Below are 55984 nucleotides of genomic sequence, written 5' to 3'. Positions count from 1 at the left end.
CACGGGGTGACGTGCGCGCGAGCACTCGCTGAGACCCTCACAGAGCTGTCGCAGCTGGGACGGAGACCAGCGGTCCAGGTCGTCGATGACGATGACGGCCGGACGAGCGGCACGCCGGGCCTGCTCGCCGGCGTCGACGACCAGCTTCGCGATCTGGGGTCCGCGGTCGGGGCGTTCGATGTCCACCGACGCGGACGGTCCACGCAGCCCAACTGAGAGACTCGCGCCCCTCACGGATTTGCGAAGGTTCCGCACAGGATCGCGGAATCGCGCGCCACCCCGCATCCGTGCGCTGTCGAGACTGTCCCGCAGAGCTTCGTTCGCCGACAGGCTCTCGCTGACTCTGACCTCGGCCACGCGCCACCCCATCGAGCGAAGATCTGTGGCCAGGCCTCTCAGCAGAGTCGACTTACCGATCCCTCGCGATCCCGCGAACATCAGTCCGTTCGTCTCAACTTGTGCATGTGCGACGTCCGTCACGAAGCGACGTGCCAAGGCCGTCTCGGTGCCACGACCACGCGGCGCCACTGTCGCGGCACCAGGGCGAGGCGAGAATGGACTCCCGTACGCCATGCCCACACTCCCGAGCGACTCGACACCAACAGGTCCACAACTCTATTGGCGTTCCGCCGTTGGTGCAGACGCTCCTGTGGATAAGTCGGGCCGTAGACCTGGTGCGCGGTCTTCGGCTTGGTCTCGCCGACTCGAATCAACACGGTTCGTCTAGGTTTCGCACCACGCGCAGCCCCACGGTGAGCCAGTTGGCTACGATCTACGGATGCTCGACCCGCGTCTGACCTGCGGGTTCGTGGAGCGCCCCCGGCAGGATTCGAACCTGCGACCCACAGATTAGAAGATCGGCGGTATACCCCGGACCGACTAGGATCGACCCCGCTAGTCCTCCGGATCGACTTCGTCGACGGGGTCGATCCTAGTCGGTCCGGCAAACCATTAGCGATGACCACTATCCTCGTCCGGAGCCCTTCGGGCCCGGAGGGTCGGCTTGCCGACTCCGGACGAGGATAGTGGTCATGTCAAGTCGTTGGCAATCCGCATATCTCCGTCGGACACGTACTACCTATCGAAGTTAGCTCATTGCGAGCTACGCTAGAACCTGAAGTCAGGTCAGGGGAGATCAACATGTCATGGACTCTTCAGCGTCACGCTGTGCGTGAGACGGCCGCTGAGCGTGTCGTTGAGAAGATCTATGAGACGCCGGCCGACGAACTTGCGGCCAAGCTCGATGAGCTTCGCAATCTCACTCCGGCGGAGAGCGTTGCAAAGCAGGATCGCGAACGCACGGAGCGTGCGCGGCGCCTAGCTGCAGAGCACTCTGCGAGTTGATGGGTGCCATCGCCAAAGCTGCGAGTCACTAGGCGATGTCTGACTGACGACCTAGGTTTGCCGGGTGAGCGCGTCAACGACGACGCCCGAGGGTTCGCTGCAGACCACGATGCGCTCAGGAAGTTGTGCTCGCTGCGTGGTTCTGACCCTGCAGGAGGCGAAGTTGTGCAGTCGCTCACTCCTGCAGGTGCATACCGCTCCTTGCATACCGGTCGGGCGCGGGGCGCAACCATGTGGGTTGAGAGCGAGGACACCTGCTGGTTGGTCGCATACGACGAGTATCACGCGACTGGTGACCGGAAGGATGTCTACAACTATTTCGAGAAGTTGCAGCAGCGTGGCGAACTTGCGCCCACGGAGGACGACTGGCTCGCGGTGACTGAGTCAACACCACAAGATCTGCTGGAGAAGTTGCGCGACCTGGCGCCGGGTCTTATCGCCGAGGCACGACAGTCCCCCGGAACTGAAGCGATGGTGACGTTTCAGGCGCAGGACTCAGATGATGGCGGGCGCGGCCAGGCCGTCATGGCGATCGATGTCGTGGTCTTAGAACGTGAGGGAGCGGAAGAGGGGTGGATTGGTGTGACCCTGCCTCGCGACACTGACTGGCCACAGGAAGGCGTGTTGGCGATCGTGGCTGCACTCGTCCCACCTGAGATTGATTCTGACGCTCTGTTACCTAGCTCGAAGCTGGCCGGCCGTGACCGCCACAAGGGAGAGATCGTTTTCACCTGGTCGAGATACTTCTGACGCAACGATGGCTTCGCGCCATCGCAGCCTCATTAGGCAAGCGAATTGCCGCCGCATCGCCGTCCAGTGGGCGTCGGCCCGTCCGGGCGTTCCACCGGACCTCCGGACATGAGCGCTCCGCAGGCGCTGTACGCTTAGCCGGCGCCCCCGTAGCTCAGGGGATAGAGCAGTGGTTTCCTAAACCATGTGCCGCAGGTTCGAATCCTGCCGGGGGCACCTTCTTGGTGAGCTGTTCGCGGCCGGTTGCCGCTCATGGTGTGGTGGCTGGTTCTGTTGGCTTGTGTAGAACCTTTGCCCTGCGGTATTGCGATGCCTCGACAAAACCGTGCTTCTTAAGTTCGCCGATCGCCCGGCTGACGGTGCCGACCGACACGTTGTGATCGGCGGCCAGGTCGCGCGAGAGTGGCAGTTCGCTGCCCGGCGGGTACTTGCCGCACGCGATCGCCTCCTGCAGGCTGGCGGCCAGCATTTCGTAGGCTGGCCGGGTCCGCTGGTGGTTCTCGTAGCTCGGCCGGGGGAGGGTCTGGGCCAGTGCCTCGGCGGCTGATTGATCAACGCGGTCCGTCCACGCGACGTAGAACTTCAGCGTTGTCGCGGCGCTTGTGTGCCCGATCCACCCCTGCACCACTTTGATGTCTACGCCAGCTCCGAGCAGTTCGGTAGCTGTGTAGTGCCGAATCGAGTGCAGCCTTGTGCTTCGCAGGCCGTGCCGCTTGGCCGCTCGCCGATAGCGCTGGGTCGCCGTGTTCGGCTTCAAGGCAGTCGAGAAGTCTGGGGAGCCGGAGAAGATGAAGGCGTCTGCCCTCAGCTCAACGCCCAGCTGCCTGCACTGCTCGGCGCACCGACTGCGGTGGCTTTCAAGAAGTTCCAAGGTGAACTCGTCGAGGGGCACGTGGTGGCGCTGCTTGTTCTTCGTCTGAGTTTCAATCACCTCGCCGGGCAGTTGGTCGCCGGCGCGCACGACATGAAGTCGTTTGCGGGTGGTGTTCAGGTCAGTCCAACGCAGTACGCACATCTCGCCACGTCGGCTACCGGTGATCATGGTGAGCCACAAGAACAGACCCCAGTCGAGATCCTTGAACGCCTCGTTCATTAGCGGTGCAAGCTCTTCGGCCGTAGGCGGGTCGGGATCAGGCTGGTCGAAAGCTGGCGGATCCGCTAGTGCTGGAACGTTCGTGCCGACGTACCCCCACTTGAGACCCTGATTGAACGCGGCGGTGAGGATGAAGTGGATTGCTCGCACTGAGCTGTTCTTGAGCGGCTCGCAGACGTGGCCCTTCGCCGTGTGGTTCGTGCCGCGGACGTTGTTGAACCGGCAGGATTGCAGTAGGGCGTAGTACCCCTCGAGGAACTCGACCGAGCCCTTCGGATCAGCGGCGAACTTCTTGGTCTTCACCCCCTCGAAGCGCGGGGCGATGTAGTCCCGGATCAGCTGGTCGCGGCGTTGACGAGTACGCCGCGCGTGCGATGTCTTAACCCCGCACCACTTCTCGATCAGCTCAAGTACGGTCAGGTTGGTGCGGGCATGCTTCTGTTCGTCGACCTGGCTGAGCAGCTTGGTCAGCTCGACCTCGGCCTCATCCCAATCGTCGACCGGATCAGACTTGAGTACCAGCCGCTTGCCGGTCAGCGGGTTGACGCCGGCCGAGACGATCGCGCGGAACGTTCCGTTCTCACGCTCCTCGATGTGGCCCCGCCGTTTGCGCGGTCGCTTGGTCGCCATACCAGGCAGAGTAGCAGCCTGCTGTTCCCAGAACTGTTCCCAGGTCGTAGTCAGGCGAGCTACGCTCGGCATGTTTCCGCAGGTCAAAGGTGGGTTCAAGCTGAATCTCAGTGCTGCGACGCACGGTTTAGGAAACCGACGCTCTATCCCCTGAGCTACGGGGGCGCACGCGGGGACAGCTTAGCGGAGTTGGGGGTGGGTCAGCCGGTCAGGGCGGTGACGCCGAGGTGGCCGGTGATGGACTTGTAGCGCTCGGCGTAGAGGGTGGTGCAGCGGGAGGCGGCGCAGCCGGCGCCGGCGAAGGCCATGCCGCGGATGGTGGCGGAGCTGGTGCCGCGGCGGGAGTAGACGGGGCCGCCGGAGTCGCCGCCGACGATCGCGACCAGGCCGCCGCGGGTGGCGCGGATGACGTACGTCGTGCAGCCGTCGGAGTCGCAGTACTTCGCCGACGTCGAGCGGACCGTCAGACTGCACAGCGACGTACTGAAGCTGCCGGACTGGCAGATCACCGTGCCGACGCCAGGGTCGCCGCCGCCGGTGACGGTACGCGTGTTGGCGGTGTCGCCGGGGCCGTCGGTCCAGATCTTGGCGCCGTACGCGCTGCCGGTGATCAGCGCCTGGTCGTAGTCCGGGTAGTTCGTGCGCACGGTTGTAGTGCCGTAGTAGTTGGTGCCCGACTTCCAAACCGTGTTCGGGACGCCGCAGTGGCCTGCGGTGACCGAGCCGCGCTGGCCGTTGGAGCGCCGTACGACGGAGAAGCCGGCGGAGCAGTTCTTGAGCGCGGACGTGATCCGGGCACCGCCCCAGTGGCCGCCCTTCGGGGTGTCGCTCAGCCGGGAGGTGCGCGCGAGCGAGCTGGGGACGAGCTGTACGCCGGACAGGTCGCGCAGCCCGGCCAACGAAGCGGGAGAGGTCGTCGCCTGGTCGTATTCGACGACGACGTTCTCACTCACCGGATCGAGGTCGGCCGCGTACGTCGTACGGGACGCGTCGGGGGACCACGAGCGGTCGCCGACGGCGTTCCAGGCGTCGGCGATCGACTGGGCCGAACGACAGCTGCGCTCCACCTTCACCAAGGGCTTGCCGGCCGACGGGAGGTTGCGACTCATCGCGGACTCGTACTTCTTCGCGTCCAGCTTCGCGGAATCCACAACCACCTTGTAGCCGGTCGTCGCCGAGCCGACCACGCCGACGACGCCCTGGCTCAGCCCGTACGGCAGACCGGACGTCGGGCGGCCGGTCGCGTCCAGTGGTTCGAGGGAGCGGACCGCGGCGGAGATGCCATCGCCGAGCGACTCGCCGAGCGGTCGCGCATCGGACGCGGACGTCGGCTGCGCCAGCCGCGTCGCCTCGGTCGAGCTCACACTCGGCTGCGCGTGGGAGCACGCCGCGGCACCCGTCACCACGCCCGCGGAAGGCGCGGTGAGGGCGACTGCGAAGAGTGAGATGGAGCCGAGTGTGACCAGCGGGACGGTGACAGAGAGTCGCACGAAGCTCCCCAGATCGGTGGACCAAACCACTAGATGGTCCGTTCAAGCACTCCGTTCCGTCAAGACCTGGTCACCGTCCGCGAGCAGATTCGGCTACCGTGCGCGAGCGTAACTCGCAAGTTGACGCCCGTCGGCGCCGAAGAACTGGAGCGTGTCGGCGCTGATCGCGATCCGCTTCGCGTCACGCAGTACGCCGGTGTGCGGCACGTTCTCGCAGCCGACCATGTGCTGCCCCCCGGAAGTCGCGCTGAAGGCGCCGCGCTGACCGATGGTGTACGTGCCGCCGATCCCGTTGCATCCGTCGGAGCCCTTCCAGGTGCCGTCCGGCTTGAACACCAGCACCGGGTCGTCCGGCCGGGCCTTCTTGAGCGACTGGACGCCGACCATCTGCACGGGACGCCAGGTGCCGGCCACGGTCTTGTTCGAGAACACCTGTGGTGTCGACGCGGCCGAGGCAGGAGCCTGCTCGGCGGCGACCGGCGGTTGCATCGGCTGGTTCCGCGTCCCCGCCAGCCCGAACCCGGCGACGGCGACCGCGGCCACCGCGACGGCGGCAGCGCCGGAGACGATCCAGGTACGCCGCTGGGCGCGACGGGCGCCCGTGGTGGCGCGCTCGGTCAGGTCCGCGGCCTGCGGCACCGAGGCCGCGGCGCGTTCGAAGGTACCTCGCAGGTCATCCTCGAGATCGGTGTTGCTCACGACAACCTCTCATCGACACGGTTGGATTCGCCGGCCCCTGAATAGGCCGGCCGCCGCCGGAGCGAGGCGAGTGCCCTGCTCGCGGTCGCGCGCACGGTGGACGGTTTGATGCCGAGCACCTCGGCGATCGTCTGGTCGTCCAGGTCCTGGTAGTAGCGCAGGACCAGAACGACCCGTTCCCGGGCGGACAGCGTCGCCAGCGCACGCCACAGATCGTCGGAGTTGGCGACATGCGTGGCGTGGTCGGGCACGGTGCGCTGCGGGTCGAGGTCGGCCGTCGGCGCCTCCGTGAACGAGCGCCGACGCGTCATCGACAGGTACTCGTTCACCAGGATCCGCCGGACGTAGTGATGCGGATCGTCCGCGTTGCGCACCTTCCGCCAGGAGCGGAAGGCCTGCATCAGCGCGATCTGCGCCAGGTCCTCCGCCCGCTGGTAGTCGCCGGAGACCGTGAACCCGAGCCGCACCAGTTCCTGTCCACGGGCGGACACGTACTCCTCGAAATCCACTCGCCACTCCCTGGCTGGGCGTACAACTCCTCACACCTATTAGACGCATCGAGCCGCCCACGTGCTGCAACCGTTCGCACACAGTTCGATCACTAGTTGTCCAGCAGGAACTCCCGTACCGCCGCCTTCCCGCGGGGGTCTCGTTGCACGCTGTGACCGCTTCCGGGGACGACGACCAGCTCGGCGTCCCGGGCGTGTGCTTTCTCCCATTTGGCCCAGTCGAGCGGGCAGAACAGGTCGTTGGTGCCGTGCAGGATCAGCGTGCGCGGCGTCAGTTCCTGTGCGGCCGGGTACGTCGACACGCGGTCGGCCGGCCAGCGCAGACAGCCTTGGATCATCAGCTGGTCGCGTGCGGTCGCCACGTCGTACGGGTACAGCTCCTTCGGGTCCAGGCGCCGTACCGCTTCGTCGAGCGCGGTCTTGCGGTCGGGTTTGCCGGACCAGGCGAAACGGAGGTCGGAGCAGAGGGTGGCCATGTGGAGCCCTGCAGACAGCGTGTCGTAGGAAAGCCCTTTGCTGGTGGTTCGCTCGAGCAGCTCCTTCAGACCGCTGTGGTCGCCGCTGCGTGCGGAGTTCAGGATGGCTGGGATGCCTCTGAGGGACGGGTTGACCGAGTTGAGGCTCGCGACTGCCAACGACTCCATCAGGTCGGTACCGCTGACGACGTGCTGCACGAGCCACGCCACATCCGCCACCGGATCCGTCGCACACGCGGGATCCTGGCGGCACGCCTCCTTGAGTACCCCGGCGCTCGCGGCCATCAGATCCACACCCATCGGGTCGAATCCCTTGTGCGGTACGACGGAGTCCAGCACGAGCGCCTGCACCTGGCCCGGGTACTTCAGCCCGTACTGCGCCGCGGTGAAGCTGCCGTACGACGTTCCGTCGATCGTCAGCCGATCGACCTTGAGGTACTGGCGCAGCTGCTCGATGTCGTCGACGGTGTCAGGAGTCCCGTAGTACCCAGCGCCGGACCCGATGTGCTGCGCGCAGTCGTCGACAGCCGTGGCGGGTGGGGTCAGGAAGTCCGAACCGCCCACAGTCTCTTGCAGAGCAGGGCAATTGATGCCGTCAGGACCTGTGCCGCGCTGGTCGAACATGACGAGGCGGTACTCACGCAGCACATCAGGGTGCAGGTTGCGCCGCAAGTTGGGGAGGAGCGGTACGCCGGGCTGGCCGGGACCCCCGGTGAGTAGCAGGAGGACGCCGCGGGGCGCGTCGACGTTGTCGGCGGCGATGACGGCGAGGTCGAGCGAGGGGCCGTCCGGGCGTTTCCGGTCGAGCGGGACGTGCAGCGTCGTGCAGGTGAAGCCCGGCGTACAGGGCTTGTTCTCGGCTGCCTTCTCGGCGGGTGAAGTCGAGCAGGCGGTGCAGGCAAGGACGAGCGCGCACAGCAGCCGGATCATTCGCATGAGCACCCTCCCTCACTGGAGGGTGCGGCACACGCGGCAGCCGCCGCAACCTGCCTCGCGGGTCGACCTCGAAAGGGACCCGCAAGGCAGGCGCGGGTAGACCCCACCTCGGACGGCTTCGGGGTGCACGTCCGGCGCAGGGTCAGCGCAGGCCGAGTGACTTCGTCAGCTCGGCGGTCACCTGGCGCGGCGCCGGCAGTGTGCCGGGCTTGCCCTGACCTTCCAGCGAGGTCGCCACCAGGCGGTGGCAGCCGAAGGACTCGGCGGTGAACGACAGGACACCGCGGTCGTTGTCGGTGAACCGCAGCACGTACGTGGGTCCGAGCTCCTTGGTGCACATACTCGGCTTCTTCGCGACGGGTTTCGCCGCGTTGACCAGGGCGAACAGGTCGGTCGCCTGCTTGCCCATGCGCTTGGTGGTGATCGTCGCGTAGTCCTGCCCGGTCGCCTGTGCGTCGTACTGGCAGATCGTCACGCTGACGGGGTTGAACTTCGAGGTGGCCGCGCCCTGGCCCCACACCGCCTTGTCGGTGGCGGCGCGGACGGCCGTGATGGTCTCGGGGCAGTCCGTGCTCGGCGTACCGCTGGGGCTGGCTGACGGGGTGGGCGACGGCATGGTCACCGTTTGGGTGGGCTGGGCGGCGGGCGGGGACGAGCCGTCCTCGGTGCCGCAGGCGGCGGCAACTCCGAGCACAGCCACGACAAACGTCGCACCGATCAGGCCCCGTGTCCGTTGTGCACTCACGACTCGGTCCTTCCGGGTTGGCAAGGTCCACCATCATGGTGGAAAGGGGTCACACCGCGCGTGCCGGAACATCACGGCGGCGCGTCTTTCCGGTCACGCCGCGGGATCGAGCCGTAACCGTGGCTCACCTGTAACGTGCGCGCACTGGTCGCCCTCGTGCCTCCGTGCGGCCGCCGCTGGACAGGCGATCCCGGAGAACCCCGCTGACTCGGTAATCTGGAGGCATGACGAGCCCGTACGAAGACGACGAGCCGCTGCTGCCGGAACAGACCCGGGACGACGACCCGCGGACCTGGGGTGACAACGACTTCGGCAGCGACGACGACGAGCGCATCCTGAACGAGGTCCCCCCGCACCACGGATGACCGCGTCGCCTCGCGCCGGACGGCATCGAGGTGCTGGCGCCGGATCGGCCGCAGCGAGCCAGTGCATGGGACGTCGAGGTCGCGGCACTGGGTGAACAGCTGGCGAAACGTTCCGGGCCGGTAAGAATCGTTGGAGCCTCCAATGGATGTACCGTCGCGGTCCTGCTGGCGTTGGTTCCGGAGCTGGTCGATCGCGGGTGCCCGCCGGCGGCCGCCGACGAACTGCTCGCGGGCGGCATCCTGCGTGGTGTGACGGACGAACAGGTGACGTCGCTGACACGAATTCGGGTGGCGGTGCTGCCGTCGGTACCGGAGAATCCATCGCATCAGTGGAAGACGGTCGATGCCTTGCTGCGGTCGATCCGGGGGAGTTGTGAGCTGGCCGGGTGTCCCGAACCGCCGACGCCCGCCTTCCGTACCAAGAGCGACCCGCCGTACCTGGATCAGCTGCTGCGAACGATCGTGGGGTTCGTCAACTGAGGGGATGAGCGTGGAACTTCGGGGGTTCGACGAGGGGTACGGCGTGCAGGTCGCGGGCTGGGCCGAGAACGCCAAGGAGGTGGCTTTGCTGTCCGGGCGGGTGGCCTACCCGTTCCCGGAGGAACTGCGGACGAGCTGGCGGAAGGTCGACTCGGGCATCCACTCCTATCTGCTGTTCGACGGCGATCGGCCGGTCGGGTACGGCGAGGTCTGGCTCGACGACGAGGAGGACGAGGTCGAACTCGCCCGGATCATCGTGGACCCGAAGGTCCGTGGTCGTGGGGTCGGCGGCGAACTCGTGCGGGCACTACTCGGCCCCGCTCTGGACGCCGGGTACTCGGAGGTGTTCGTCAGGGTCCGCCCGGAGAACGCTCCGGCGATCCGGGCCTATCACGGCAGTGGCTTCGTCGATGTCCCCGCCGCCTTGATGGAGGAGTGGAACGACGGCCAGCCGGTCCCGTACCGCTGGATGCGGTACGCCGGTGAGCAGGTGGACGCCGGCGAGCTCAGGGGCTGAGGTTGTACGCCCACCTGCCGGCGCGTTACGCCTGACGGCTGCGGAGCAGGTCGCGGATCTCGGTCAGCAGCTCCTGGTCGGTGGTCAGCGGGTCCGGCTCGGGCTCCTGGCCGCGCTTGCGGCGCTCGGCCAGCTTGTTCAGCGGCATCACGATGAAGAAGTAGATGGCAGCGGCCACGAACAGGAAGTTCAGAGCCGCGTCCAGGATCAGACCGATCGAGAACTTCGCCTCGTTGATGTCGAAGGTCCAGACGCCGGTGAGGTCCGTCTTGCCGAAGATCGCCGCGATCAGCGGGTTGATCAGCCCGTCGACGACCGCGCCGATGATCTTGGTGAACGCTGCGCCGATGACGACGGCGACCGCGAGGTCGACGACGTTGCCGCGCATGATGAATTCCTTGAAGCCCTTGAGCATGTGGTGCCTCCACGAAGCGGGTGGTTGTACCCGGACAACGTAGGGCTGCACCCTCCTCAGGGCGAGGGACCGCGCCGGAGCGCAACACATCGTGCCGACACAATCCCAAAGAGTGATCAGCCCGTGTCCGGCGTCAGTGCCACGGTGATCCGTGAGTTCGCACTGGCCTGGGCCAGTCGGGTGGCAACCTCCGGCGTGGTGGCGACCACGATCAGTGCGCCGGACGTGGCCGATCGAGGCGTGGGCAGGGCGACCACGGGCACGGCGCGGGCGAGCTGACTTGCGGCGCCGGCGGTCGTGCTGTCGGCGGCGTACAGATTGATGCGGTCGCCGACTCGGAGCAGCGCGGTGATGTCGGCGTCGTCGACGCGGAACGGGTAGGCGAGCGAGCCTGGCGGCACGGCGGGTGGCGCCAGGAATCTGGCATCGGTGAGTGGTTCGCCGGCTCTGACCGGTCCGCTGAGCAGCCTGCTCGTCAGTTCGCTGCCGGGTCTGAGCGCACCGGCGGGCACCGAGCCGGGTGGCAGATCGACGGTCCGCAGATCGTCGCGCGTCGGTGCGACGCCGCCGGTGAGGTCGCGCGCGGCGGCCAGCACCGCGACCGTCGGTGGCGGTGCGGGGGAGAGGGCGAGAAGTCCGAAGTACACGGCGGCCGCGGCGGCGACGCCGGCCAGGAGCCGACGGTGCCACCGGGCGGCCCGGAGCAGGTCACGAAGCAGGGAAGGGATTTTCATGCCGGAGAAGATACGAGTTTCGCCGGCGACCGCCCTTCAGTTATCCACAGGGTGCGCGGTCAGGCCGCGCTGGTGCCCGAGGACGAGCTGCTCGAGGACGAACCCGAAGCGGAGGAAGTCGACGAAGACGAGGTCGAGGACGACCCGGAGGAGCCGTTGGACGACGACCCGTTGGACGACGACCCGGAGGACGAGGACGACGCCTCGGACTTCGCCGGCACCGAGCTCTTGCCGGACGACCGGCTGTCGGTCCGGTAGAAGCCGGAACCCTTGAACACGACGCCCACGGCGTTGAAGACCTTGCGCAGGTTCCCCTGGCAGTTCGGGCACACGGTCAGAGCATCGTCCGTGAAGCTCTGGCGCACCTCGAGCGCTTCACCACAGTCGGTGCACTGGTACTGGTACGTCGGCACGGTCGGTTCCCTTCAAGCCGCTGGCACTCCTACTACCCGACTGCTAATAATGCGCCAGCGGACCGAAGTATTCCAAACCCGGTCTCACGTACCTCAACTCTGCGTCCCTGTCCAGCCGACGCAGAGCAACGCAAAGTTGTGAGGGACCCCATTTGGGGTGGGCGGGGGGATTCTCTACGGTTGGTCCGTGCCACGCCTGCTTCGAGTCGTCGTCATCAGCGGAATCGCGCTCGCCACGGTCCTCCTGGTGATCGCCGGTACCGTCGTCTTCGTCGTCCGCCACTCGTTCCCGACGTACGACGGAACGATCGAGCTGAACGGCCTGGACGCCGACGTCAGCGTGGTCCGGGACGCGAACGGAATCCCGCAGATCTACGCCGACACCCCGGCCGACCTGTTCGCGGCGCAGGGCTACGTGCACGCGCAGGACCGGTTCTTCGAGATGGACTTCCGCCGGCACGTCACGGCCGGCCGGCTGAGCGAGCTGTTCGGCAAGACCGCGCTCGAGACCGACAAGTTCGTCCGGACGCTCGGCTGGCGGCGGGTGGCGGAGAAGGAGTTGCCGCTGCTCAGCCCGACCACCCGGCAGTACCTAGACGACTACGCCCGCGGCGTCAACGCATACCTCTCCAAGCACAGCGGCTCCGGACTCAGCCTGGAGTACGGCGTCCTGTCGCTGCAGCCCGGCGGCCCGAAGAACTACACGCCGGAGCCGTGGACCGCGGCCGACTCGTTGTCCTGGCTGAAGGCGATGGCGTGGGACCTGGGCGGCAACCTGGACGAAGAGGTCACCCGGACGAAGCTGCTGGCCGCGATGCCGGCCCGCAACGTCGAGAGCCTCTACCCGCAGTACCCGTACGACCGGAACCAGCCGATCATGGCCGCCGGCTCGATCGGCAAGGACGGCAAGTTCACCACCGCTCCGGTCAGCAACGAGGTCCGGCGGAGCATGCTCACCCAGGACCTGCTCAAGTCGCTGGACTCGGTGCAGAATGTCGCCAAGGGCCTGCCCGAGCTGCTCGGGCAGGGCGACGGCGTCGGGTCGAACTCCTGGGTGGTTTCGGGTGACCACACCACCACCGGCAAGCCGTTGCTGGCCAACGACCCGCACCTGGGCGCGACCATGCCGGGGATCTGGACGCAGGTCGGCCTGCACTGCAACAACGTCGGCAAGGCGTGCCCGTTCGACGTGTCCGGCTTCAGCTTCTCGGGCCTGCCCGGTGTGGTGATCGGCCACAACAACGCGATCTCCTGGGGCTTCACCAACCTCGACCCGGACGTCCAGGACCTGTACCTGGAGCGGATCGAGGGCAACAACGTCCTCTACAACAACAAGTGGCGCGCGATGGCCACCCGCGAGGAGACGTTCAAGGTGGCCGGCCAGGACGAGCCGGTGAAGATCACCGTCCGCGAGACCCGGCACGGTCCGCTCCTCTCGGACGTCGACGAGGACGAACGCAAGGTGGGTGAGTCGGCGGCGGCGCAGGCGAAGTACCCGACGGCGTACGGCGTCGCGCTGCAGTGGACCGCGCTGAACCCGGGCCGGACCGCTGACGCGCTGTTCGCGATCAACACCGCGCAGAACTGGACCCAGTTCCGCGTCGCCGCCGAGCACTTCCAGGCGCCCTCGCAGAACCTGGTGTACGCCGACACCGACGGCCACATCGGCTACCAGGCGCCCGGGCTGATCCCGATCCGCACCACCGGCCGGGGCGACTGGCCGGTCCCGGGCTGGGATCCGAAGTACGCCTGGAAGGGGTACGTCCCGTTCGACGCGCTGCCGAGTGAGTTCGACCCGCCGAGCGGCATCATCGTGACCGCGAACCAGGCCGTCGTACCGAACACGTACACGTACTACCTGACCAACTCCTGGGACTACGGCTACCGCTCGCAGCAGATCCTCGACCGGATCAAGCAGGCGGGGAAGCTGGACGCGAACGCGATGGCGTCGATCCAGCTGGACACCAAGAGCAAGGCCGCCGAGATGCTGGTGCCGTACCTGCTGCGGATCAGCATCGACGACGCGTTCGACAAGCAGGGCCAGGACGCTCTGCGGAACTGGGACTTCACCCAGCCGCCGGACTCGGCGGCCGCGGCGTACTTCAACGTGGTCTGGCGCAACCTGCTCGCGCTGACCTTCCACGACCAGCTCCCCGAAGGCACCTGGCCGGACGGCGGTTCCCGCTGGTTCGAGGTGATCCACACGCTGATCGGGCAGCAGAACAGCGGCTGGTGGGACAACATCGGTACGCCGCAGCGGGAGAGCCGGGACGACATCCTCCGCGAGGCCCTGATCAACGCGCGGACCGAGATCACCCAGAAGATGGCCCGGGAGCCGTCCAACTGGCAGTGGGGCCGGCTGCACAAGCTGACGCTGACCAACCAGACGCTGGGCAAGTCCGGGATCGGAGCGGTCGAGAAGATCTTCAACCGCGGCCCGTACGAGCTGGGCGGCGGTACGTCGATCGTCGACGCCACCGGCTGGGACGCCGCGGAGGGGTACGAGGTGACCGCGACCCCGTCGATGCGGATGGTCGTGGACCTGTCGGACTTCGACAAGTCCCGCTGGGTCAACCTGACCGGTGTGTCCGGCCACGCGTTCTCGTCGAACTACACCGACCAGACCGAGCTGTGGGTCAAGGGCGAAACACTGCAGTGGGCCTACACCAAGGGCGCGGTGGAGGCCACCCGCAAACATTCCCTGACGTTCACCAAGCCGGACCGCTAACAGCCGCCTGCGAACGGCATGTCCCGCCACTGGGCGGCGAACATGCGGATGCCGTCGGCCAGGGCCGGGAACTGCGGGACCAGCGGTGTGCAGACCAGGACCTGTAGTGCGCGAGCCAGGTCCATCACCTGCTGGATCTGCGGGTCCAGCGTCGGAAGACCGCGAGAGCGCGCGCCCTCGTCGTACGCCTGGCACAGGTCAGGGCCGAAGCCTGCGAGGTCCCACTCGAGCGGGCCGATCGTCACGTCCTCGAAGTCGGCCCACAGCGGCCCGTCGACGGTAGTGATCAGGTTCCACGACGGTGCGTCGCCATGCAGCGGCTGCACGGTCGCGGACGGGAAGACCGCCTCGAACCCGGCCCTGCTGGTCAGAATCGGCTCCAGCACCTTCCACTCGGCTCTTGCCCGGTCCACGTCCTCCTGCTCGAGCAGACCCGGCACTGCCTCGGCTGCCGCCAGGCCCGGGCCGATCAGCCGCAGAGGAGTCATCCAGGGCAGCTCTCCCGGGTACTTCACGAGCTGGGCGTGTAGCTCGGGCACGCGGGCGGTTGCCCCGACGTAGTCCGGTTCAGCTGCCTGGTCCACCTCGACGTACGTCCAGAAGGTCATGGACAGTCCGTCCTGCTCCGCGGGCGCCAGCGGGACCAGTGGGCTCGGCGGCACCACGGGGAGTCCCTGCTCCGCCATCCAGACCACCACGTCCAGCTCGCGCTGCTGGCGTCGTACGGCGGGCTCTGGTTCCTGTAAGGCGCCTGGGAGGTTCATCGGTACCCGGGCGACCACTGGTGAGGGCAACAGGTGCACGACCGTCGAGAACGCCTCGTAGAGGACACTCGGGTCGGTGACCGTGAGGCCGAGGTTGCGTGCGGCTGTGGCTGCGGCTTGGACCGCGGTCTCAGTCATCCCCCGATCCTCGCAGTGTGATCAAGCGATTTGGCGTCAGCGCCGCATCCACCGGCTTGTCGTGGGGGTCGGACGGCAGAGCGTCGACGATCTCCGTGTCGTACACAGCGGCCCAGACCGGCGTACCAGGGCGGACCCGGGCGAGCGCACGGTCGTACGAGCCGCCCCCGCGGCCGAGGCGTACGCCGTCGTGGGTAACAGCGACGGCCGGGCAGATGACCAGATCGGCGGTGGCGATCGCGTCGGAGCCCAGGTCGGTCGGCGGCTCGGACAGACCGAGCCGACCGGGCACCAGGTCCGCCGCGCCGGGCGCGACACCCCAGCCCAGGTCGTTGTCGGCGTACAGGATCGGCAACAGCACCTCTCGGTGTGTCGCGAGCAGCCAGTCGATCAGCGCACCGGTCTGCGGCTCAGGTCCCATGGACACGTAGAGAGCGACTCGGTACACCTCGGGCAGCACCTGTTGGGCGCTCGCCAGCAGTCCCTCCGCGTGCGGCCGCAGCCCGCGCGCTCCCAGGAAGTGCTGCCGCGCCGCGGCCTTCGTCTGGAACACACCTCGATCGTATGAGCGTGACGCGCGCAACACTGGGATTACCTGCCGTCCCCTAGGGTTGGTGCATGGGTGAGGTGGGTCTCAGACAAGCGCAGGAGAAGATGCGCGCGGCCGGTGCTGCCGACGTCGCGATACGCGTCTTCACGCACTACTACCGGCTGCTCGAGTCCGGGCAACAGGGAAAGATCCGCGAGGACGACATCGAGCCGGTGGGCGACCTGCCGCACCTGGAGCACCTGGACACCGACCCGGAGGCTCTTCGCGCCGCGCTCGCCGAGACGGTCGTCATCAAGCTGAACGGCGGCCTCGGTACGTCGATGGGCGTCACCGGCCCGAAGTCCGCGCTGCCGGTCAAGGACGGACTGAGCTTCCTGGACATCATCGCCCGCCAGATCCTGAGCACCCGGCGCGCGTACGACGTACCGCTGCCGCTGGTGCTGATGAACTCGTTCCGCACCAGGACCGAGTCGCTGCAGATCCTCAGCGAGTACGACGGACTCGCGGTGGACGGCCTGCCGCTCGACTTCCTGCAGAACATGGAGCCGAAGCTGCTCGCCGACGACCTGACGCCGGCCGAGTGGGAGCCGGACCCGGAGCTCGCCTGGTGCCCGCCCGGCCACGGCGACCTGTTCACCGCGCTGGTTGCCTCGGGCACCCTCGACGCACTGCGGGAGCACGGTTTCCGGCACGCGTTCATCTCCAACGCGGACAACCTCGGCGCCACCGCGGACCCGCGGATCGCGGCCTGGATGGCGGAGCACGACGTACCGTTCGGGATGGAGGTCTGCCGGCGGACCCGGTCCGACCGCAAGGGCGGGCACGTCGCGGTGCGGAAGCCCGACGGGCGGCTGATCCTGCGGGACAGCGCGCAGGTGGCCGACGAGGACACGCAGTACTTCCAGGACGTCACCCGGCACCGGATGTTCAACACGAACAACCTGTGGATCGACCTGGACCGGCTCGCCGAGCTGATGGACGGGCACGACGGGATCCTCGGGCTGCCGATCCTGGTGAACCGCAAGACCGTCGACCCGGCCGACCCGACCTCGCCGAAGGTGATCCAGCTGGAGACCGGGATGGGTACCGCGATCGAGACCTTCGACGGGTCCCAGGCGGTGATCGTGGACCGCAGCCGGTTCAAGCCGGTGAAGACGACGAACGACCTGCTGGTGCTGCGCTCGGACGTGTACGAGCTCGACGAGACCGGCGATCTGACCACCACCCACGAGGGCGACGAGCCGTACGTCGACCTGGACCCGGAGTACTTCAAGATCCTCGCCGACTTCGACGCCCGGTTCCCGGCCGGGTCGCCGTCGCTGGTCCGGGCCGACCGGCTCGAGGTCCGCGGCGACGTTGCCTTCGGCAAGGATGTCGTGGTGATCGGGGACGTCGAGGTGACCGCGCCGGACGGTGAGCGGCGCGTGGTCCCGGACGGGACCGAGCTGCGTTGAGCGTGGGCGACCTGCTCGTCCGGCCGTTGGAGCCCTACGACACCGACGAGGCCGCCGCGGTGTGGTGGCGCTCACGGCATACCGAGGACTCCCAGCTGCCGCCCGCGATCCACACCGCGGAGCAGGTCGCCTCCTGGTTCGCCGACGTACTGCTCCCGGACGCGCAGACCTGGGTCGCCCTCGACGACGGCCGGATCGTCGCGGTCCTCACCCTCGACGGTGACGACCTCGACCAGTTGTACGTCGCTCCGGACGCGGCCGGCCAGGGCATCGGCTCCGCCCTCGTCGACCTCGCCAAGGATCTTCGCCCCGGCGGTCTGGCGTTGTGGACCTTCCAGACCAACACGCGCGCGCAGGCCTTCTACCTGCGGCACGACTTCCACGAGGTACGCCGTACCGACGGCTCGGCGAACGAGGAACGCGCCCCGGACGTCCGCATGGTCTGGGGCAATCACCCGGAATCGGACCCCACCTAGACCCCAACCGGACTTCTTCACGCACCCTCCCGGAACTTGGCGTTGAAACCCCCGACCGGTGGATTAGGGTCGAGCTCGTGAGACGGAGTGTGGATGAGCATCTAGAGGTCGTACTCGGACGGGTGGCGGCCCTGCCGGCGTTCGACCAGCCGTTGATGGACGCGGTCGGGCTGGTGCTCTGCGAGGACATCGTCTCGGGGGTGAGCCTGCCGGGGTTCGACAACTCCGCCATGGACGGGTACGCCGTTCAGGCGGGCGATCTGGCCGGCGCTTCGGACGAGAACCCGATCAGCCTGCCGGTGGTCGGGGAGTTCCGGGCCGGGCGCAGTGAGCCGATCGTGGTGACCCCTGGGACCTGTGTGCGGATCATGACCGGTGCGCCGATGCCGCGTGGGGCGGACAGTGTCGTGCCGGTCGAGTGGACCGACGGTGGGACGGTCAACGTACGGATCACCCAACAGCCGCCGCTCGGCGGCTCGGTGCGGCGGGCGGGCGAGGACGTGACGGCCGGAGCACAGGTGCTCGAGCGTGACACCGTCCTCGGTCCGCGGCAGATCGCCGTACTCGCCGCGGTCGGGAGGGCGCGGGTCAAGGCGCGTCCGCGACCACGGGTCGTGGTGATCTCGACCGGGGCCGAGCTGCGGGAGCCGGGGAGCCGGCTGGGCGAGGGGCAGATCTACGACTCGAACAGCTACACCCTGGCGGCGTGCGCGCGGGACGCCGGGGCGGTGGTGTATCGCGTCGGGATTGTCGACGACGACCCCAAACGGATCATGGACACCCTGTCCGACCAGTTGGTGCGTGCCGACCTGGTCATCACTACCGGCGGTGTCAGCATGGGTGCGTACGACATCGTGAAGGAGGAACTCTCCAAGCTCGGCACGGTGGACTTCCCGCAGGTCGCGATGCAGCCGGGCAAGCCACAGGGGTTCGGCGTGATCGGTGAGGACGAGGTCCCGATCTTCACGCTGCCCGGCAACCCGGTGTCGGCGTACATCTCCTTCGAGGTCTTCGTACGGCCGGCGCTGCGCAAGATGATGGGGCAGATGCCGTACCGGCGGGCCCTGGTGCCCGGCGTGACGCTCGACGGGTTCAGCTCGCCCGCGGGGAAGCGGCAGTTCGTCCGCGCTGCGGCCACGTCCGGCGACCAGGGCTGGATGGCCAGTACAGTCGGCGGGCACGGCTCGCACCTGCTCGGCGGGTTGAGCCGGGCGAACGCACTGATCGTGGTACCCGAGGACGTCACCTCGGTCCGCGCCGGCGATCAGGTCGAGCTGATGTTGCTGGATGAGGAGACCGGATGACGCAAGACCCGGGGGCGACGACCGCCGGTACGCCGGGAGCCGGCGGGCTGACGCACGTCGACGAGACCGGGGCCGCGCGGATGGTGGACGTGTCCGCGAAGGACACCACGGTCCGGCGAGCCGTTGCCAGCGGCAAGGTTCTGGTCTCGGCCGAGGTGGTGGCGGCGTTGCGCGGTGACGGCGTACCGAAGGGGGACGCGCTCGGCGTCGCCCGGATCGCCGGGATCATGGGCGCGAAGCGGACACCGGACCTGGTTCCGCTGTGCCATCCGATCGCGATCACCGGCGCCAAGGTGGACCTCGAGGTCGCGGACGACGCCGTACTGATCCAGGCGCAGGTGAAGACCACCGACCGGACCGGTGTCGAGATGGAGGCCCTGACCGCGGTCGCAGTCGCCGGTCTGGCCGTGATCGACATGGTGAAGGCGCTGGATCCGGCCGCGGTGCTGACCGACGTACGGGTGGAGCTGAAAGAGGGCGGTAAGACCGGGCACTGGGAGCGGCCGTGAGAGCTCTCGTCGTCAGCGTCTCGAACCGTGCGGCCGCCGGCGTCTACACCGACACCACAGGTCCGCTGATCGCGTCGCGCCTGGCCGAATGGGGATTCGAGGTGTCCGGTCCGCAGGTCGTGCCGGACGGTGACCCGGTCGGCGCCGCGTTGGAGGCGGCGATCGACGCGTCGTACGACGTGGTCCTGACGACCGGCGGGACCGGCCTGTCGCCGACCGACGAGACGCCCGAGCAGACCGACAGCCTGATCGAGAGACCCGCGCCGGGAATCGCCGAAGCCATCCGGGCGTACGGCCTGGCGAAAGGCGTGCCGACAGCCGCGCTGTCCCGCGGGGTGGCCGGTGTCGCGGGCCGGACGCTCATCGTCAACCTGCCCGGTTCGCGCGGCGGCGTGAAGGACGGACTCGACGTTCTCGAACCGATCCTGCGGCATGCGGTCGACCAGCTGCACGGGGGCGATCACGTGCGGACGGACGTCGACTGATGGCGGTCGTCCAATGGCCTGTGGAGCTGAAGCACGGGCAGGTCGGACTGCGGCCGCTGCGGGCCGGCGACGGAAGCGAGTGGGCCGCCGCGCGCCAGCGGAACGTCAGTTGGCTGCGACCTTGGGACGCGACCCAGCCACCCGGTGCGGACGACGGCGCGCGGACGTTCCGCGCGATGGCACGCGACTGGAACCGGCAGGCGCGCTACGGGCGGATGCTGCCGTTCGTCATCACGTACGGCGGTGCGGCCGGCGCCGGCGCACGCTCGAAGTGGCCGCTGGTCGGGCAGCTCACCGTGTCCGGAATCACCTACGGATCGGCGCGCTGGGCGAACCTCGGCTACTGGGTCGATGAGCAGTACGCCGGTCGCGGCATCGTGCCCACGGCCGTCGCGATGGCCGCCGACCACTGCTGGTTCACCCTTGGCCTGCACAGGATCGAAGTGGCGATCCGCCCGGAGAACAAGGCAAGTCTGCGCGTCGTCGAGAAGCTCGGCTTCCGGTTCGAAGGCGAACGGCCGCGGTTCCTGCACATCGACGGCGACTGGCGCGACCACCGGATCTTCGCGCTCAACGTCGAAGAGGTCGGACCCGGTCTCGTAGCGCGACTGAGCTGACTACGGTGCGTGCTATTCACATCAGTCACACGAGTCTTCTTGCGACACACCGTCCCACGTACCTCATCTGGCCCTATCCGCACCTTAGCGTCGTCGCATGGGGACGACAGGGCTGATCTATGTGGCGATCGTCGCCGCGTGGGCCGCCTACCTCGTCCCGATGTGGCTGAAGCGGGGCGAAGAAGCGCGGCGCCGTCCGGTCGTGCCGTCGTCCGACGAGGCGCGCGTGCTGTCCCGCGACCCGTCGCGGACGCGGTACGTCGTACGTCCGGCCGGGACCACCGTCGCCGACGACTCGTCGCCACCCAAGCGGTACGTTCCCAACCGAGCCCGCCGGGTGGCCGCCATGCGCCGTCGGCGGGTGCTGTCGATCCTGACCCTTTCGCTGCTGTCCGTCGTGGCGCTCGCCGGTCTGGCGATGCTGCCGTGGTGGACGGTCGCGATCCCCGGCACGTTGATCGCCGGCTTCGTCGTCCTCACCCGGGTGCAACTGCGCCGGCAGGCCCGCACGCGGATGCAGACCGCCGCCGAACGTCGTGCCCGCGCCCAGGCCCGCCACGACCGCGGCCCGGCCGGCAAGCCCGGGCCGTCGCCCGACGAGGAGATGACCATCGAGGTCAAGCTCCCCGCCGAGCCTGCCCCGAAGCCCGCCGCGGCGAAGGCCGACAAGCCGGCCGCCGACGGCCTGTGGGACCCGGTGCCGGTCACGCTGCCGACGTACGTCATGAAGGAGAAGGCGCCCGACCGCACGGTCCGGACGATCTCCCTCACCGACGACGAAGTCTTCTCCAGCGCCCGCACGACGGACCCGTCCGAGAAGCCCGCCCCCACCGAAGCACCGGCCCCCCAGCCGGCCGAAGAGGTCGAGGTGAAGCGCGCCGTCGGCGACTGATAACCGGTTTTAGTCTGCGGGCCCGTCCGTGTTAGAGTTTCGCGGTCGCCAGGGAAACCAGACGACCAGCTTTGGGGCTGTGGCGCAGTTGGTAGCGCGCTTCGTTCGCAACGAAGAGGCCAGGGGTTCGAATCCCCTCAGCTCCACGAAGCCGATGGGCGAGGTGTGTCGCGCAGAACCTGCGCTGACCGCCTCGCCTTCGTCATTTGTGCGGCTGCGCTTCGCTTGCCGCGCGGCGGGGGCTCCGCCACCCGCACCCCCTTGCGCCTTCGCTTCGCTCGGCTCCGGTGGCTGGGTTTGGTGGTCAGCTTGGCTGCGGTGGCTGGGTTTGATGGTCAGCTTGGCTGCGGTGGCTGGGTTTGATGGTCAGCTTGGCTGCGGGGGGTGGGTTTGGCGGTCAGTTCGGCTCCCGTGGCTGGGTTGGCGGTTGGCTCGGCTGTGGGGTTGGGGTTTGCTGTGGTTGCTGCTCTTAGGTTGTTAGGGCTGCTTCGGGGGTGGGGCGGTTGTGGCGTCCGCCGGTTCGCTTGGTGATGGCTGAGGGGATGGCGGTCTTCGACCGGTAGAACTTGAGGGGACTGGAGCTGACCGCCTCCTTGTAGGCGATCGCGGCCCGGCCCTTGAGATACCAGCGGCTGGGGGTGTCGTCGGGGTTGGTGAACTGGATGACGGCATCCTTGCGACCCAACGACACCGGCTGATGGATGTACCCGAAGCGGAACGGACGGGGGTCCTTGCCGCGCAGGATCCGGGCGATCGACTCGGCCGTGTGCGCGCCCGTGGGGATGCCGCTCTGGCAGGTCCCGTGGATGGTCCCGTAGGCCTGGCGGATCGCCGCCGCATCGCCGACCGCGAACACCTCGGGATGCGAGACCGAGCGCAGGGCGGTGTCGACCGTGACCCGGCCGGCGTCGTCGACGGCGATCCCGGCTTCTGCGGCGAGGCGGGCATGGACGACTCCCGTCGTCCACAACGTCACGTCGGTCAGGATGCGTCCGCCGCCGTCGAGTTCGACTGCGCCCGGGAGGACCCGGGTCACCGTCACCCCGGTGCGGACTTCGACGCCGAGACGATCGAGTGTGTTCATCAGGTAGCTGCGCGCCTTCGAACCCATCATCGATCCCGGCTCGCCGCGGCTGAGCAGCACCACTTGCATGCGGGGGTACGCCTCGGCGGCCTCGGCGGCCGCTTCGATGCCGGTGAGGCCCGCGCCGCAGACAGCGAGGACGCCCTCGGCGTTGCTTCGCAGGGCCTGCGCGAGCGCCGGGTCGTCGATGGTGAAGGCGTGCTCGACACGCGGGGTCGTACTGCCGATCGCGTACACCAGATGGTCGTACGTGAGTTTCTGGCCGTCGTCGAGGACCACGCTCCGGCTGACGACGTCGATCCGGGCCGCGCGGCCCTGAACGAAGGCGGCGCCGGCCGGCGCGACCAGGTCGGGGATGCGGTGGACGGCGAGTTCCTGGCCGACCGCGACCTGGTGCTGACGGAGGCGCTCGTTGAAGACGTCGGTCGGGTTGACAAGTGTGACGTCGGTGTTCCTGGTGCGGCGCGCGATGCCGTGGGTGGCCATCATGCCGGTGTAGCCGGCGCCGAGGACGACGATGCGGTGCTTCATTTCCATGTCCGTTCGTTGATGGAGCTCAGGGGAGGAGAGATCAGGCCCGGATCGCCGCGATGCCTTCGCGGAACGTCGGCATCGACGGCATCCAGCCGAGTTCGGCCGCTGCCTTGGCGTTGGACAGGCGGTAGGAGCCGGTCATGACGGCGTGCAGGAGCGGGATCGGCCGGAGCACCCAGCCGGGCAGCGACTTCGGCGGCGGCGCGCCGAGATGCGCGGCGGCCGTGCGGAAGAAGTCGCGCCAGGGGGCGGGCTCGTTGTCGACGATGTTGTACGCCTCGCCCCCACGGCCGTGCTCGAGGGCGGCAACCGTCGCGGCGGCGGCATCCTCGACGTGGATGAAGGAGATCGGGCCGCCCTGCGGGACCGGTAGCTTCCCCTGCTTGAGCATTTCGATGGTGTGGTCACCTCGGGCACCGTAGAAGGCGCCGTACCGCAGGGCGACGCCGGCGATGCCCTCGGCATGGAACGTCTGCTGTTCCGTGGACCGCAACGCGGCGATGTGCTGGTCGAAACGCCCGTACCCGCCCTGCCCGAAGGTGTCCGTCTCGGTGTGGACGTGTTCCCCGAGATTGCCGTAGCCGTAGCCGAAAAGGTTCGACTGGGTGACGAAGCGCCGGGCGCCCAGGGCGCGGGCGGCGGCGAGGAGATTCGCGGTCCCCTCGGTGCGGAGGCGGTTGGTCGCCGCCAGGTCCCGGTGCCGCATCGGGGCCTTCTTCAGCGCAGTCAGCTGGTGGATGACGGCCCCGGCTGTCATGCCGCGGACGGCTGCCAGTAGACGGTCGCGATCCAGCGCGTCGCCGACCAGTTCGGCGGTGCCGGGTGGTGCGCCACCGCGGCACCGGGTGAGAGCCACGACCTCGTGCCCGGACTCGAGAAGCGCTCGGGTGAGCGGGGTTCCGACGGCGCCGGTTGCGCCGGCCAGGAGGATTCTCATGCGGCCTTCCTCCGCAGCAAGAGAACGACAGCCACGATCCCCAGCAGCGTGGTGGCGCCGAGCAGCGGCACGTCTGTGCCGTGCCCGCCGATGTGGCGGTCCGTGAAGTGCGACCAGGTGTGCAGGCCGCTGGCGACGACGAAGCCGGCCAGCGCCGCCCCCAGCGTGTTGTTCCAGAGCAGCGCGGTGATCAGGCCGATGCCGATGCCGATCTGGAAGGCACCCGCGTCGTGCGTCAGATGCTCGTTGTACGGCGCGTAGTTGACGTAGTCGATGAAGCTGACGGGCGCGAAGTACGCCCAGACGCCGAAGACCAGCACGCTGGCGGCGCACAGCAAGGTGATGACAGTGACCGGAAGCGACCTCAAGGTGACTCCTTAAAACAGCGGATGGCTGGTCCACTGTGGAGGCCCTGAAGATGCAGCGACAACGGCGATGTGCTCAACACATGTTCAGCACCACTGAAGACCCGCGTGCGGGCCGGTTCGGCATTCAGCGGGGGTCAAGGATTGTTTCGCAGGTCCGCACTACCCGGTCGGTCTGCGGGACTCCTCGGAGGCGGCGGGCCAGTCGTGGATCACCGGGCCGTGGGCCTCGGCGAGCCGGGCGAACTCGCGGACGAGTTCGGTTTCGCGGTCGGCCCGCCAGATCAGCGCCGACGCGACGGGCGGCCCGTTCTCGATCGGTACATAGGCGATCCCGGCATGCTGGTTGTACTGCGCGAACTGCGCGAGCAGCGGGCCGATGCCCTGGCCGGCCATGACCAGCGCGACGCCTGCCTGGAGGCTCTCGACGTGGTGCGTGCGCTCGATCGGCCGCCCGGACGGCGTCCGTGCCGGCACGAAGTAGTCGATCCAGTACGAGTCAGGGTCGCCTGAGCTGACGACGACCGGGTTGTCGGCGAGATCCTCCAGCGTTGCGTAACCCCGGAGTGCGATCGGGTGTCCCTCGGGTAGCGCCATCAGGAGGCGCTCGCGCAGGACCACCGGTCCGACGACGAGGCCGTCCTCACGGACGGGCAGCGGTACGGCGATGACGTCGGCTCGATCTTCTCGCAGCGGCCGTAGATGGTCGCCGATCTCGGCCTCCAGCACCACACGCACGGTGGTGCCGGACCGGCGCGCTTCGAAGAGTCGCGCGAGCTCGACCAGGTGCCGCCCGTTCGCCGTACCGAGGAAGCCCAGTCGCAGTTCGCCGTCCATCCCCTTGGCAGCCTGGATGGTTCGTTGGACGACCTTCTCGACCGCCTGGTGTGCAGGGGCGAGATCGCGCTGGAACTGCCGCCCCAGGTCGGTGAGAGTCACACCCCGGGTGTTCCGCTCGAACAGGGCCGCGCCGATCCGGCGCTCGACCTTCTGGACGAGTTGGGTGACGCGGGCCGGCGAGATCCGGAGGCGTTTGGCGGTGCGTCCGAAGTGCAGCTCTTCGCACAGGACGAGGAACGTCTCGATCTCCTGACGCTCCACAGCACCCTCACTCCAGTGTTCAACCACGGCGAACAATCGCTCAGCCTGCCTGAACACCGAGTATGAGCGATCACCGGATCAGGCGTCGAGTCGAGGTCCGGCGCTCAGCTGAGTGAGGTGGTCGCGGTTTTCAGATCTTCCAGCGCGACCAGAGTGTGCGGGGCCAGGCCTCCGTCGTCGTGTTCCAGGGCTGTCCAGGTGGCGTAGCCCTGTTTGAAGGCCAGGACTCCTAGCTCGGCCGCTAGGTGGGCGACGGGGTCTGGGACGCCTCTTGCTTTCAGGGCGTCCGTCATGGCTTTGGCCAGGCCTACGGTCTTCAGGGCGTCGCGTTCCTGGAGTTCTGTGCTGGCGGCTATGGCTGCTTTCAGCCGGGGGCCGAGTTCTCGGTTCAGGGGGCCCATGGTGTTCGAGGCGCGTTCCAGGCCGGCGGCTACTGCTTCCAGGGGTGTTGCTGAAGCGGGGGCCGTGGTGATGCCTTCGACGAGGAGGCGGCAGAGGGTTTCCTGGCCCGCTACCAGGAGTTCTCGTTTGTCGGGGAAGTGGCGGAAGAAGGTGCTCTTGGTGACGCCGGCGCGTTCGGCGATCTGGGCGACGGTCGTCGCGTCGTAGCCCTGGTCGGCGAAGAGGTCGACGGCGGCCAGGACCAGTCGATCGCGTGCGCCGGGTTCCCATCTAGCCATGGGAGCATTCTAGGTGATGGGACCTTTGTCCCGTCGGATGCTACTGTGATGGGACAAAGGTCCCATCACATTGGAGCGTCTCATGCAGGTCTTCATCACCGGCGGTACCGGGCTGATCGGGTCGGCCGTCGTTCGGGAGTTGCTCGACAACGGGCACTCCGTGCTCGCGCTCGCTCGTTCCGCGTCGTCTGAGGCGGCTCTTCGGGAGGCGGGTTCTGCAACCGTTCGCGGCGGTCTGGCCGATCTGGATGTGCTGCGTACGGGGGCATCCAAGTCCGATGGCGTGATTCACCTTGCCTTCAGCAACGACTTCAGCAGTCCGGAGGCGCTCGCGGCGGGGATTGCCGAGGAAGGTGCCGCGCTGCGGACCTTGGGTGACGAGTTGGTGGGCAGTGATCGCCCGCTCATTACGGTGTCGGGTACGCCGTGGGTCCCTGGCCGGGCGTCGACGGAGGCCGACCCGGTGCCGACCGACGGGCCGGTCGGCGGGCGCGGCCGTTCAGTCATGGCGACGCTGGAGTTGGCGTCGCGTGGTGTCCGGAGTGCGGCTGTGCGCATGCCGCGCACTGTTCACAATCAGGGCGACGGTGGATTTGCCGGCTTGCTCACGCAGATCGCGCGCCAGACCGGGGTGTCCGGCTATCCCGGTGACGGCACGCAGCGTTGGCCCGCCGTACATGCGCTCGACGCGGCTGTCCTGTTCCGGCTCGTGCTGGAGAACGCGCCGGCCGGAACCGCCTGGCATGCGGTGGATGACGAGGGTGACGCCGTACGCGACATCGCAGCGGTCATCGGCCGGCGTCTCGGCCTGCCGGTCAAGTCCGTCCCCGAGGCGACATACGGTCCCCTCGGCCCGATCTTCGCAGCCGACCAGCCCTCGTCCAGCACCCACACCCGCGAGACCCTCAACTGGCACCCCCGACACCCAACCCTGCTCGAGGACCTGGAGAACATCGACTAGTTGATGCGGTCGCCCCGGCACGAACCGGAGGTGAGGGTCGTCCTGACACTCCGGTGCGTGCGCGGCCGCGCCTCGACCTTGCGATAGTGAGGACTGGCAGGGGGGAGCGGCTTTGTGGTGTTGAGAGTTGATGCTGGTACGGCGCTGGTCCTGCGGGAGGCGTATCACAAGATGCAGGCGCTGCCGCGGGGCAATCACTACGCGCTCTACGACTACGTGCGCGGGGTGGTGGCGAAGGTGGCGCCGATGGACACGTTCTTCGTGGGGTTCCTGCAGGGATCGGATCGGGTGCGGTACCCGTACGGGTACGAGGACGGCAAGTACGACGACCCGTCGAGCCACACGTTCGGGCCGAGCGGGCCGACGGCGTGGTTGCTGAGGATGCGGCAGACGTACCGGTTCGGGTACGACAACGGCGCGACGCTCAATGCGGGGATCCCGTGCGGAGACGTGAACCGGCAGTCCGAGGACGGCGTGATCGTGCCGATGTTCCGGCGTACCAAAGACGGTCCCGAACACCTGTTCGGGATGATGGCGACGTACAGTTACACGCCCGGGGTGTACGACGACAACGCGGTCCGTGCGCTCGAGTGGCTCGCCGGTGCGCTCGCCCAGGTGCTGACGAGGGAGGTCGAGGACCGGGAGGCGCTCCGGCTCCTGCCGGCCGGCGACGATACGCCGAACCTGCTCACCTCCGATCACGTGATGGAGTACCTCTCCAACCGGATCGCGGTTCTGCGCGGACTCGCGGGCCAGGCGCTCGACGAACCGGCCGCCGCGGCGGAACCGTTGCACGGCTATCTCGACGGCATCATCCGGACCGCCGAGCAGACGCAGTCGGAGCTGATCGAGATGATGCTCGAGGCCGACGAAGGGCCGGAGCGACGGTTCCTGTCGCTGACCGAGGCGCAGCAGCGAGTCGCGCTGCTCCTGGTCCAGGGTCTCGACAACGAAGCCCTCGCGGCCGAACTCGGCGTACGCCTGCCGACGGTGAAGACGCACCTCGGAGTGATCCTGCGCAAGTACGGGATGGAGAGCCGGGTTCAGGTCGCCCAGGACGTACGGCGCTACTTGGCCCGCTGATGTCTCAGGTTGAGAATCGCGTCAGCTATTCTTGACTCATTCCAGAAAACGCGGAAGACTCTGGGGCGTGCCGACGGTGGAGGAGCTTCAGGGGTTGTTGCGTGGGGCTTCGCTGCGGGTGACTCGGCCGCGGGTGGCGGTGCTGGCCGCGGTGTACGGGCATCCGCATGCGGATACCGACTCGATTATCGGTGCCGTGCGCAACGAATTGCCCCAGGCGTCGCACCAGGCGGTGTACGACTCGCTGCACACCTTGACGGCGGCGGGCCTGCTGCGGCGGATCCAGCCGTTGGGGTCGGTCGCGCGGTACGAGTCGCGCGTCGGTGACAACCACCACCACGCTGTCTGCCGGTCGTGCGGCGCCATCGCCGACGTCGACTGTGCGGTCGGGCATGCGCCCTGCCTGACCGCGTCCGAGGACCACGGTTTCGTCATCGACGAGGCCGAGGTCATCTATTGGGGCCTGTGCGCGGACTGCGCACGACGTACCTGACTTCCTGTGAAAACGTCCAGTCTGGAAGGAATCTGATGTCCGAGAACCATGAGCCCCTGCCCGGCGAAGCCTCCGCGGAGAGCCGCGGCGAGGCCGAGACCGGTGGCTGCCCGGTGAACCACGGTCAGGGCGTGCACCCGACCAGCGGGAACGCCAACCGCGAATGGTGGCCGAACCAGCTGAACCTGAAGATCCTGGCCAAGAACCCGGCCGTCGCGAACCCGCTCGGCGAGGAGTTCGACTACGCCGCGGAGTTCCAGACCCTGGACCTGGCCGCCGTGAAGGCGGACATCGCCGAGGTCCTGACCACCTCGCAGGACTGGTGGCCGGCCGACTTCGGGAACTACGGCCCGCTGATGATCCGGATGGCCTGGCACAGCGCCGGCACGTACCGGATCCACGACGGCCGCGGTGGCGCGGGTGCCGGGCAGCAGCGGTTCGCGCCGCTGAACAGCTGGCCGGACAACGGCAACCTGGACAAGGCCCGCCGGCTGCTGTGGCCGGTGAAGAAGAAGTACGGCCAGAAGATCTCCTGGGCCGACCTGATGATCCTCACCGGCAACGTCGCGCTGGAGACCATGGGCTTCAAGACCTTCGGGTTCGCCGGTGGCCGCGAGGACGTGTGGGAGCCCGAGACCGACGTGTACTGGGGCCCGGAGACCACCTGGCTGGACGACAAGCGCTACTCCGGTGAGCGCGACCTCGAGCGCCCGCTCGGTGCGGTCCAGATGGGCCTCATCTACGTGAACCCGGAAGGCCCGAACGGCAACCCGGACCCGATCGCGGCGGCCCGCGACATCCGCGAGACGTTCGGCCGGATGGCGATGAACGACGAGGAGACCGTCGCGCTGATCGCCGGCGGCCACACGTTCGGCAAGACCCACGGCGCGGGCCCGGCGGAGAACGTCGGCGCCGAGCCGGAGGCCGCGTCGATCGAGCAGCAGGGCCTGGGCTGGAAGAGCACGTACAACACCGGCAAGGGCAAGGACGCGATCACCAGCGGCCTCGAGGTCACCTGGACCACGAAGCCGACGCAGTGGTCGAGCGACTTCTTCGACATCCTGTTCGGCTACGAGTGGGAGCTGTCGCAGAGCCCGGCCGGCGCGAACCAGTGGGTCGCGAAGGACGCCGAGGCGATCATCCCGGACGCGTACGACGGCCCGAAGAAGCTGCCGACGATGCTGACCACCGACCTGTCGCTGCGCTTCGACCCGATCTACGAGCCGATCTCGCGCCGCTTCAAGGAGGACCCGGACGCGTTCGCGGACGCCTTCGCCCGCGCCTGGTACAAGCTGACCCACCGCGACATGGGCCCGCGCGTCCGGTACCTCGGCTCCGAGGTACCGAGCGAGGTGCTGATCTGGCAGGACCCGCTGCCGGAGGCTTCCGGCGAGCCGCTCACCGACGGCGACGTGACCGCGCTGAAGGCCGCGATTGCGGCGTCCGGTCTCTCGGTGGCGCAGCTGGTCTCGACCGCGTGGGCGTCGGCGTCGACGTTCCGTGGCAGTGACAAGCGCGGCGGCGCCAACGGTGCCCGGATCCGCCTGCAGCCGCAGAGCGGCTGGGAGGTCAACAACCCCGACGAGCTCGCGCAGGTACTGCGGACGCTCGAGGGCATCCAGCAGTCGTTCGCGAAGCCCGTCTCGCTGGCCGACGTGATCGTCCTCGCCGGCGGTGTCGGTGTGGAGATCGCCGCCAAGAACGCCGGGTACGACGTCGTCGTACCGTTCACGCCCGGCCGGGTGGACGCCTCGGCGGAGCAGACCGACTCCGACTCGTTCGCAGCGCTCGAGCCGGTCGCGGACGGGTTCCGCAACTACTACGGCAAGGGCAACCGGCTCCCGGCCGAGTACCTGCTGCTCGACCGCGCGAACCTGCTCAAGCTGAGCGCCCCGGAGCTGACGGTCCTGGTCGGCGGCCTCCGCGTCCTCGGCGCGAACTACGACGGTTCGAAGCACGGCGTGCTCACCGACAACCCCGGCACGCTCACGAACGACTTCTTCGTGAACCTGCTCGACCTCGGCACCGAGTGGCACGCCACGGACGAGAGCCAGGAGACGTTCGAGGCCACCGTCGACGGCAAGGTCAAGTGGACCGGCACTCGCGCCGACCTGGTCTTCGGCTCGAACTCCGAACTCCGCGCCCTCGCCGAGGTCTACGCCAGCGACGACGCCCAGCAGAAGTTCGTCAACGAGTTCGTCGCCGCCTGGCACAAGGTCATGGAACTCGACCGCTTCGACCTCCACCGCTGACCCACACCGCAAGGCGTGACAGAAGACCGGCTCCGTTCAGGGGCCGGTCTTCTCGCGTCAACTGCTGCAGGCGCGCGGTCGAACCGACGGCGACGCCGAGCCGCCGTCCGGGTCGACGAGGACTGGGCGGAGGTCGGTTATCTGAAGGGGGATGGAGCGGCTGAAGTCGAGCGGGATGTCGCCCTGCATGCCGCCGCCGGTCCAGTGGACGATCCAGTACGCCGTTGCTGTGACGTTGTACTTGCCGGACTTCTCGCACTGAGAGGTCTTGCTGTACTTGAAGCCGCAGGTCGGTGAGGAAGGCATGTCCTTGAGCGACCTGCCCGTTGCCATCGCCTTGGTGAACGGGGTGCCGGCGCCCTTGCAAGTCACGGTCTCGCCCTCGCCCATGGACCACTCGATGCGGTCGACGGTCCCGGTCGCTGTGATGGAGACACCACCGAGCACCGCGGTCTTCGTCTGCGGTCCAGTTGTTGTCGGCCCCGGATCGGTAACCCACATCCAGACCGGCACGTTGACGATACCGACGCGGTTGGCGCTCTGCACATACGGCGAGACCCGCAGCTGCGGCGCCACGAAGTTCATCGTCTTCACTACCTGCTGAGCGGCGACTCGCGGATCGATCGTCCGCGTCTCGCCGGGCTCCCGGATCACCGGCTCGAATCGCTCGATGCCTTCCGGCTTACCGTCGACAACATCGAGAATCACCCAGCACCAGTAGTACTTCGTACCGGGTGGCCGGTCGGCGCTCTGCGTAATCGTAGGCAGCGGCCCGGGCGCCAGCGTCAGGTAGCAGTGCGACGCCGCATCAAAGAACCCGTTCTCCGTTCGGCACGGCACAACCTGCCCTTCGAACACACACGCAGACCCACCGGGCTTCTTGCTCCCAGGCGTCTTCTCGACGGACGTCTTGGGTGGGTTCCCGTCGTCGCCGACGCGCAGCAGGCATTTGCCGGTCACGGGATCCCTGTCGCACTCAGGAACGGACGGTATCGACGTCGGCGGTACAGAAGGCGTATGGGGAGCGAGCGGAGCGCCGACGAGGAGGCTGAGCGCCAAGAGCGAGGAAGTCAGCATGATGCGCCCTGGTTCATGCCTTTGACGACCTTCCAGACTCCGCCGATCAGTTGTAGGTCGCGATTGTCGAGCCAGCGAGTCGGCGTCCCCGGCACCCGGACGGTCTTACCGCTCGAGTCGACGGCTCGAGACTTGGACGTGTCGTAGCAGGCCTGGACGGAGGCGGTCGTGATGGTGGCGCCTGGGGGGCCCGTCTTCACCGCCTTGGCCCAAATGATCTCGATGTCCCCGATCGTCTTGATCTTCTCGCCCCGGTACCTCTCGGCTTGGATCTGCGACTTGGCGAGCTCGACTCCGGACGCAACCTTCGGCAAGTCCTGTACCGCCGTACCACCGCTTGCCGTCATCGTGCTGATCACGGCGATGTACCGACGGTAGGCAGTGACCGCCGCGTCGCCGGCTGCCTTGGATTCGTCGACTGGGGTGCTGGCGGTGCTGGCTGGTGGAGAGGTCGGGCTTGTATTGGGCCGGCCGGCTTCCGGCGAGCCCTCGCAGGCGGTCAGCGCGAGGAGGGCGCAGAGGGCTGCGGTGGTGGGTCCGAGGGCCGGTCGGCGCGGCATGAAGGGCTCCGTTCTTTGGTGCTGACGAGTTAAGCCTCGCACACGGAGGGTGTTCGCCGATCCGGATATCCACAGCTCTGCAGCTTCCTGCAAGCGTCGGCGGGGGCTGTGGATAGGTGGGGTTTGGGTGTCGTGGGCGTCGTAGTGTCGGGGTATGGCTACTGAGGGTTCTGCGGTTCGGTCGGTTGAGGATGTACGGCGGGATGTTGCCGGGGTGCTGAACCGGTTTCGGCGTGGGCGGGGGATGGCGTTCAGCTTCGGTGACGGTGGGGTGCCGGAGGCTGTGGTGCTGACGTACGACCAGTTCGAGGATCTTGGCGGCGAGTCGAAGTTTCCGCGTCGGGGTGGGGTGGTTGCGGTGGAGACCGTGGCGGCGGAGCTTGCGGGGATGGTGGCTGCGATCCGGGACGGGTCGTTCGTGCCGGTGCTGTGGGGTGACGGCGGCGAGCCGGAGGCCGTGATCATGTCGACGTCGCAGTACCGCCAGCTGCGCGGCGACGACGAGCCCCCGGCCGGGACGATCGACGATCCGACGCGCCGCGTCTACGCGACCGAACCCCTCCCGGACAGCCGCCCCATGACCATCGACCAGATCGCCGAGATGATGGGGCCGTACAGCCAGCAGGTCCTCGAGGAGATCCGCCAGGAGGAGCGTGAGGAGGCGGAGCGCGCGCGGCGAGAAGACGACTCGCCATGAGCGGGGACGTACCGCTGTACGAGGTTGTTCTTGGCAAGGAGTTCGCGGTCGACCTGATGCGCCTTGCAGCGGCCGCGGAGAAGGACCCGCGGGGGTCGGCCGGTCATCTGCATCGCCAGGTGCTGAAGCAGATCGGCGCCCTGGCTGAAGGGGTGACCGATGGGCGGCATGCGTTGGGGTATGAGGCTGGGAAGGGGGATTTGCGTGACTGTGTGACTGCGTATCTGCAGTCCGATCCGCAGCAGAAGGCTGACTATCGGCTCGTGTTTCGGGAGATGCCGCCCGCTGGGCCCGGCGGGCAGCCCCGGCGGGAGTTGTTGGCTGTCAAGCCGCGGCAGGGGTCCGGCAACATCTACGAACACACCTGCGCTCGGCTCAATCGAAACCTGCACGACCGTCAGCCGGGCCTCAACGCGTTCGGCGATCGCATGCCCAGCCTGAGACAGAACCACGCTCAGCGCCAAGCCGAACTCGACGCCAATCGCGCCATCGCACATGCCTTCGCCGGTCAGGTGCCGTTGGCAACGTCACGGCCGTTGACGGCGGCCCAGTTCGGTCGTCACGCCGCGAAGGTCGCGCCGCGACCGGCTCAGGACCTCCGTCGCTGAGCCGCCGCGGCGATGAGCCTGCGTGCTACTTGGCCGGGCCCTTGTCGGCGGCCTTGGCTTCCTTGCCGCGGATGACGGCGGCGAGGGTTTTGTCGTCGACTCCGGCGTCTTTGAGTTGCTGGTAGTTCTCGTGGAGGCTGCCGGCGGGGGCCTGGAAGCCGGAGCCGGTGAACTTGTCGACCAGGCCTGCGGCCTCCCTGGGATCCCGGGCGTCACCCAGGCGAGCCCGGGTCTCTTCGTCGCTGATCTCGTCGGCCATCTGGCTCTCCTCAGGTCTGTGCAGCCCGCTGACCCGCGATCTTCCCGCACCGTGGGGTCACCAGTTGGTGTAGGAGCCGTCGGGACGATGGAGGGTGGGGAGGGGGCGGGGGTGGGCCTGGTGGGCTCGGGCTCGGGGGCGGTCGATGTCTACGCCTAGGCCGGGGGTGTTGGAGGGGAGGACCCGGCCGGGAACGACGGTGGGGCGCACGGTGAAGTACGACGCCAGGTCGGGGTCGGGGTCTGACTGGTGTTCCTGGATGGCGGGGATCGCAGTGGTGAGGTTCAGGTGCAGGGATGATGCGGCGGTGACCGGGCCCAGAGGGTTGTGGGTCGCGAGTTTGACGTGGTGGGTTTCGCAGGCGGCGGTGATCTTCCGGGCTTCGGTGAGGCCCGCGGCGATCGCGATGTCCACGCGGGCGTAGTCGATCAGGTCGTTCTCGATCAGCGGGGCGAACTCCCACTTGGAGGCGAACTGTTCGCCGGCCGCCAGTGGTACGCCGGTGCGGGCGCGGAGCATCCGGTAGCTGTCGGGGTGTTCGGCGCGGAGGGCGTCCTCGACGAAGTACGGGCGGGCGGACTCGATCTCGCGGCACAACGTGACGGCCTCCGGCGGGTCGAGCCGGGTGTGGACGTCGAGGATCAGTTCGACCGAGTCGCCGACGACGTCGCGGACCTCGTGGAACAGCTCGATCCCGTCCCGCAGCGTACGGCGTTCGTCCAGCACGTCCCCGTCGTGGGGTACCGAGAACCGTAGGTGTCCAACCATCGGCCGCCAGCGTCCGGGCCTGTTCCAGGAACCGCGGCCGGTCCGCCATCCCGTCGCCGAGGTGAACGTAGCAGGGCACGTAGTCACGCGTCGGCCCGCCGAGCAGTTGATGCACGGGTACGCCGTACGCCTTGCCGCGGATGTCCCACAGTGCGACGTCGATGGCTGCGATCGCGGACGCGACGACACGGTCGGCCGGGTAGAAACCGGAGCGGAACATCGACTGCCACAGATGCTCGGTCCGCAACGGGTCTTCGCCGAGGACGAGCGGACCCAGATGCTCCAGGGCGCCGGCCACGGCCCGCTGCCGGGAGCGCAGCCCGACCTCGCCGATGCCGTGGATGCCCTCGTCGGTGTCGACCGCGACGAGCATCATCGCGTCGCCCCGGTCGGGGAGCGTGAGTACTTCCCAGCCCGTGATCTTCATCTGCCCTCTGATCTGTTTCAGGAACGTTGTCATTCGAAGCTAGCGGGTAAACCAAGCGGTGTCGAGATCCATCTGAAACGACCTGTTGACACGTTCGGGATCGATTGCAAACATGTTTCAGCACCAGCCCCGGACGATCGGAGATCCGCGCATGGCCGCCACGGTCAGGGAAGTCGCACAGCTGGCGGGGGTCTCCCCGTCGACGGTGTCCCGGGTCTTCACCGCACCCGACCAGGTGCAGGAGGCGACCCGGCAGCGGGTTACCGATGCAGCCAAGCAGCTCGGGTACCGGCCCGATCCGGCGGCCCGGACGCTGCGCAGCGGCCGGACCGAGTCCCTCGGGCTGGTCGTTCCCGACATCGCGAACCCGTTCTTCCCGCCGATCGTGAAGGCGATGCAGGCCCGCGCCCGCAACCACGGCTACACGCTGCTGGTCGCCGACTGCGACGAGCGCGAAGCCGACGAGCTGGAGACGATCGAAGCGATCGTGAAGAAGGTCGACGGACTGGTGCTCTGGGCATCGACCTTGTCCGACGGCCGGCTCCAGGAGCTGGCCCAGGAGATCCCGCTCGTGCTGGTCAACCGGCAGGTCGAAGGCATCCCCGAGCTGCACATCTCGCTCACGCCGGGGATCAACCAGGCCGCGGAGCACCTCCGGGCGCTCGGGCACGCCGGCTGTGTCTTCGTGAACTGCTCCCGCCCGGAACACCTGCGGGGCAAGTCGATAAGAGAATCCTTCGACGCGCAGGGCCTCGCGGTTGTCGAGCTCGGTCCGTACGAGCCGCGGTTCGAGACCGGCCTGCACGCGGCGATGCTGGCCGTCGCGAACGGCGCGACCGCGATCCTCGCGCACAACGACCTGGTCGCGATCGGCGTCCTTCATCAACTCGCCCACTCCGGGGTCGACGTGCCGGGCCAGGTCAGCGTGATCGGTATCGACGACACGCTGCTGGCCGCGATGTCGATCCCGGCACTCACCACGATCCGGATCTCGCCGCAGACGGTGGCCACCCATGCCGCCGATCTGATCGTCGAGACCATCAACGGCGCGGCCCCGCAGATCGTCGAGGTCGGTTCGCGCCTGATTCCCCGCGCCTCCACGGGCCGGGCGCCGCACAGCGCCTGAGTCACAGCACCACCCACACCGCAGTACGGCGAGCCGCCCCGCCGTACCGATCCCTCCTGGAGACATTCAATGGCTACACCCATGCGTGTTCGTGCTGCCCTGGTGGCGGCCGCGACCGGGCTTGCGCTGACCGGATGCGCGGGCCTCACGCCCGCGAAGAACGACACCCAGAGCGGCAGCGACGTCGTACTGCGGGTACAGGGGATGCCGGCGCCGACGGACACCGCCGCGCTGGCGCAGTTCAAGCGACTCGTGCAGGACTTCCAGGCGAAGAACCCGGGCATCACGGTCGAAGGCACCGAGAACCGCTGGGACCCGCTGACGTTCTCGGCGAAGCTGGCCGGCAAGACGATCGAGGACGTCATCCAGGTTCCGCTGACGGAGCCGCAGGGTCTGATCGCCCGCAAGCATGTCCAGCCGATCACCGATCAGCTGAAGCAGTGGACGCACTACCAGGAGTTCAACCCGCAGGTTCTGCAGCCGTTGAGCGACAGTGCCGGTCAGGTGTACGGCATCCCGCAGGCGCCGTTCGCGCAAGGTCTCGTGTACAACCGGAAGCTGTTCACGCAGGCCGGTCTCGACCCGGACAGGCCGCCGGCGACCTGGGACGAGGTTCGCGCGGCCGCGAAGCAGATCAGCGCGAAGACAGGCAAGGCCGGGTTCGTCCACGAGTCCAAGGGCAACACCGGCGGCTGGCAGCTGACCATGCTGACCTACGCCCACGGCGGTTCGATGGAGACCGAGCAAGGCGGCAAGTTCGTTGCCGCGGTCAACGACGCGTCGACGAAGAAGTCGCTCGAGTTGCTGAAGGCGATGCGCTGGACGGACAACTCGATGGGCCAGAACCAGCTGACGGACCAGGACGACGTGGTCAAGCAGTTCGCGGCCGGCCAGATCGGGATGTTCATGGGTACGCCGGGAACGTACAAGCTGGCCAAGACGAAGTTCGCGATGAAGGACACCGCGGACTACGGCGTCACATCGCTGCCGCAGGCCGGGGGCAACGCGACCCTCGGCGGCGCGGAAGTCTTCATGGTGCCGGCGTCGGTCCCGAAGGAGAAGGTCGACGCCGCGGTGCAGTGGTTGCTGTTCGCCCAGGCCGAGGCGCAGTACGAGCCGGCGGTCGCGGCCGAGCGAGCGAAGGAGCTGGCGAAGGACCCGAAGGCGGCGGTCGGCGTGCCGACGCTGCCGATGTTCAGCACCGCCCAGCAGGACAAGATCAATGCGGCGATCAAGCCTTACGTAAACGTCGAGCTCGGGCACTTCAAGCCGTGGCTGGACGGTACGCCGAAGCTCACGCTGAAGCCTGAGCCGCCGGTCGGCGCCCAGAAGCTGTACACGATCCTCGACACCGTGGTGCAGTCCGTGCTCACCAAGCGCGACGCGAACGTGGACGCGCTGCTCGCCAAGGCGCAGGCGGACGCGGACAAGATGCTCGCCGCGGAGCAGAAGTGACCGCACTGCTGGAGCGCCCGGCCACCACCGAACCCGTGGTGGTGGCCTCCCGGCGACGGCAGGCCGGCTTGCGCCGCGAACTGCTCGGCCTGCTCTTCCTCGCGCCCGCCCTGGTCGTGTTCGGAATATTCTCGTGGTGGCCGATCCTGCGCGGACTGCTGATCTCGTTCCAGCAGACGAATCTGGTCGACCCCGTGGTCTGGGTCGGCCTGGAGAACTTCCAGGCGGTGCTGTCCGATCCGCTGGTCGGCAAGGCGATGGCGAACACCCTGCTGTTCGTCGGGCTCGGCCTCGTCATCGGCTTCCCCGCCCCGATCGTGCTTGCGGCCGTGATGTCGACGGTACGGCGCTTCGCCGGCGTGTACCGCGTCGTCGTGTACCTGCCCGTCGTCGTACCGCCCGTGGTCGCGATCCTGCTCTGGAAATGGTTCTACGACCCCGGCACCGGTCTGTTCAACCAGTTGCTCGGTCTCGTCGGGCTGGGACCGTACCCGTGGCTGCAGTCGCCGCAGACCGCGATGCTGAGTCTGGTGCTGGAGGCAACGTGGGCGGGCATGGGCGGTGCCGCACTCATCTACCTGGCCGCGATGACCGGCGTACCTGCGGAGCTCTACGAAGCAGCCGAGAGCGACGGCGCCGGGATCTGGCGGCGGATCTGGCACGTGATGCTGCCGCAGCTGCGACCGGTGATCGGGTTGCTTCTGCTCCTGCAGCTGATCGGCACCATCCAGGTCTTCACCGAGCCGTACATCTTCACCCAAGGCGGTCCTGACGGCGCCACGCTGACGGTGCTGCTGCTGATCTTCCGGTACGCGTTCCAGGACGGCCAGTACGGCCAGGCCGCCGCTCTCTCCGTCCTGCTCGCGATCGTCCTCGCTGTGCTGTCCGCGGTCTACCTCCGCCTGACCAGAAGCTGGAGCACGAAGTGAGCGAACCGATGACGACGTTCACGTCGAGTAACGACCTGCGCAGGCCCGGTACGGCGTTCGCGCTCCGAGCGGTCCAGGTGGTCACCCTGCTGGCTCTGGTGGCCATCGGGATCGGCCCGCTGTACTGGACCGTCAAGGGCGCGGTGTCGCCGCCGACCGAGATGGTGACGAACCCGCTACGGTTGTGGCCCGCCGAGCCTGAGTTGGGCAACTTCGCACGGGCCTTCACCGACCTCCATGTCGGGCGCTATCTCGCCAACACCGTGACGGTCGTGATCGGCTCCTGGGCCGTGCAGTTGCTGGTGGCAATGACCGCGGGGTTCGCGTTCGCGGTGATCCGCCCGCGGTTCGGTCGCTACGTGTACGGCGCCATTCTCGCGACCATGTTCGTGCCGTACACGGTTTCGCTGGTCAGTCTCTTCCTCACGGTGCTCGAGGTCAATCTGCTCGACACCTACTGGGCGATCTGGTTGCCCGCCGGAGCGAACGCGTTCAACGTCCTGCTGGCGACCCGCTTCTTCGAGGCGCTTCCACAGGAGTTGTACGACGCCGCGAAGGTCGACGGTGCGAGCACCTGGCAACTGCTCACGAAGATCGTGCTGCCGATGAGCCGGCCGGTGGTCGCGGTGATCAGTCTGCTGGCGATCATGCACTCCTGGAAGGAGTTCATCTGGCCGCTCGTGGTGATCTCCGACCCGAACCTGCAGCCGATCAGCGTCGCGCTGGCGAACCTCGTCGACTCGGCGCCGCAGGACGAGCTGATCGCCGCGATGGCGATGGCGCTCGCTCCGCCGGTGCTGGTGTTCCTCGTTCTGCAGCGCTACGTGGTCGCGGGCCTGGGCTTCACCGGGGTGAAGGGATGAACGAGATCAGCCGGCGGGCGGTGCTGGGCGGCACGGTCGCCGCGGCCGTCGTCGGCTCCACGACGAGTCCGGCGTACGCGGCCGACGTACAGATCAGCGATACGGCCGGCACGATCACGCTGATCGCGGCACCTGACACTGGTGAGGTCAAAGTGCTCGACGGTGGCGGGGTGCAGCGGTTCAGCCTGACGAATTTCGAGTACGCCTACGGGACCGGTGCGGACAAGGTCGTTCTGCGGACCACCGGGATCACCAACGTCACGTCGTCCTCACAACAGCTGGTGGTCACGTACGCCGCGCCGTTGGGCACGATCATCGGAACCTTCACGCTCGGCCTGCGGAAGGCGCGCATTCGCTGGGATGTCACGGGCGTGGCGAATCTGCGCACCGACAGTTTCCGGATCGCGCGGGTCGTGACCGGGACGGCGACCGAACACTACGATCCGGTGGCGCTGTGGAACCGGGACCGCGACCCCGGCACCGGCGCGCTGCGCGGCGGCGTTCCGTTCGAGACCACCAACGGCGTCTGCTATTCCTACACCTGGTCCGACAACCGTGCGGTCATACGTTTTCCGCAGAGCACAGTTGCCTTTAGCAACGGTGGTTACCTGCACGCGGTCGGTGACGCCGGCGGTTTCCTGGAGAGCACGATCGTGCTCGGCGTGATGCGGCCGCACGCGGCCGGCGTGATCGCTCGCGACGGTGACCTCGGCATCGAGCTGTGGACCGGCCAGCCGTTCAATCTGTGGAGTACCGGCGGCTCCAAGACCGTCAACCTACAGGTGGTCAACGCCGCCCTGACCAGTCGGAGTGTGCGCGTCGACTGGGTGGCCCGCGACTGGAACGGCGCCTCAACGAGCGGTACGACGAGTGGCTCGGTCGGCGCACGTGGTGTCTGGAACGCGTCCTTCACCGTCGCGCTCGGCGCCCGTGACATCCGCTTCGTGGAGGCCGTTCTGTACGACGGTTCCACCGAGGCGGCGTTCGCGCGCACCACGTTGACGGTGCTGTCGACGTACACCTATCAGGATGCCGAGCAGAGCATGTTCGGGATGGGGAACTTCGCTTACCTCGAGGAGCCGTCGAGTGCCGACGTACTCGGGCTGATGAAGCTTCTCGGGATGAAGTGGATCCGGACGGCGTACCGCGCGTACAACACGACGGCGGCGTCGCCCGGGCCGACTGTGGATGCGCTCGACCAAGCGGGGTTCCTGCACAACATGCAGCTGGCCGGCGCGCTCCCGTGGGGAGCGGACGGCACGGACTGGGCCAACGACATGGTCGGCCGGGCGATGTACTCCGGCGCGCGGTACTACGAGTGCGCGAACGAGCTCAACCTCACCGCGGCTGACAAGACGCCCGCGCAGTACGTCACCGACGTTCTCGCACCGTTGAAGACGGCGAGGACGACCAAGGGCGCCACGTTCAAGGTGATGACATGCGGCCTCGCCGGATACCCGGAGCAGTGGGTGCACGACTTCGGCGCCGCGGGCGGCTGGGAGTACGTCGACGTACTGGCGTATCACCCGGGTCGTGGCAACTACGTCGCCGACTACGAGCCCGCGGAGCCGTGGACGAACGAGACCCGATGGAACTTCCTCGGCACACTCAAGAAGGCAACCGCAACCGGCAAGGAGCTTTGGCTGACCGAGGCGTACGCCGGAACGCTCCCGAACCGCTGGTGGACCGACAGCTACCGGAACGCACCCGAAAACGTTCTCCTCCAGCTCGCGCTGGCCAAGGCGTACGGCGTCCGGTGCGTGACCTGGTACACGCTCAACGACTCGGTCCAGACACAGCCGATGGAAGCAGACGGGGACGACGTCGAGTACCACCACGGGCTGCTGCACCGTGACCTCGGCGCGAAGCCCTCGCTGCTGGCGTTCGCGACCGCGGCTCGTTGGCTCGACCAATCCACCTTCGCGGGCTGGGCCGAGCTCGGCGATCCGGAGCTGTTCGGTCTCGTCTTCAGCACCCCGACCGGCAAGGTCAATCTGCTGTGGTCGCGCAAGGACGGCTACCTCCTGAACAACGACGCCGCCCGCCGGATCGCGGCGAGCCCTGCCTACTACCGCGGTCCCGAACCCTGGGAAGACCTGTGGCCGACGAAGACGGACGTCACCGTGCCGACGCCGGCCGCGACCACCTCCGTCCGGGAGCTGAACTGTCTCGGCATGGACGTCGCCACTCATCAAGCGAGCAACGCGCAGGTCACCGTCGTCCTCGACGGCGCACCGCGGATCTTCATCGGTCTCGCCCTGCCGCTCAAGACCACTGGAGGAATGCCATGAAACCAACCAGGCGGACATTTGTCGCCGGATCGCTTGTCGCCGCCGGGGTGGCCGGCGGTGTGCTCCCGACGGGCAGTGCCCAGGCCGCGACGGCGTACACGATCACCGCGGACGGCATCACGGTCACCGCGCTGACCGACGGCACGATCGTCGTCGGCGACGGGACCGAACGGATCCGGATCGGGCACTTCCAGGTCAAGGACACCGTGCTCGGCGGCCAGCGCACCTTCGGCGGTACGCCGTCGTTGATCACGCTCCCGGACGGCCGCCAGGCGATCCGGGTGGACTACGTGATGAGCGCGGCCGCGAAGACGATCACCGTCACCGGCACCTTCGACGTCACCGCGCGCCGCCTGCACGCGCGCTGGGACGCGACCAGTTCGAACCAGATGTACCTGAACTCCCAGTTCAACCGCACGGTCGTGAGCCCGACCGTCCCGGAGTACCCGACCGCCGTCACCCGGTGGAACCGCGACGCCGGGGGCGGTGTGCCGTACGAGACCAACGACGGCATCCTCTACACCGAGACCTGGGCGGACACGAAGGCGTACTTCAGGCTCCGGTCGAGCCGGCCGGACTGGACGACCGCCTCCTGGATGCACATCGTCGGCACGTACGACGCGCTCGGCGTCCTGCGGCACGAGGCGGATCTCGTGTTCGGAAACCTCCGGGAGGTTTCCGCGAACGCGGCCGCCGTCGGCCGCCCGGTCGGCCTCGATGTCTGGACCGATCAGCCGTTCAATCTCTGGTACGAGACCGGCCACTCCATGCCCGTCAACGTCCAGGTCGTGGCCGGCGGTACGGTCACCGCACCGGTGACGCTGAGCTGGTTCGCCCGCGACTTCGACGGTACGACGCTGACGAGCGGGTCGACCGTGCTCACGCTGGCTCCCGGCCAGAGCACCGACCACAAGATCGTCGTACCGGCGTTGCAGCAACAGGGCGTCGCCTTCCTGGAGGTTCAGGCCGGCGAGGCGTTCGCGCGGACCACGCTTTCCGTGCTGCCGGAGTACGACTACCAGGGCGGCGGAATGTTCGGGATCGCGAACTATCCGTGGTTGCTGAAGCCCAGCAAGGCCGACATCGCCACGCTGCTGCAGAAGATCGGGGTCTCGTCGGTCCGGATCGCCTACAACGGCGCGCCCGGCATCCCGCCGGCCGAGCTGGAGGCGCTGGGCATCACGCCGAACATCCAGCACGGCGACGTGGTGTTCGACTCGACCCCGGAGCAGGCCAAGACGTGGGCGGCCGAGCTGGTCGACGTCGTCGTGGACTCTCGCGCCCGGTACTTCGAGGTCGACAACGAACGCAACCAGCCGTGGATGTCCGGCCTGTACGCCGACAAGTACATCCGCGACGGCCTGCGGCCCGTGGTCGACCGGCTCGCCGAGGTCGGGTCCGACGTGAAGGTGATGAACAACGGCCTCGGCGGCATGGATGTCAACTGGGTGGACAGCTTCCACGCGAACGGCGGCTGGGACCTCATCGACGTGTTCGCGTTCCACCCGGGCCGCGGCAACTTCACGCCGGACTACGCGCCGACGCCTGACGAATGGGTGACCGGTTCCAACGGCTCGTACTGGAACTTCCTCGGCGGCGTCCGCGAGGCGAAGCGGCGGATCCGCGAGTACGGCGGCGACAAGGAACTGTGGCTGACCGAGGCGTACGCGTGCACGCGGCCGAACCAGTGGTGGAACGACACGATGCGCCAGGCGGCCGAGAACGTACTGCTGACGATGGCGCTCGCGAAGGCCGAGGGCGTCGACGGCGTGAACTGGTACCAGCTGTACGACAGCACCATCCACCACCCACAGGAGGCCGACCCGGCGAACCCGGAGTACCACTTCGGCCTGATGAACCGTGATCTGTCGGCGAAGCCGTCGCTGCTCGCGTTCGCGACCGGGACGCGGGTGCTCGAGGAGGCCGAGTTCGTGCGCTGGCTGGATCTCTCGAAGATCGACCGGCACCTGCACGGGCTGCTGTTCATGACACCCGAGGGACCGCTGTCGATGCTGTGGAGCCGCAAGGACGGGTACCTGCTGAACGCCGATCATGAGGAAGGCAAGGCGTACTACCCGCACCCGGAGGTCTGGGAGGACGACTGGCCGACGAAGACCAAGGTTGTCGTGGGCGGCGACATCACCGAGATCGACTGCATCGGTCGCCGCCGCAGGTTGACCGGACCGAGGATCGAGCTCACGCTGGACGGCGCGCCAAGGCTGTACCGCGGGTTGTCGGCGCGTCCCGAGCAGCAGCTCCGGCGCGGATGAACCGCGTCCTCGTCACCGGAGCCGCCGGCCGCATCGGCTGCGCCGTGCTCGAAGCACTAGGCCGTGACCGGGTGACAGCTCTCGTCCTCCCGGGTACGCCGGTGCAGGCGGATCGGGTGGTCGAGGGGAGCGTGTGCGACGTGGCGACGGTTCGGGCCGCGATGGGCGAGGTGGACGGTGTCATCCACCTGGCCGCGCGGCCTGCTCCGCACCGCGGGACGCCGTACGAGGTGTTCGGGGAGAACACGCTCGGGACGTTCACGGTGCTGGAGGAGGCCGGTCGCGCCGGGGTCCGGAACGCGGTCGTGGCGAGCAGCCTGGCCGCGAACGGGCTGCCGTTCGCGACCGCACCGCTGAGCCCTGCGTACGTGCCGCTGGACGACCGGGTGCCGAGTCAGGCCGAGGACCCGTACGCATTGTCGAAGCTCACCGACGAACAGACCGCAGCGATGATGTCCCGCCGCCACGGTATGGCGGTCGTCGCGCTCCGGTTCCCGTTCGTCGGCGGCTTCACCGAACGACTCCGCGAGCACGCCGACAAGGTCGCGGCCGACCCGTCGCTCGGTGCGGCCAGTCTCTGGTCCTACCTGGAGACTCGCGACGCCGCGCGGGCGGCCGTACTCGCCTTGCGGGTGCCTGGCGGCTCGCACACCTTTCACGTCGCGGCTCCGCGCACACTCGCGCCGTACCCGACCCTCGACCTGCTCCGTCGTTTTCACCCGACCACCGAGATCCGGGCCGCGCTTCCCGGGCGAACCACTCCACTGGACCTGGCACCGGCCCAACATCTCCTGGGGTTCACAGCCGAACACGAGCTGTGACGAAGCTTGTTCGGCCCTCGCCCGCATGACAGGCTGGCTGGGTTTGTACTCGGGCGGAAGGGGTCTGACATGCGGTTTCATCATGATCGGGAGCCGGCGGGGGACCTGACTTTCAGTGACGTGTTCCTGGTGCCGAACCGGTCGCGGGTGGCGTCCCGGCTGGATGTGGATCTGGCGACGTCGGACGGTACCGGGGCGTCGATTCCGGTGGTCGCGGCGAACATGACGGCGGTGTCGGGGCGGCGGATGGCCGAGACGATCGCGCGGTGCGGTGGTCTCGCGGTGATTCCGCAGGACATTCCGGTCGATGTCGTCTCCGAGGTGGTTGCCTGGATCAAGGAACGGGACCCGGTCCACGACACGGCCCTGACGCTGCCGCCGACCGGGACCGTCGGCGAGGCGCTGAACCTGTTGCCGAAGCGCAACCACGGCGCGGTGATCGTCGTGGACCAGGGGCGGCCGGTGGGTGTGGTGACGGAGGCGGACTGCTCCGGCGTCGACCGGTTCACCCAGCTGGACGCGGTCATGTCCCGCGAGCTGCTGACCGTTCCGCAGGGCATCGATCCCGAGACGGCGTTCGAGCAGCTGCACGACGGTCGGCACCGGTTGGCCCCGGTGGTTGACGCCGACAACGAAATCGTCGGCATCCTGACCCGCCAGCGCGCCCTCCGCGCCACTCTGTACGAACCGGCGCTCGACGCCCGCGGCAAGCTCCGTGTCGCCGCCGCGATCGGGATCAACGGCGACGCCGAGCAGAAGGCGAAGGCGTTGCTGGACGTCGGCGTGGACGTTCTCGTCATCGACACCGCGCACGGTCATCAGGAGCGGATGCTCGAGGTGGTCGAGCGGGTACGCGCGCTCGGCCCGCAGGTGCCGATCGTGGCCGGCAACGTGGTCACCGCCGAAGGTGTCACGGACCTGGTGAACGCCGGCGCGGACATCGTGAAGGTCGGCGTCGGCCCGGGCGCGATGTGCACGACCCGGATGCAGACGGCGGTCGGGCGTCCGCAGTTCTCGGCCGTACTCGAGTGCGCGACCAGAGCGCGCGAACTCGGCAAGCACGTCTGGGCGGACGGCGGCGTACGGCATCCGCGGGATGTCGCGCTCGCACTGGCCGCGGGGGCGTCGAGCGTGATGATCGGGTCCTGGTTCGCCGGTACGTACGAGTCGCCCGGCGACCCGCACCGGGACAGCCAGGGCCGGATCTACAAGGAGAGCTTCGGGATGGCGTCGGCCCGCGCCGTCCGGTCCCGGACCGCCGAGGACTCGGCGTTCCAGCGGGCCCGGAAGAGCATCTTCGAGGAGGGCATCTCGACCGCCCGCATGTATCTTGACCCGGAGAACCCGAGCGTCGAGGACCTGCTGGACTCGATCGTCTCGGGCATCCGCAGCTCCTGCACGTACGTCGGCGCCGCCAACCTGAGCGAGTACAACGAGCGCGCCGTCGTGGGCCTGCAGACGGCCGCCGGGTACGCGGAGGGCAAGCCGCTCGACACCAGTTGGCTGTAATCGTAGACAAAGCCCCTCATCCCCGGAGTGAGACCTGAGGCCCGGCAAGATCATGCGCCGGGCGATGGTCACGCTCGGCGATCGGTGGCACGGTGTAGGCAACAGGGGGAGGAAGGGCACCGAACCATCCGTCGGGGGGTCGGGGTCGCGCCGGGGGCGGCGGGACCGATCGACGCGGGGGCTCAACAGTCACTGGTGTCCTGCTCGTGGTCGCGGGTGGTGCAAGGGTTCGGCCGAGGCTTGGGAGGGCGACTCGGGAACCTGTAGGCACCATCCGCGACCGCGGTTTCGGCACGTCTTCGGCCGCATCACTTGGCAAGTCGCTGGGTACAGCGCGATAGTCGAGTGATCGATACAGCCGAGGTGTGTGTGGGGAGCCGACGTTGTGGAGTCAGAGAAGGTCGCCCCGCTGAGGGTGGACGCGGAGACCGCGATCATCCTGCGCGAGGCGTACCACAAGATCGAGGCGTTGTTCCGGGCCGACCACTACGGTCTGTACGACTACGTACGGGTGGTCGCCGGGAAGATCGCGCGCGTCGACGCCTTCTACGTCGGGTTCTTGCAGGGCACCAGCCGCGTGCGGTTCCCGTACGGGTACGACGACGGCGAGTACGTGAACCCGGACACCCACATCTTCGGTCCGAACGGTCAGACCGCCTGGCTGATCAAGCACCGGCACACGTACCGGTTCGCCTACGACAACGGTGCCACCCTGCATGCCGGCGTACCGGTGGGAGACCTGCGGCGGCGGTCCGGGGACGCGGTGACGGTGCCGATGTTCCGGCCGGCCAAGGAGGGACCCGATCAGCTGTTCGGGATGCTCTCGATGCAGAGCTACGAATCCAAGGCGTACGACGACAACGCGGTGCGGGCGTTCGAGTGGCTGTGCGAGGTGGTCGAGCGGGTCCTGACCCGTGAGGGCGAGGACCGGGAGTCGTTGCGCCGGCTGCCCGCGGGGGACGTCGGCCCGAACCTGCTGACGTCGGACCACGTGATGGAGTACCTGACGCACCGGGTCGCCTCGATCCGGGAGATCGCGGCCGAGGCGCTGGACGAGCCGGACGTGAGTACGGCCGTCCACACGCACCTGGAACGGATCGTCGACGCCGCCGAGCACATCCAGTCCGAGCTGATCGAGATGCTGATGGAGACCGACGAGGGCCCCGAGCGCCGGTTCAGCAGCCTGACGAAGGCGCAGCAGGCCGTTGCCGTCCTGCTCACCGACGGCCTCGACAACGACCAGTTGGCGGCTGAGCTCGGCGTCAGCCTCAACACCGTCAAAACGCATCTCAGCGCGATCCTCCGCAAGTACGGCTTCCGCTACCGCTCTCAGGTAGCCGACGACGTCCGCAGGTACCTGGCCCGCTAGTACGAGCGGGCCACGTACGCCACCAGATCAGGTTCGTCGTCGTTCACCGGTAGTGAGCCGTCCCGGCGTTGCAGGCAGCGGACTGTGATGCCGGATTCGCCCAGGCGGTCCTCGCCTTGCTCGCCGACGGCGTCGTACGGGATGCGCGCCCAGCCGGTGCCCGCGGCCTCGATCGCCTCCTCGACTGTGGACACCCCCGTGATGCGGGCGGTCTGACGAGCGTTTGCTTCGGTCAGGAGGTGTGCTTGGTCCGCCTCCAGGGCGGCGACGGCGTGTGCGGTGAGCTCGGTCAGGGCGACGGCGGTCTTGGCGGAGTCGCGCAGTCGGCGTACGACGGTGGCGTTGCCGGCGGCGAGGTCGCGGGGTCCGATCTCGATGCGGAGCGGGACGCCCTTCAGTTCCCAGTTCACCGCGCGGCGCCCGAACGGCTGATCGGCACGGTCGTCCACCTCCACCCGCAACCCGACGGCCTTCAGGTCATCGGCGATCCGCTGCGCCGCCTCGATGGCCTCGTCCTTCACCGCGAGTACGACGACCTGCACCGGAGCGACCGCGGGCGGGACCCGGAGGCCGGCGTCGTCGCCGTGCACCATGATCAGGCCGCCGACCATCCGGGTGCTGCTGCCCCAGGACGTGGTCCACGCGAGCTCACGCCGTCCCTCGCTCGACAGGTAGCCGATGTCGAACGCGTGCGCGAAGTTCTGCCCGAGCTCGTGCGACGTGCCCATCTGCAGGGCCTTGCCGTCGCGCGTCATCGCTTCGAGCGTCATCGTGTTCACGGCGCCCGCGAACCGCTCCCGCCGCGTCTTGCGGCCGACGACGACCGGGATCGCGAGGACGTCGACCATGACCTCGCGATAGACGTCGTACAGGATCTTCGTCGCGTAGGCGCGGGCGTCCGCGGCGGAGACGTGCGCGGTGTGGCCCTCCTGCCAGAGGAATTCGGTGGTGCGCAGGAACAGCCGCGGGCGGAGTTCCCAGCGGACGACGTTCGCCCATTGGTTCAGCAGCAGCGGGAGGTCGCGGTAGCTCTGGATCCACTTGGCCAGGTACTCGCCGACAACGGTTTCCGACGTCGGCCGGACGACCGCCGGCTCTTCGAGTTGCTTGCCGCCGGCATGGGTCACGACCGCGAGCTCCGGGCTGAAACCCTCGACGTGCTCGGCCTCGCGCTGCAGGTAGCTCTCCGGAATCAGCAGCGGAAAGTACGCGTTCCGTGCCCCGGTCGCCTTGATCCGCCGATTCATTGCCTCCTGCAACAGTTCCCAGATCCCGTACCCGTACGGTCGTACCACCATGGTCCCCCGTACCGGCCCGTTGTCAGCGAGCTCGGCCTTGGCAATCACATCCTGGAACCATCGCGGAAAGTCCGTCGCCTGCGCGGCAAGCACGGAACGGGTTGCTGTCATGCCCGCCAGTCTAGAAATGCGATCGTGGGTGCTGCCACGCATTAACGACGCGCCCCCGGCGCCCTAGCGGGCACCGGGGGCGCGTTGCTGATGGTGGTCAGAGCGTCGCGAGGGCGTCGTTCCAGGTCTTCGAGGGACGCATGATGGCGGCCGCCTTGGCCGGGTCCGGCTGGTAGTAGCCGCCGAGGTCGGCCGGCCTGCCTTGGACCGCGAGCAGCTCGTCGACGATGGTCTGCTCGTTCGCGGCCAGGGTCTCGGCCAGCGGCGCGAAGGCCTTGGCCAGGTCGGCGTCGTCGGTCTGCTTGGCCAGCTCCTGCGCCCAGTACAGCGACAGGTAGAAGTGGCTGCCGCGGTTGTCGATTCCGCCGACGCGACGGGTCGGGGACTTGTCCTCGTTCAGGAACGTGGCGGTCGCCCGGTCGAGCGTGTCGGCCAGGATCTGCGCCCGCGCGTTGCCGGTCGCCTGCGCCAGGTGCTCGAAGCTCGCGGCCAGCGCGAAGAACTCACCCAGGCTGTCCCAGCGCAGGTAGTTCTCCTTGACCAACTGCTGCACGTGCTTCGGCGCCGAACCACCCGCACCGGTCTCGAACAGGCCGCCGCCGGCCATCAACGGCACGACCGACAGCATCTTCGCCGAAGTGCCCAGCTCGAGGATCGGGAACAGGTCCGTCAAGTAGTCACGCAGCACGTTGCCGGTCACCGAGATGGTGTTCTCGCCGCGGCGGATCCGCTCCAGCGAGAACCCGATCGCGTCGACCGGCGCCAGGATCCGGATGTCCAGACCCTCGGTGTCGTGGTCGAACAGGTACTTCTGGACCTTCGTGATGATCTGAGCGTCGTGCGCCCGGGTCTCGTCCAGCCAGAACACCGCCGGGTCGCCGGTGGCGCGTGCCCGGTTGACGGCCAGCTTGACCCAGTCCTGGATCGGGGCGTCCTTGGTCTGGCAGGCGCGGAAAATGTCACCGGCCGAGACCGCCTGCTCGAGCACGACGTCGCCGGCCTCGTTCACCAGCCGGACGGTGCCGGTGGTCTGGACCTCGAAGGTCTTGTCGTGCGAGCCGTACTCCTCGGCCTTCTGCGCCATCAGGCCGACGTTCGGCACCGAGCCCATGGTGGCCGGGTCGAACGCGCCGTTCGCGCGGCAGTCGTCGAGAACGACCTGGTAGATCCCGGAGTAGCTGTGGTCCGGCAGTACGGCGAGGGTGTCGTGCTCGGCGCCGTCCGGGCCCCACATGTGCCCCGACGTACGGACCATGGCCGGCATCGACGCGTCGACGATGACGTCGGACGGGACGTGCAGGTTGGTGATGCCCTTGTCCGAGTCGACCATCGCGAGCTTCGGGCCGTCGGCCAGCTCGGCGTCGAAGGAGGCCTTGATCTCGGCGCCCTCCGGCAGGCTCGCGATCCCGTTCAGGATGCCGCCGAGGCCGTCGTTCGGGGTCAGACCGGCCTTCGCGAGCACGTCGCCGTACTGCGCGAACGTCTTCGGGAAGACGGCGCGGACGACGTGACCGAAGATGATCGGGTCCGACACCTTCATCATGGTGGCCTTCAGGTGCACCGAGAACAGCACGTCCTCGGCCTTCGCCCGGGCGACCTGGGCGGTCAGGAACTCGCGCAGCGCCGCCACGTGCAGGACGGACGCGTCGACGATCTCGTCCGCCAGGACCGGGATCGACTCGCGCAGCACCGTCGTGGTGCCGTCGTCACCGGCCAGCTCGATCCGCAGCGAGCCCGCGGACTCGATCACGGCCGACTTCTCGGTCGCGCGGAAGTCGTCGTTGTCCATGGTCGCGACGTTGGTCTTGGAGTCGGCGGACCAGGCGCCCATCCGGTGCGGGTGCGCCTTGGCGTAGTTCTTCACCGAGGCCGGGGCGCGGCGGTCCGAGTTGCCCTCGCGCAGCACCGGGTTCACCGCGGAGCCCTTGACCTTGTCGTAGCGGGCCTGGATCTCCCGCTCCTCGTCGGTCTTCGGCTCGTCCGGGTACTCCGGCAGCGCGTAGCCCTGGGACTGCAGCTCGGCGATCGCGGCCTTCAGCTGCGGGACCGAGGCCGAGACGTTCGGCAGCTTGATGATGTTCGCCTCGGGCGTCTTGGCCAGCTCACCGAGCTCGGCGAGCGCGTCCGCGATCCGCTGGTCGTCCTGGAGGTACTCCGGGAAGACCGCCAGGATCCGGCCGGCCAGTGAGATGTCCCGGGTCTCCACGCCGACACCGGCCTGGCCGGCGTACGCCTGGACGACAGGGAGGAACGAGTACGTGGCGAGCGCCGGAGCCTCGTCGGTGTGGGTGTAGATGATCGTCGAGTCAGTCACGTCCCCACCTTAATGGGCGGTCCGGCCTGCCCGGCCGCGGCGTGGGCAGGCTCACGCCGGTCCAAGGGTTCGCCTGCGGGGATCAGTCAGTCGAGCTCGTCGGGGTGAGCAAGTGTGATACCGCTCGCGGCGGTCACAGCGCTGGTGAACGCGAGCGTGTCGATCGGGGAGGAAGCCGCCACGGTCGCCCCGGACAGTGACGCGAGGCCCTTGGCGCCGTCCCAGGTGCAGTCGACGAACACCGCTTTGGCGGCCTTGACCTGCGAAAACTCCACACCGGACAGGTCGCAGCGGCGGAACACGGCGCCGGTCAGGTCGGCCGAGACGAAGTCGGCGCTCTGCAGGCGGCAGTCGGTCAGCGCGACCTTGAAGAACTTCGCGAACCGGAACGAGGCGAAGTCGAGCACGGTGTCCTGGACGGTCACGTGCTGGAGGTGCGCGCCGGGCCCGGCGAAGCCGATCATCCGGGAGCCGGTGATCGCGACCCGGGTCAGCGCCGCGTCGGACCAGCGGGAGTTCGCCAGGTCGCACTGGGTGAGCTCGGTGTCGACGAGGATCAGCTTCTCCAGGTCGGATCCGGCCAGCTTGCTCCGGGTGAACCGGCAACCGCTGATCTCGACGTGCTCGGCCTCCAGATCGCTCAGATCCACGTCCTCCAGCCCGAGATCGAGCAACCGATCCTCGTCCTCGACCTCCGCCGGGAGCGCGGACTCGAGCTGGGCACGAAGGCGGGGCGCAGCGATCTTCACGCCTCCGACCGTAGCCGGGGTCACCGACAACGGCCGGACGTGCACCACTCATCAACCGACGGCCGACCGCCATCGCCAGGCTCAGCCCGGCGCCGGCTGGCCCTCCACCGCGGGTTTGGTGAGTGGTGCAGGTCCGCCAGGCCATCACAATCGCGAGTCCGCCGAGGTCTCAGGCGGGAGCCGGCCGGGTGCGGGTGATTGTGATGGCCTGGCGGTCCGTCACGCGCTGCGGAGGTAGTGAGCGGCGGCGCCGATCAGGGCCGAGTGCTCGGTGTCCTGTGTCGCGGAGGCGGGGAAGTTGAGGGCCGACTGCACCAGGTCGAAGGCTCCTGAGATCGAGCCGCCCAGGACCGTGTGCGTGACACCGAAACGATCCAGCCAGGGCTTCAGGGCGTCCGCGAGATCGGTGAAGGCGGCCTGCAGTACGCCGAGAGCGGTGGTGTCGCCGCTGCGGGCCAGGTCGGCGATCTCCTTGACACCGGGAGCCTCCGCGCCGGCGCTCTCGGCGTACCGGCGGAGGATCGCGCGGGCCGAGATCGAGTCCTCCAGCGGCTTCCCGGCGTACGTCGTCTTGTAGAGCTCACCGCCTGGCGGGACGGTGTCGCCCTCGCGGACCACGCGGCCGTCGGCAAGGAACGCCGTACCGATGCCGGTGCCGATCGTGACGCCGACGCAGCGTTCGACCCCGCGGACCTCGCCCGCGGTCCACTCGCCGACCGCGAACGCCTCCGCGTCGTTCATGAACAGCAACCGGTCGATCCCCAGTTCGCTGCTCAACGCCTCGCCGAGGTTGAACCCGTACAGCTGGTCGAACTTGCCCTGACCGCGGTACCACGCGACCCCGGTGGCGAAGTCGAACGGACCGGGCAACGCGACCGCCAGACCGTTTGCCAGCGGCAACTTCCGGGCGGTCTCCGCGAGCTGCTCGACCACCACCTCGGCCGCCTTCTGCGACTCGAGCTTCGCCCGGTCCACCTCGGTCACGTCCCACGTGCCGGGCGCCACCACGGCCGCCGTGACGTGGCTTCCCCCGATCTCCAGCACAGCTACGTCCATCCGCACATCATCGCAGGACGTCAGTACCGCTCCTTGAAGACCGGCTTCCCGATGTCGTTGTACATCGTGATGTAGATCGGGTCGGTGTTTCCCTTCAGGATGTCGTCGGTGAAGACGCGGTGCACCCAGTACCCGTCCTTGACGGTGGCGTCGCCGCTCTGCCCCAGGCCGGTGAACGCGATCCGGGTGACTCCCTCCGGCACCCGGCCCGCGTAGCTGTACCGCACTCCCCGGCAGCTGGCCTGCTGGTAGTTCCGCTCCACCGGCGCGTTGCCGCAGCCCATGCTCCAGTACCGCTGGATCTGGTATTCGCGGGTGATGATGCCGACGTTCAGCAGTGTCGCGCCGAACCCACCCAGCGCTTGCTTCTGGATCGGCACGCCCGCCACGCAGTACGCGTACTGCGTGCCGTCCGGCGACCGGCGGACCGTCATCGTGCCGTCGGCATCGCTCGCCTCGACGACCTTGTCGGTCCAGGTGGTGGCCACCTGACGTCGCCAGGCGTCGTCGTTCGCGGTCCGGAAGAAGTCGTCGGACTTCGCGCACAGGTCGGTGATCGCGGCAGGCTGGGCGACCGTCGCCGGCTGCGGCTCCTTCCGGGTGTCCACGATCCTGCCCACCAGCAGTGCGGCGACCACGGCGGTCGCGGTGCCGACGGCAGTGGCCGCGCCCAGCACCGCGCGCCGGCGGCGGGTCCGGTGCCGGCCGGCCGCGACCAGTTCGGTCACGTCGGGTGCGAACGACGTACCGCGCTCGGTCGCCTGGTCCATCAGGGTCTTCAGTTCGCCCGTCATTTCATCCCTACCAGGTCGGAGAGCTCGGCCAGGGACGGATGGGTGCGCAGCTTCTCCAGGGCGCGCAGCGTCTGGCTCTTCACGGTTCCGGGGCGGCAGTCGAGGGCGGTCGCGGTCTCTTCGACGGACAGTTCGTCGAAGTACCGCAGTACGACGCACGCGCGCTGGCGGGGCGGTAGCTCGGCGAGGGCCTTCGTGATCACCAGCCGGTTCTCGACGACGCCCAGCACGTCGGCCTCGGCCTCGTTGGCGAAGTACTCGTCGCCGCCGACGACCTCCTGGCTGGACTTCCGGCGGAGCGCGTCGAGCGTGGTGGAGACCACGACCTTCCGCGCGTACGCACCGACCGCGCCCTTGCGCTGGATCCGGCCCCAGACCCGGTACAGCCGGATCAGGGCCTCCTGGGTCGCGTCCTCGGCCCGGCGCCAGTCCCCGCACAGAAGGTAAGCGGTTCGGCACAGAGAGTTGGCATGATGCGTGACGAACTCGACGTAGTCCTGCTCCGTCTCCGCTCTCACCCGCGGCGCTCCCCAGTCATGCCGAGTCAAACGTGATGGGCCGTCCGAATGGTTGCACGACTACGGCAGACTTTTCCCGTGACCGAGTGCAGGACGACGTCCGCGGTCGCGGCGCTGAGCGTCGCGGTGGCGGTGGCCGGTCATGCGCTCGTCGGGGGTGGCGGTGTGCCGCTGGGCGTCGTACCTCCGCTGGCGGCGTTGGCCGGCGTCTGCTGGCTGCTCGGCGAGTACCTGGCGGGGGAGCTGCTGCTGACGGGTCTCGTGCTGGCTGGGGTACAGCTGTTCGTGCACGTCGCGCTGGACTCGATGACCATGCACCACGGGATGTCGATCGCGAGCAGCCTGATGATGACGGCCACCCACCTGGGTGCGCTGCTGGCGGGCGTTCTCGCGATCGGCCAGGCGCACCGGTGGGTCCATCGGGTACGCCGGGTCTTCGCGCGACTGCTTCCGGAACTGCCGGTCCTGCGTCCGGTGCTGCTGATCCCCGCAGCTATCGGCTTCTTCATGTCGTGGACCCCGAACGGGTCCCGCCTCGGCACGAGCGTCTCCGGGCGCGGGCCTCCCGGCGTACGAGTAGCTGCTTTCTGAGCCGGCCGCACAGCGCCGGACTGCTCGTATGCCTTGAAAGGTTCTCTCATGCCCAAGAGATTCATCCTGCGCGCCGGTGCGATCGTCGCGGCCTCCGCGCTCGTCGTGATCGGCGCCGCGAGTACGGCGTCGGCGCATGTCACTGTGTCGTCGCCGGACGCCAAGCCCGGCGGGTACGCGAAGCTGGTGTTCCGGGTGCCGACCGAGTCGGACAACACCAGCACCACGAAGCTCGTCGTCTCGCTGCCCAAGGACCATCCGTTCGCGCACGTGGGTGCGCAGGTGAAGGACGGATGGAAGGTGGAGAAGAAGGAAGAGAAGCTGCCGGCCGAGGTGAAGGTCGGTGACGTCACGCTGACCAAGGCGATCACCACGGTCACCTGGACCGCGACAGCGGCCGGGATCCCGCCGAACGACTTCGACGAGTTCTCGCTGTCGGTCGGGAAGCTGCCCGAAGGCGTGGACGCGTTGAGCTTCCCGGCGGATCAGACCTACAGCGACGGCGAGGTGGTGAAGTGGGC

56 protein-coding genes, 2 tRNA genes and 1 pseudogene (2 of these 59 cut by a window edge) are annotated in these 55984 nt (G+C 68.2%); 31 read left to right on the top strand and 28 right to left on the bottom strand.

Annotated features, from left to right (window positions below):
• On the bottom strand, positions 1-573 hold the start of the coding sequence (locus E0H50_RS14495; protein WP_131288239.1) for an ATP-binding protein. The gene continues 714 nt to the left of window position 1, outside the view; 573 of the gene's 1287 nt are visible here — the first part of the coding sequence; its start codon is at positions 571-573; its stop codon lies beyond the left edge, outside the window.
• A 1002-nt stretch (positions 574-1575) separates the two neighbouring features.
• Between E0H50_RS14495 and E0H50_RS14490 the strand changes: the two genes are divergently transcribed.
• Together E0H50_RS14490 and E0H50_RS14485 are read left to right on the top strand one after the other, a co-directional pair.
• A complete protein-coding gene (locus tag E0H50_RS14490) occupies positions 1576-2094 on the top strand; it encodes a hypothetical protein (RefSeq protein WP_131288236.1) in 519 nt (172 codons plus the stop codon).
• A 143-nt stretch (positions 2095-2237) separates the two neighbouring features.
• Positions 2238-2310: transfer RNA gene (locus E0H50_RS14485), tRNA-Arg, on the top strand.
• Between the two features lie 34 nt (positions 2311-2344).
• Here E0H50_RS14485 and E0H50_RS14480 read toward each other — a convergent pair.
• From E0H50_RS14480 to E0H50_RS14455, 6 genes are all read right to left on the bottom strand, one after another.
• Positions 2345-3817 (bottom strand): tyrosine-type recombinase/integrase, encoded by a 1473-nt coding sequence (locus E0H50_RS14480; protein WP_165547129.1) that lies wholly within the window; start codon positions 3815-3817, stop codon positions 2345-2347.
• Positions 3818-4017: 200 nt separating this feature from the next.
• On the bottom strand, positions 4018-5307 hold the full coding sequence (locus tag E0H50_RS14475; RefSeq protein WP_238150970.1) for a S1 family peptidase: 1290 nt from the start codon (positions 5305-5307) through the stop codon (positions 4018-4020).
• A gap of 93 nt (positions 5308-5400) precedes the next feature.
• Positions 5401-6006: an META domain-containing protein gene (locus tag E0H50_RS14470; RefSeq protein WP_131288230.1), complete on the bottom strand. Its 606-nt coding sequence runs from the start codon at positions 6004-6006 to the stop codon at positions 5401-5403.
• Positions 6003-6515 (bottom strand): SigE family RNA polymerase sigma factor, encoded by a 513-nt coding sequence (locus E0H50_RS14465; protein WP_131288227.1) that lies wholly within the window; start codon positions 6513-6515, stop codon positions 6003-6005. The genes E0H50_RS14470 and E0H50_RS14465 overlap by 4 nt, the downstream gene beginning before the upstream one ends.
• Before the next feature lie 92 nt (positions 6516-6607).
• Entirely contained in the window at positions 6608-7927 is a 1320-nt protein-coding gene (locus E0H50_RS14460) for an alpha/beta hydrolase (RefSeq protein WP_131288225.1), read from the bottom strand.
• Between the two features lie 142 nt (positions 7928-8069).
• Positions 8070-8672, bottom strand: a complete 603-nt coding sequence (locus tag E0H50_RS14455) for a hypothetical protein (RefSeq protein WP_238150969.1) — start codon at positions 8670-8672, stop codon at positions 8070-8072.
• Positions 8673-8896: 224 nt separating this feature from the next.
• On the opposite strand from E0H50_RS14455, the gene E0H50_RS42915 reads away from it, so the two are divergent.
• Genes E0H50_RS42915 through E0H50_RS14445 form a run of 3 tightly spaced genes read left to right on the top strand, consistent with a single transcriptional unit; the run spans position 8897 to position 10034 of the window.
• Complete coding sequence (locus tag E0H50_RS42915; protein ID WP_165546350.1) at positions 8897-9037, top strand: hypothetical protein; 141 nt, start codon at positions 8897-8899, stop codon at positions 9035-9037.
• 30 nt (positions 9038-9067) lie between these two features.
• The gene (locus E0H50_RS14450; RefSeq protein WP_131288221.1) at positions 9068-9517 is read left to right on the top strand and encodes an alpha/beta hydrolase; all 450 of its coding nucleotides are present in this window, start codon (positions 9068-9070) and stop codon (positions 9515-9517) included.
• A 4-nt stretch (positions 9518-9521) separates the two neighbouring features.
• Positions 9522-10034 carry a GNAT family N-acetyltransferase gene (locus E0H50_RS14445; RefSeq protein ID WP_238150968.1) on the top strand — a complete coding sequence of 171 codons (513 nt, stop codon included), beginning with the start codon at positions 9522-9524 and terminating at the stop codon, positions 10032-10034.
• 25 nt (positions 10035-10059) lie between these two features.
• On the opposite strand, the gene mscL is transcribed toward E0H50_RS14445, so the two are convergent.
• The 3 genes from mscL to E0H50_RS14430 form a co-directional block, all read right to left on the bottom strand.
• The gene (gene mscL, locus E0H50_RS14440; RefSeq protein ID WP_131288219.1) at positions 10060-10449 is read right to left on the bottom strand and encodes a large conductance mechanosensitive channel protein MscL; all 390 of its coding nucleotides are present in this window, start codon (positions 10447-10449) and stop codon (positions 10060-10062) included.
• 116 nt (positions 10450-10565) lie between these two features.
• Positions 10566-11183 (bottom strand): SAF domain-containing protein, encoded by a 618-nt coding sequence (locus tag E0H50_RS14435; RefSeq protein WP_238150967.1) that lies wholly within the window; start codon positions 11181-11183, stop codon positions 10566-10568.
• Positions 11184-11242: 59 nt separating this feature from the next.
• The gene (locus E0H50_RS14430) at positions 11243-11596 is read right to left on the bottom strand and encodes an FmdB family zinc ribbon protein (RefSeq protein ID WP_131288216.1); all 354 of its coding nucleotides are present in this window, start codon (positions 11594-11596) and stop codon (positions 11243-11245) included.
• A 187-nt stretch (positions 11597-11783) separates the two neighbouring features.
• Here E0H50_RS14430 and E0H50_RS14425 point away from each other — a divergent pair, with 187 nt between their 5' ends.
• The gene (locus tag E0H50_RS14425) at positions 11784-14324 is read left to right on the top strand and encodes a penicillin acylase family protein (RefSeq protein ID WP_131288213.1); all 2541 of its coding nucleotides are present in this window, start codon (positions 11784-11786) and stop codon (positions 14322-14324) included.
• Here E0H50_RS14425 and E0H50_RS14420 read toward each other — a convergent pair.
• Both E0H50_RS14420 and E0H50_RS14415 read right to left on the bottom strand, forming a co-directional pair.
• Positions 14321-15226: a phosphotransferase gene (locus E0H50_RS14420; protein ID WP_131288210.1), complete on the bottom strand. Its 906-nt coding sequence runs from the start codon at positions 15224-15226 to the stop codon at positions 14321-14323. The genes E0H50_RS14425 and E0H50_RS14420 overlap by 4 nt on opposite strands.
• Positions 15219-15779: a 5-formyltetrahydrofolate cyclo-ligase gene (locus tag E0H50_RS14415; RefSeq protein WP_131288208.1), complete on the bottom strand. Its 561-nt coding sequence runs from the start codon at positions 15777-15779 to the stop codon at positions 15219-15221. The genes E0H50_RS14420 and E0H50_RS14415 overlap by 8 nt, the downstream gene beginning before the upstream one ends.
• 65 nt (positions 15780-15844) lie before the next feature.
• Here E0H50_RS14415 and E0H50_RS14410 point away from each other — a divergent pair, with 65 nt between their 5' ends.
• The 8 genes from E0H50_RS14410 (at position 15845) to E0H50_RS14375 (ending at position 21659) form a co-directional block, all read left to right on the top strand.
• Positions 15845-17230 carry a UTP--glucose-1-phosphate uridylyltransferase gene (locus E0H50_RS14410; protein ID WP_165547128.1) on the top strand — a complete coding sequence of 462 codons (1386 nt, stop codon included), beginning with the start codon at positions 15845-15847 and terminating at the stop codon, positions 17228-17230.
• Between the two features lie 2 nt (positions 17231-17232).
• Complete coding sequence (locus tag E0H50_RS14405) at positions 17233-17706, top strand: GNAT family N-acetyltransferase (protein ID WP_131288205.1); 474 nt, start codon at positions 17233-17235, stop codon at positions 17704-17706.
• A 77-nt stretch (positions 17707-17783) separates the two neighbouring features.
• Positions 17784-19010, top strand: a complete 1227-nt coding sequence (gene glp, locus E0H50_RS14400; RefSeq protein ID WP_131288203.1) for a molybdotransferase-like divisome protein Glp — start codon at positions 17784-17786, stop codon at positions 19008-19010.
• Positions 19007-19519 (top strand): cyclic pyranopterin monophosphate synthase MoaC, encoded by a 513-nt coding sequence (gene moaC / locus E0H50_RS14395; RefSeq protein ID WP_131288200.1) that lies wholly within the window; start codon positions 19007-19009, stop codon positions 19517-19519. Before glp ends, moaC begins: the two co-directional genes overlap by 4 nt.
• Complete coding sequence (locus tag E0H50_RS14390) at positions 19516-20004, top strand: MogA/MoaB family molybdenum cofactor biosynthesis protein (protein WP_131288197.1); 489 nt, start codon at positions 19516-19518, stop codon at positions 20002-20004. Before moaC ends, E0H50_RS14390 begins: the two co-directional genes overlap by 4 nt.
• The gene (locus E0H50_RS14385; protein WP_131288194.1) at positions 20004-20621 is read left to right on the top strand and encodes a GNAT family N-acetyltransferase; all 618 of its coding nucleotides are present in this window, start codon (positions 20004-20006) and stop codon (positions 20619-20621) included. The genes E0H50_RS14390 and E0H50_RS14385 overlap by 1 nt, the downstream gene beginning before the upstream one ends.
• Before the next feature lie 97 nt (positions 20622-20718).
• Positions 20719-21513, top strand: a complete 795-nt coding sequence (gene sepX / locus E0H50_RS14380; RefSeq protein ID WP_131288191.1) for a divisome protein SepX/GlpR — start codon at positions 20719-20721, stop codon at positions 21511-21513.
• Positions 21514-21586: 73 nt separating this feature from the next.
• Positions 21587-21659 (top strand) — tRNA-Ala (locus tag E0H50_RS14375).
• A 323-nt stretch (positions 21660-21982) separates the two neighbouring features.
• Here E0H50_RS14375 and E0H50_RS14370 read toward each other — a convergent pair.
• The 5 genes from E0H50_RS14370 to E0H50_RS14350 all read right to left on the bottom strand — a co-directional run bounded on the left by E0H50_RS14370 (position 21983) and on the right by E0H50_RS14350 (position 26214).
• On the bottom strand, positions 21983-23128 hold the full coding sequence (locus E0H50_RS14370; protein WP_202868133.1) for an NAD(P)/FAD-dependent oxidoreductase: 1146 nt from the start codon (positions 23126-23128) through the stop codon (positions 21983-21985).
• 40 nt (positions 23129-23168) lie between these two features.
• Positions 23169-24068: an NAD-dependent epimerase/dehydratase family protein gene (locus E0H50_RS14365; RefSeq protein ID WP_131288186.1), complete on the bottom strand. Its 900-nt coding sequence runs from the start codon at positions 24066-24068 to the stop codon at positions 23169-23171.
• On the bottom strand, positions 24065-24436 hold the full coding sequence (locus E0H50_RS14360) for a hypothetical protein (RefSeq protein WP_131288183.1): 372 nt from the start codon (positions 24434-24436) through the stop codon (positions 24065-24067). The genes E0H50_RS14365 and E0H50_RS14360 overlap by 4 nt, the downstream gene beginning before the upstream one ends.
• 159 nt (positions 24437-24595) lie before the next feature.
• On the bottom strand, positions 24596-25534 hold the full coding sequence (locus E0H50_RS14355) for a LysR family transcriptional regulator (protein ID WP_165547127.1): 939 nt from the start codon (positions 25532-25534) through the stop codon (positions 24596-24598).
• Between the two features lie 104 nt (positions 25535-25638).
• A complete protein-coding gene (locus E0H50_RS14350) occupies positions 25639-26214 on the bottom strand; it encodes a TetR/AcrR family transcriptional regulator (RefSeq protein WP_131288176.1) in 576 nt (191 codons plus the stop codon).
• An 82-nt stretch (positions 26215-26296) separates the two neighbouring features.
• On the opposite strand from E0H50_RS14350, the gene E0H50_RS14345 reads away from it, so the two are divergent.
• The 4 genes from E0H50_RS14345 to katG all read left to right on the top strand — a co-directional run bounded on the left by E0H50_RS14345 (position 26297) and on the right by katG (position 31003).
• Positions 26297-27175 carry an SDR family oxidoreductase gene (locus tag E0H50_RS14345; RefSeq protein ID WP_131288173.1) on the top strand — a complete coding sequence of 293 codons (879 nt, stop codon included), beginning with the start codon at positions 26297-26299 and terminating at the stop codon, positions 27173-27175.
• Between the two features lie 114 nt (positions 27176-27289).
• Entirely contained in the window at positions 27290-28258 is a 969-nt protein-coding gene (locus E0H50_RS14340) for a LuxR C-terminal-related transcriptional regulator (RefSeq protein WP_238150966.1), read from the top strand.
• 67 nt (positions 28259-28325) lie between these two features.
• Positions 28326-28751 (top strand): Fur family transcriptional regulator, encoded by a 426-nt coding sequence (locus tag E0H50_RS14335; RefSeq protein ID WP_131288170.1) that lies wholly within the window; start codon positions 28326-28328, stop codon positions 28749-28751.
• Between the two features lie 35 nt (positions 28752-28786).
• Complete coding sequence (gene katG, locus E0H50_RS14330) at positions 28787-31003, top strand: catalase/peroxidase HPI (protein ID WP_131288167.1); 2217 nt, start codon at positions 28787-28789, stop codon at positions 31001-31003.
• A gap of 57 nt (positions 31004-31060) precedes the next feature.
• Here the strand turns inward: katG and E0H50_RS14325 are convergent, their stop codons facing one another.
• Both E0H50_RS14325 and E0H50_RS14320 read right to left on the bottom strand, forming a co-directional pair.
• A complete protein-coding gene (locus tag E0H50_RS14325) occupies positions 31061-31963 on the bottom strand; it encodes a hypothetical protein (protein ID WP_131288165.1) in 903 nt (300 codons plus the stop codon).
• 110 nt (positions 31964-32073) lie between these two features.
• Entirely contained in the window at positions 32074-32640 is a 567-nt protein-coding gene (locus tag E0H50_RS14320; RefSeq protein ID WP_131288162.1) for a hypothetical protein, read from the bottom strand.
• A gap of 214 nt (positions 32641-32854) precedes the next feature.
• Here E0H50_RS14320 and E0H50_RS14315 point away from each other — a divergent pair, with 214 nt between their 5' ends.
• Positions 32855-33337 carry a hypothetical protein gene (locus E0H50_RS14315; RefSeq protein WP_165547126.1) on the top strand — a complete coding sequence of 161 codons (483 nt, stop codon included), beginning with the start codon at positions 32855-32857 and terminating at the stop codon, positions 33335-33337.
• A complete protein-coding gene (locus tag E0H50_RS14310) occupies positions 33334-33945 on the top strand; it encodes a hypothetical protein (protein ID WP_131288157.1) in 612 nt (203 codons plus the stop codon). The genes E0H50_RS14315 and E0H50_RS14310 overlap by 4 nt, the downstream gene beginning before the upstream one ends.
• A 25-nt stretch (positions 33946-33970) precedes the next feature.
• Here the strand turns inward: E0H50_RS14310 and E0H50_RS14305 are convergent, their stop codons facing one another.
• The 3 genes and pseudogenes from E0H50_RS14305 to E0H50_RS44500 form a co-directional block, all read right to left on the bottom strand.
• The gene (locus E0H50_RS14305) at positions 33971-34204 is read right to left on the bottom strand and encodes a hypothetical protein (protein ID WP_131288155.1); all 234 of its coding nucleotides are present in this window, start codon (positions 34202-34204) and stop codon (positions 33971-33973) included.
• Between the two features lie 57 nt (positions 34205-34261).
• Positions 34262-34972 (bottom strand): enolase C-terminal domain-like protein, encoded by a 711-nt coding sequence (locus tag E0H50_RS14300; RefSeq protein WP_131288152.1) that lies wholly within the window; start codon positions 34970-34972, stop codon positions 34262-34264.
• A 109-nt stretch (positions 34973-35081) separates the two neighbouring features.
• Positions 35082-35345: pseudogene (locus tag E0H50_RS44500) on the bottom strand (galactonate dehydratase); the annotation flags it as partial.
• 205 nt (positions 35346-35550) lie between these two features.
• Here E0H50_RS44500 and E0H50_RS14290 point away from each other — a divergent pair.
• The 9 genes from E0H50_RS14290 (at position 35551) to E0H50_RS14250 (ending at position 48032) form a co-directional block, all read left to right on the top strand.
• The gene (locus tag E0H50_RS14290) at positions 35551-36525 is read left to right on the top strand and encodes a LacI family DNA-binding transcriptional regulator (RefSeq protein WP_131288149.1); all 975 of its coding nucleotides are present in this window, start codon (positions 35551-35553) and stop codon (positions 36523-36525) included.
• Between the two features lie 81 nt (positions 36526-36606).
• On the top strand, positions 36607-37980 hold the full coding sequence (locus E0H50_RS14285; RefSeq protein ID WP_165547125.1) for an ABC transporter substrate-binding protein: 1374 nt from the start codon (positions 36607-36609) through the stop codon (positions 37978-37980).
• A complete protein-coding gene (locus E0H50_RS14280) occupies positions 37977-38909 on the top strand; it encodes a carbohydrate ABC transporter permease (protein WP_131288143.1) in 933 nt (310 codons plus the stop codon). Before E0H50_RS14285 ends, E0H50_RS14280 begins: the two co-directional genes overlap by 4 nt.
• Positions 38906-39772, top strand: a complete 867-nt coding sequence (locus E0H50_RS14275) for a carbohydrate ABC transporter permease (RefSeq protein WP_202868132.1) — start codon at positions 38906-38908, stop codon at positions 39770-39772. Before E0H50_RS14280 ends, E0H50_RS14275 begins: the two co-directional genes overlap by 4 nt.
• Positions 39769-42063 carry a hypothetical protein gene (locus E0H50_RS14270; protein WP_131288141.1) on the top strand — a complete coding sequence of 765 codons (2295 nt, stop codon included), beginning with the start codon at positions 39769-39771 and terminating at the stop codon, positions 42061-42063. Before E0H50_RS14275 ends, E0H50_RS14270 begins: the two co-directional genes overlap by 4 nt.
• Entirely contained in the window at positions 42060-44333 is a 2274-nt protein-coding gene (locus tag E0H50_RS14265) for a hypothetical protein (protein WP_131288138.1), read from the top strand. Before E0H50_RS14270 ends, E0H50_RS14265 begins: the two co-directional genes overlap by 4 nt.
• Positions 44330-45154 (top strand): NAD-dependent epimerase/dehydratase family protein, encoded by an 825-nt coding sequence (locus E0H50_RS14260; protein ID WP_131288135.1) that lies wholly within the window; start codon positions 44330-44332, stop codon positions 45152-45154. The genes E0H50_RS14265 and E0H50_RS14260 overlap by 4 nt, the downstream gene beginning before the upstream one ends.
• A 69-nt stretch (positions 45155-45223) precedes the next feature.
• On the top strand, positions 45224-46663 hold the full coding sequence (locus E0H50_RS14255; protein ID WP_131288132.1) for a GuaB1 family IMP dehydrogenase-related protein: 1440 nt from the start codon (positions 45224-45226) through the stop codon (positions 46661-46663).
• Between the two features lie 385 nt (positions 46664-47048).
• On the top strand, positions 47049-48032 hold the full coding sequence (locus E0H50_RS14250) for a helix-turn-helix transcriptional regulator (RefSeq protein ID WP_131288129.1): 984 nt from the start codon (positions 47049-47051) through the stop codon (positions 48030-48032).
• On the opposite strand, the gene proS is transcribed toward E0H50_RS14250, so the two are convergent.
• The 6 genes from proS to E0H50_RS14220 all read right to left on the bottom strand — a co-directional run bounded on the left by proS (position 48029) and on the right by E0H50_RS14220 (position 54872).
• Positions 48029-49441 carry a proline--tRNA ligase gene (gene proS / locus E0H50_RS14245; protein WP_131288126.1) on the bottom strand — a complete coding sequence of 471 codons (1413 nt, stop codon included), beginning with the start codon at positions 49439-49441 and terminating at the stop codon, positions 48029-48031. The two genes, E0H50_RS14250 and proS, sit on opposite strands and share 4 nt — an antisense overlap.
• A 97-nt stretch (positions 49442-49538) precedes the next feature.
• Entirely contained in the window at positions 49539-51755 is a 2217-nt protein-coding gene (locus tag E0H50_RS14240; RefSeq protein ID WP_131288123.1) for an NADP-dependent isocitrate dehydrogenase, read from the bottom strand.
• An 86-nt stretch (positions 51756-51841) separates the two neighbouring features.
• Complete coding sequence (locus tag E0H50_RS14235; protein WP_131288120.1) at positions 51842-52504, bottom strand: pentapeptide repeat-containing protein; 663 nt, start codon at positions 52502-52504, stop codon at positions 51842-51844.
• 219 nt (positions 52505-52723) lie between these two features.
• The gene (locus E0H50_RS14230; protein ID WP_131288117.1) at positions 52724-53560 is read right to left on the bottom strand and encodes an ROK family protein; all 837 of its coding nucleotides are present in this window, start codon (positions 53558-53560) and stop codon (positions 52724-52726) included.
• 20 nt (positions 53561-53580) lie between these two features.
• Positions 53581-54354 (bottom strand): hypothetical protein, encoded by a 774-nt coding sequence (locus E0H50_RS14225; RefSeq protein WP_131288114.1) that lies wholly within the window; start codon positions 54352-54354, stop codon positions 53581-53583.
• On the bottom strand, positions 54351-54872 hold the full coding sequence (locus E0H50_RS14220) for a SigE family RNA polymerase sigma factor (protein ID WP_131288111.1): 522 nt from the start codon (positions 54870-54872) through the stop codon (positions 54351-54353). The genes E0H50_RS14225 and E0H50_RS14220 overlap by 4 nt, the downstream gene beginning before the upstream one ends.
• Positions 54873-54950: 78 nt before the next feature.
• On the opposite strand from E0H50_RS14220, the gene E0H50_RS14215 reads away from it, so the two are divergent.
• Both E0H50_RS14215 and E0H50_RS14210 read left to right on the top strand, forming a co-directional pair.
• Complete coding sequence (locus E0H50_RS14215) at positions 54951-55463, top strand: hypothetical protein (RefSeq protein WP_131288108.1); 513 nt, start codon at positions 54951-54953, stop codon at positions 55461-55463.
• A gap of 48 nt (positions 55464-55511) precedes the next feature.
• A protein-coding gene (locus E0H50_RS14210) for a YcnI family copper-binding membrane protein (protein ID WP_131288105.1) crosses the window boundary here: on the top strand, positions 55512-55984 show its 5' portion. 193 nt of this gene lie beyond the right edge of the window; 473 of the gene's 666 nt are visible here — the first part of the coding sequence; its start codon is at positions 55512-55514; the stop codon falls past the right edge of the window.

The organism is Kribbella sindirgiensis, from assembly GCF_004331435.1.
GTDB classification, from domain to species: Bacteria; Actinomycetota; Actinomycetes; order Propionibacteriales; family Kribbellaceae; genus Kribbella; species Kribbella sindirgiensis.
Note: the sequence above shows the minus strand (reverse complement) of the source record. Positions and strands in the feature narration are given on the sequence as shown.

What these genes read in the sequence shown, in the direction of transcription:
- E0H50_RS42915 (WP_165546350.1), top strand. Translation starts at nt 8,897, where the DNA reads ATGACGAGCCCGTACGAAGACGACGAGCCGCTGCTGCCGGAACAGACC.
- katG (WP_131288167.1), top strand. Translation starts at nt 28,787, where the DNA reads ATGTCCGAGAACCATGAGCCCCTGCCCGGCGAAGCCTCCGCGGAGAGC.
- E0H50_RS14435 (WP_238150967.1), bottom strand. Translation starts at nt 11,183, where the DNA reads ATGAAAATCCCTTCCCTGCTTCGTGACCTGCTCCGGGCCGCCCGGTGG.
- E0H50_RS14420 (WP_131288210.1), bottom strand. Translation starts at nt 15,226, where the DNA reads ATGACTGAGACCGCGGTCCAAGCCGCAGCCACAGCCGCACGCAACCTC.
- E0H50_RS14350 (WP_131288176.1), bottom strand. Translation starts at nt 26,214, where the DNA reads ATGGCTAGATGGGAACCCGGCGCACGCGATCGACTGGTCCTGGCCGCC.
- moaC (WP_131288200.1), top strand. Translation starts at nt 19,007, where the DNA reads ATGACGCAAGACCCGGGGGCGACGACCGCCGGTACGCCGGGAGCCGGC.
- E0H50_RS14490 (WP_131288236.1), top strand. Translation starts at nt 1,576, where the DNA reads ATGTGGGTTGAGAGCGAGGACACCTGCTGGTTGGTCGCATACGACGAG.
- E0H50_RS14285 (WP_165547125.1), top strand. Translation starts at nt 36,607, where the DNA reads ATGCGTGTTCGTGCTGCCCTGGTGGCGGCCGCGACCGGGCTTGCGCTG.
- E0H50_RS14445 (WP_238150968.1), top strand. Translation starts at nt 9,522, where the DNA reads ATGAGCGTGGAACTTCGGGGGTTCGACGAGGGGTACGGCGTGCAGGTC.
- E0H50_RS14320 (WP_131288162.1), bottom strand. Translation starts at nt 32,640, where the DNA reads ATGCCGCGCCGACCGGCCCTCGGACCCACCACCGCAGCCCTCTGCGCC.
- E0H50_RS14480 (WP_165547129.1), bottom strand. Translation starts at nt 3,817, where the DNA reads ATGGCGACCAAGCGACCGCGCAAACGGCGGGGCCACATCGAGGAGCGT.
- E0H50_RS14265 (WP_131288138.1), top strand. Translation starts at nt 42,060, where the DNA reads ATGAAACCAACCAGGCGGACATTTGTCGCCGGATCGCTTGTCGCCGCC.
- E0H50_RS14345 (WP_131288173.1), top strand. Translation starts at nt 26,297, where the DNA reads ATGCAGGTCTTCATCACCGGCGGTACCGGGCTGATCGGGTCGGCCGTC.
- E0H50_RS14290 (WP_131288149.1), top strand. Translation starts at nt 35,551, where the DNA reads ATGGCCGCCACGGTCAGGGAAGTCGCACAGCTGGCGGGGGTCTCCCCG.
- sepX (WP_131288191.1), top strand. Translation starts at nt 20,719, where the DNA reads ATGGGGACGACAGGGCTGATCTATGTGGCGATCGTCGCCGCGTGGGCC.
- E0H50_RS14225 (WP_131288114.1), bottom strand. Translation starts at nt 54,354, where the DNA reads ATGACGGGCGAACTGAAGACCCTGATGGACCAGGCGACCGAGCGCGGT.
- E0H50_RS14255 (WP_131288132.1), top strand. Translation starts at nt 45,224, where the DNA reads ATGCGGTTTCATCATGATCGGGAGCCGGCGGGGGACCTGACTTTCAGT.
- E0H50_RS14300 (WP_131288152.1), bottom strand. Translation starts at nt 34,972, where the DNA reads ATGGTTGGACACCTACGGTTCTCGGTACCCCACGACGGGGACGTGCTG.
- E0H50_RS14270 (WP_131288141.1), top strand. Translation starts at nt 39,769, where the DNA reads ATGAACGAGATCAGCCGGCGGGCGGTGCTGGGCGGCACGGTCGCCGCG.
- E0H50_RS14230 (WP_131288117.1), bottom strand. Translation starts at nt 53,560, where the DNA reads ATGGACGTAGCTGTGCTGGAGATCGGGGGAAGCCACGTCACGGCGGCC.
- E0H50_RS14410 (WP_165547128.1), top strand. Translation starts at nt 15,845, where the DNA reads ATGGGTGAGGTGGGTCTCAGACAAGCGCAGGAGAAGATGCGCGCGGCC.
- E0H50_RS14370 (WP_202868133.1), bottom strand. Translation starts at nt 23,128, where the DNA reads ATGAAGCACCGCATCGTCGTCCTCGGCGCCGGCTACACCGGCATGATG.
- E0H50_RS14460 (WP_131288225.1), bottom strand. Translation starts at nt 7,927, where the DNA reads ATGCGAATGATCCGGCTGCTGTGCGCGCTCGTCCTTGCCTGCACCGCC.
- E0H50_RS14310 (WP_131288157.1), top strand. Translation starts at nt 33,334, where the DNA reads ATGAGCGGGGACGTACCGCTGTACGAGGTTGTTCTTGGCAAGGAGTTC.
- E0H50_RS14365 (WP_131288186.1), bottom strand. Translation starts at nt 24,068, where the DNA reads ATGAGAATCCTCCTGGCCGGCGCAACCGGCGCCGTCGGAACCCCGCTC.
- proS (WP_131288126.1), bottom strand. Translation starts at nt 49,441, where the DNA reads ATGACAGCAACCCGTTCCGTGCTTGCCGCGCAGGCGACGGACTTTCCG.
- E0H50_RS14385 (WP_131288194.1), top strand. Translation starts at nt 20,004, where the DNA reads ATGGCGGTCGTCCAATGGCCTGTGGAGCTGAAGCACGGGCAGGTCGGA.
- E0H50_RS14305 (WP_131288155.1), bottom strand. Translation starts at nt 34,204, where the DNA reads ATGGCCGACGAGATCAGCGACGAAGAGACCCGGGCTCGCCTGGGTGAC.
- mscL (WP_131288219.1), bottom strand. Translation starts at nt 10,449, where the DNA reads ATGCTCAAGGGCTTCAAGGAATTCATCATGCGCGGCAACGTCGTCGAC.
- E0H50_RS14260 (WP_131288135.1), top strand. Translation starts at nt 44,330, where the DNA reads ATGAACCGCGTCCTCGTCACCGGAGCCGCCGGCCGCATCGGCTGCGCC.